This is a genomic window from Wenzhouxiangella psychrophila (assembly GCF_042310375.1).
Classification (GTDB): Bacteria; Pseudomonadota; Gammaproteobacteria; order Xanthomonadales; family Wenzhouxiangellaceae; genus Wenzhouxiangella.
The window spans coordinates 1-57,671 of sequence record NZ_JBHJMQ010000008.1; the positions used below are offsets into that span (position 1 = coordinate 1).

Annotated in this window: 45 protein-coding genes (1 of these 45 running past the window's edge); 21 read left to right on the forward strand and 24 right to left on the reverse strand. The window is 62.6% G+C overall.

All coding sequences use genetic code 11. The features are described 5' to 3' along the window. Positions 1 to 117: 117 nt before the first annotated feature. From egtD to ACDC66_RS10835, 4 genes are read right to left on the reverse strand one after another with little or no spacing between them, the layout of a single operon-like run. The gene (gene egtD, locus ACDC66_RS10820) at positions 118 to 1,083 is read right to left on the reverse strand and encodes an L-histidine N(alpha)-methyltransferase (protein WP_376696734.1); all 966 of its coding nucleotides are present in this window, start codon (positions 1,081 to 1,083) and stop codon (positions 118 to 120) included. Further along, the gene (egtB, locus tag ACDC66_RS10825; protein ID WP_376696735.1) at positions 1,080 to 2,372 is read right to left on the reverse strand and encodes an ergothioneine biosynthesis protein EgtB; all 1,293 of its coding nucleotides are present in this window, start codon (positions 2,370 to 2,372) and stop codon (positions 1,080 to 1,082) included. Before egtB ends, egtD begins: the two co-directional genes overlap by 4 nt. Before the next feature lie 59 nt (positions 2,373 to 2,431). After that, a complete protein-coding gene (locus ACDC66_RS10830) occupies positions 2,432 to 3,838 on the reverse strand; it encodes a sigma-54-dependent transcriptional regulator (RefSeq protein WP_376696736.1) in 1,407 nt (468 codons plus the stop codon). Between the two features lie 32 nt (positions 3,839 to 3,870). Continuing rightward, positions 3,871 to 5,523: an ATP-binding protein gene (locus ACDC66_RS10835; protein WP_376696737.1), complete on the reverse strand. Its 1,653-nt coding sequence runs from the start codon at positions 5,521 to 5,523 to the stop codon at positions 3,871 to 3,873. A gap of 294 nt (positions 5,524 to 5,817) precedes the next feature. Between ACDC66_RS10835 and sucC the strand changes: the two genes are divergently transcribed. From sucC to ACDC66_RS10855, 4 genes are all read left to right on the forward strand, one after another. After that, positions 5,818 to 6,981 (forward strand): ADP-forming succinate--CoA ligase subunit beta, encoded by a 1,164-nt coding sequence (gene sucC, locus ACDC66_RS10840; RefSeq protein ID WP_376696738.1) that lies wholly within the window; start codon positions 5,818 to 5,820, stop codon positions 6,979 to 6,981. Positions 6,982 to 6,992: 11 nt separating this feature from the next. Further along, complete coding sequence (gene sucD, locus ACDC66_RS10845) at positions 6,993 to 7,865, forward strand: succinate--CoA ligase subunit alpha (protein WP_376696739.1); 873 nt, start codon at positions 6,993 to 6,995, stop codon at positions 7,863 to 7,865. A gap of 95 nt (positions 7,866 to 7,960) precedes the next feature. Further along, the gene (locus ACDC66_RS10850; protein WP_376696740.1) at positions 7,961 to 9,580 is read left to right on the forward strand and encodes an NAD+ synthase; all 1,620 of its coding nucleotides are present in this window, start codon (positions 7,961 to 7,963) and stop codon (positions 9,578 to 9,580) included. Between the two features lie 185 nt (positions 9,581 to 9,765). Beyond that, positions 9,766 to 11,895 carry a hypothetical protein gene (locus tag ACDC66_RS10855; protein WP_376696741.1) on the forward strand — a complete coding sequence of 710 codons (2,130 nt, stop codon included), beginning with the start codon at positions 9,766 to 9,768 and terminating at the stop codon, positions 11,893 to 11,895. On the opposite strand, the gene ACDC66_RS10860 is transcribed toward ACDC66_RS10855, so the two are convergent. Beyond that, complete coding sequence (locus ACDC66_RS10860; protein ID WP_376696742.1) at positions 11,896 to 12,984, reverse strand: fatty acid desaturase family protein; 1,089 nt, start codon at positions 12,982 to 12,984, stop codon at positions 11,896 to 11,898. Positions 12,985 to 13,049: 65 nt separating this feature from the next. Beyond that, positions 13,050 to 14,150 (reverse strand): ferredoxin reductase, encoded by a 1,101-nt coding sequence (locus ACDC66_RS10865; RefSeq protein WP_376696743.1) that lies wholly within the window; start codon positions 14,148 to 14,150, stop codon positions 13,050 to 13,052. Between the two features lie 167 nt (positions 14,151 to 14,317). Here ACDC66_RS10865 and fabR point away from each other — a divergent pair, with 167 nt between their 5' ends. From fabR to aceK, 10 genes are all read left to right on the forward strand, one after another. After that, entirely contained in the window at positions 14,318 to 14,998 is a 681-nt protein-coding gene (gene fabR / locus ACDC66_RS10870) for an HTH-type transcriptional repressor FabR (RefSeq protein ID WP_376696744.1), read from the forward strand. A 181-nt stretch (positions 14,999 to 15,179) separates the two neighbouring features. Next, positions 15,180 to 16,400, forward strand: coding sequence for a DUF418 domain-containing protein (locus ACDC66_RS10875; RefSeq protein WP_376696745.1), 1,221 nt, complete (start codon positions 15,180 to 15,182; stop codon positions 16,398 to 16,400). 123 nt (positions 16,401 to 16,523) lie between these two features. Continuing rightward, positions 16,524 to 16,997, forward strand: a complete 474-nt coding sequence (locus tag ACDC66_RS10880) for a hypothetical protein (RefSeq protein WP_376696746.1) — start codon at positions 16,524 to 16,526, stop codon at positions 16,995 to 16,997. Positions 16,998 to 17,166: 169 nt separating this feature from the next. Further along, on the forward strand, positions 17,167 to 17,814 hold the full coding sequence (locus tag ACDC66_RS10885; RefSeq protein ID WP_376696747.1) for a hypothetical protein: 648 nt from the start codon (positions 17,167 to 17,169) through the stop codon (positions 17,812 to 17,814). Between the two features lie 76 nt (positions 17,815 to 17,890). Further along, entirely contained in the window at positions 17,891 to 18,265 is a 375-nt protein-coding gene (locus ACDC66_RS10890; protein ID WP_376696748.1) for a SnoaL-like domain-containing protein, read from the forward strand. A 10-nt stretch (positions 18,266 to 18,275) separates the two neighbouring features. Beyond that, positions 18,276 to 18,857, forward strand: a complete 582-nt coding sequence (locus ACDC66_RS10895) for a VOC family protein (protein WP_376696749.1) — start codon at positions 18,276 to 18,278, stop codon at positions 18,855 to 18,857. Positions 18,858 to 18,896: 39 nt separating this feature from the next. Beyond that, positions 18,897 to 20,156: a DUF418 domain-containing protein gene (locus ACDC66_RS10900; RefSeq protein ID WP_376696750.1), complete on the forward strand. Its 1,260-nt coding sequence runs from the start codon at positions 18,897 to 18,899 to the stop codon at positions 20,154 to 20,156. Positions 20,157 to 20,172: 16 nt separating this feature from the next. After that, complete coding sequence (locus ACDC66_RS10905; RefSeq protein WP_376696751.1) at positions 20,173 to 20,547, forward strand: nuclear transport factor 2 family protein; 375 nt, start codon at positions 20,173 to 20,175, stop codon at positions 20,545 to 20,547. A 54-nt stretch (positions 20,548 to 20,601) separates the two neighbouring features. After that, positions 20,602 to 22,083, forward strand: a complete 1,482-nt coding sequence (locus ACDC66_RS10910) for an SMP-30/gluconolactonase/LRE family protein (protein ID WP_376696752.1) — start codon at positions 20,602 to 20,604, stop codon at positions 22,081 to 22,083. A gap of 201 nt (positions 22,084 to 22,284) precedes the next feature. Then, positions 22,285 to 24,024 (forward strand): bifunctional isocitrate dehydrogenase kinase/phosphatase, encoded by a 1,740-nt coding sequence (aceK, locus tag ACDC66_RS10915; protein WP_376696753.1) that lies wholly within the window; start codon positions 22,285 to 22,287, stop codon positions 24,022 to 24,024. Positions 24,025 to 24,123: 99 nt separating this feature from the next. On the opposite strand, the gene purT is transcribed toward aceK, so the two are convergent. The 3 genes from purT to ACDC66_RS10930 form a co-directional block, all read right to left on the reverse strand. Beyond that, a complete protein-coding gene (purT, locus tag ACDC66_RS10920; protein ID WP_376696754.1) occupies positions 24,124 to 25,305 on the reverse strand; it encodes a formate-dependent phosphoribosylglycinamide formyltransferase in 1,182 nt (393 codons plus the stop codon). Further along, positions 25,302 to 27,569, reverse strand: coding sequence for a S9 family peptidase (locus ACDC66_RS10925; protein ID WP_376696755.1), 2,268 nt, complete (start codon positions 27,567 to 27,569; stop codon positions 25,302 to 25,304). The genes purT and ACDC66_RS10925 overlap by 4 nt, the downstream gene beginning before the upstream one ends. Positions 27,570 to 27,654: 85 nt before the next feature. Further along, positions 27,655 to 29,676 carry a sulfotransferase gene (locus tag ACDC66_RS10930; RefSeq protein ID WP_376696756.1) on the reverse strand — a complete coding sequence of 674 codons (2,022 nt, stop codon included), beginning with the start codon at positions 29,674 to 29,676 and terminating at the stop codon, positions 27,655 to 27,657. A 106-nt stretch (positions 29,677 to 29,782) separates the two neighbouring features. Between ACDC66_RS10930 and nadA the strand changes: the two genes are divergently transcribed. The 4 genes from nadA to ACDC66_RS10950 are packed head-to-tail and all read left to right on the forward strand — an operon-like array spanning position 29,783 to position 34,564. Continuing rightward, positions 29,783 to 30,880, forward strand: a complete 1,098-nt coding sequence (nadA, locus tag ACDC66_RS10935) for a quinolinate synthase NadA (protein WP_376696757.1) — start codon at positions 29,783 to 29,785, stop codon at positions 30,878 to 30,880. 6 nt (positions 30,881 to 30,886) lie between these two features. Beyond that, complete coding sequence (locus ACDC66_RS10940) at positions 30,887 to 32,416, forward strand: L-aspartate oxidase (RefSeq protein WP_376696758.1); 1,530 nt, start codon at positions 30,887 to 30,889, stop codon at positions 32,414 to 32,416. Then, positions 32,413 to 33,267, forward strand: coding sequence for a carboxylating nicotinate-nucleotide diphosphorylase (gene nadC / locus ACDC66_RS10945; RefSeq protein ID WP_376696759.1), 855 nt, complete (start codon positions 32,413 to 32,415; stop codon positions 33,265 to 33,267). Before ACDC66_RS10940 ends, nadC begins: the two co-directional genes overlap by 4 nt. Before the next feature lie 52 nt (positions 33,268 to 33,319). Further along, a complete protein-coding gene (locus ACDC66_RS10950; RefSeq protein WP_376696760.1) occupies positions 33,320 to 34,564 on the forward strand; it encodes a saccharopine dehydrogenase family protein in 1,245 nt (414 codons plus the stop codon). Between the two features lie 6 nt (positions 34,565 to 34,570). On the opposite strand, the gene ACDC66_RS10955 is transcribed toward ACDC66_RS10950, so the two are convergent. From ACDC66_RS10955 to ACDC66_RS10985, 7 genes are all read right to left on the reverse strand, one after another. Further along, positions 34,571 to 35,227: a hypothetical protein gene (locus ACDC66_RS10955; RefSeq protein WP_376696761.1), complete on the reverse strand. Its 657-nt coding sequence runs from the start codon at positions 35,225 to 35,227 to the stop codon at positions 34,571 to 34,573. A gap of 18 nt (positions 35,228 to 35,245) precedes the next feature. Further along, entirely contained in the window at positions 35,246 to 35,755 is a 510-nt protein-coding gene (locus ACDC66_RS10960) for a hypothetical protein (RefSeq protein WP_376696762.1), read from the reverse strand. A 139-nt stretch (positions 35,756 to 35,894) separates the two neighbouring features. Continuing rightward, positions 35,895 to 36,962, reverse strand: coding sequence for an NAD(P)-dependent alcohol dehydrogenase (locus ACDC66_RS10965; RefSeq protein ID WP_376696763.1), 1,068 nt, complete (start codon positions 36,960 to 36,962; stop codon positions 35,895 to 35,897). Positions 36,963 to 37,743: 781 nt separating this feature from the next. Further along, positions 37,744 to 39,324 (reverse strand): FMN-binding glutamate synthase family protein, encoded by a 1,581-nt coding sequence (locus ACDC66_RS10970; RefSeq protein WP_376696764.1) that lies wholly within the window; start codon positions 39,322 to 39,324, stop codon positions 37,744 to 37,746. A gap of 44 nt (positions 39,325 to 39,368) precedes the next feature. Further along, positions 39,369 to 41,828, reverse strand: coding sequence for a TonB-dependent receptor plug domain-containing protein (locus tag ACDC66_RS10975; protein WP_376696765.1), 2,460 nt, complete (start codon positions 41,826 to 41,828; stop codon positions 39,369 to 39,371). Further along, on the reverse strand, positions 41,825 to 42,676 hold the full coding sequence (locus ACDC66_RS10980; RefSeq protein WP_376696766.1) for a DUF547 domain-containing protein: 852 nt from the start codon (positions 42,674 to 42,676) through the stop codon (positions 41,825 to 41,827). The genes ACDC66_RS10975 and ACDC66_RS10980 overlap by 4 nt, the downstream gene beginning before the upstream one ends. 135 nt (positions 42,677 to 42,811) lie before the next feature. Further along, positions 42,812 to 45,085, reverse strand: coding sequence for a penicillin acylase family protein (locus ACDC66_RS10985; RefSeq protein WP_376696767.1), 2,274 nt, complete (start codon positions 45,083 to 45,085; stop codon positions 42,812 to 42,814). Between the two features lie 85 nt (positions 45,086 to 45,170). On the opposite strand from ACDC66_RS10985, the gene ACDC66_RS10990 reads away from it, so the two are divergent. After that, the gene (locus ACDC66_RS10990; RefSeq protein WP_376696768.1) at positions 45,171 to 46,280 is read left to right on the forward strand and encodes a prephenate dehydrogenase/arogenate dehydrogenase family protein; all 1,110 of its coding nucleotides are present in this window, start codon (positions 45,171 to 45,173) and stop codon (positions 46,278 to 46,280) included. 73 nt (positions 46,281 to 46,353) lie between these two features. Here ACDC66_RS10990 and ACDC66_RS10995 read toward each other — a convergent pair whose 3' ends face one another. The 5 genes from ACDC66_RS10995 to ACDC66_RS11015 form a co-directional block, all read right to left on the reverse strand. Further along, the gene (locus ACDC66_RS10995) at positions 46,354 to 46,626 is read right to left on the reverse strand and encodes a polyhydroxyalkanoic acid system family protein (RefSeq protein ID WP_376696769.1); all 273 of its coding nucleotides are present in this window, start codon (positions 46,624 to 46,626) and stop codon (positions 46,354 to 46,356) included. Further along, positions 46,623 to 49,385, reverse strand: coding sequence for an EAL domain-containing protein (locus tag ACDC66_RS11000; RefSeq protein ID WP_376696770.1), 2,763 nt, complete (start codon positions 49,383 to 49,385; stop codon positions 46,623 to 46,625). Before ACDC66_RS11000 ends, ACDC66_RS10995 begins: the two co-directional genes overlap by 4 nt. Beyond that, the gene (locus ACDC66_RS11005; protein WP_376696771.1) at positions 49,382 to 49,756 is read right to left on the reverse strand and encodes a response regulator; all 375 of its coding nucleotides are present in this window, start codon (positions 49,754 to 49,756) and stop codon (positions 49,382 to 49,384) included. The genes ACDC66_RS11000 and ACDC66_RS11005 overlap by 4 nt, the downstream gene beginning before the upstream one ends. Next, positions 49,753 to 51,831, reverse strand: a complete 2,079-nt coding sequence (locus tag ACDC66_RS11010; protein ID WP_376696772.1) for a hybrid sensor histidine kinase/response regulator — start codon at positions 51,829 to 51,831, stop codon at positions 49,753 to 49,755. The genes ACDC66_RS11005 and ACDC66_RS11010 overlap by 4 nt, the downstream gene beginning before the upstream one ends. 150 nt (positions 51,832 to 51,981) lie before the next feature. Then, positions 51,982 to 53,229 carry a threonine/serine exporter family protein gene (locus ACDC66_RS11015; protein WP_376696773.1) on the reverse strand — a complete coding sequence of 416 codons (1,248 nt, stop codon included), beginning with the start codon at positions 53,227 to 53,229 and terminating at the stop codon, positions 51,982 to 51,984. A gap of 90 nt (positions 53,230 to 53,319) precedes the next feature. Between ACDC66_RS11015 and ACDC66_RS11020 the strand changes: the two genes are divergently transcribed. Further along, the gene (locus tag ACDC66_RS11020; RefSeq protein ID WP_376696774.1) at positions 53,320 to 54,099 is read left to right on the forward strand and encodes a PhzF family phenazine biosynthesis protein; all 780 of its coding nucleotides are present in this window, start codon (positions 53,320 to 53,322) and stop codon (positions 54,097 to 54,099) included. Between the two features lie 9 nt (positions 54,100 to 54,108). On the opposite strand, the gene ACDC66_RS11025 is transcribed toward ACDC66_RS11020, so the two are convergent. The 3 genes from ACDC66_RS11025 to arfB all read right to left on the reverse strand — a co-directional run bounded on the left by ACDC66_RS11025 (position 54,109) and on the right by arfB (position 57,233). After that, positions 54,109 to 55,338 (reverse strand): amidohydrolase family protein, encoded by a 1,230-nt coding sequence (locus ACDC66_RS11025; protein ID WP_376696775.1) that lies wholly within the window; start codon positions 55,336 to 55,338, stop codon positions 54,109 to 54,111. Continuing rightward, positions 55,335 to 56,642 (reverse strand): amidohydrolase family protein, encoded by a 1,308-nt coding sequence (locus ACDC66_RS11030; RefSeq protein WP_376696776.1) that lies wholly within the window; start codon positions 56,640 to 56,642, stop codon positions 55,335 to 55,337. Before ACDC66_RS11030 ends, ACDC66_RS11025 begins: the two co-directional genes overlap by 4 nt. Before the next feature lie 174 nt (positions 56,643 to 56,816). Continuing rightward, positions 56,817 to 57,233 (reverse strand): alternative ribosome rescue aminoacyl-tRNA hydrolase ArfB, encoded by a 417-nt coding sequence (gene arfB / locus ACDC66_RS11035; protein ID WP_376696777.1) that lies wholly within the window; start codon positions 57,231 to 57,233, stop codon positions 56,817 to 56,819. Positions 57,234 to 57,422: 189 nt separating this feature from the next. Here arfB and ACDC66_RS11040 point away from each other — a divergent pair, with 189 nt between their 5' ends. After that, positions 57,423 to 57,671: the 5' portion of a hypothetical protein gene (locus ACDC66_RS11040; protein ID WP_376696778.1), read on the forward strand. 129 nt of this gene lie beyond the right edge of the window; the window shows 249 of its 378 coding nt (coding positions 1–249); it begins with the start codon at positions 57,423 to 57,425; its stop codon lies off the right edge, out of view.

Genomic DNA, 57,671 nt, shown 5'->3' on the forward strand with positions numbered 1-57,671 from the left:
AAGTTTGAATGCCCGGCTGTAGGTCCTTCTTGGCTTGTATTTCATAACACCTCACTCCTCGTGCGAAAATGAGGTGTCTACTTTTTCGGGGGCGGTTCACACTTCACACTTCACACTTCACACTTCACACCCACCGCCCTCGGCGGTGAGCCAGTGCATCGAAAACAACCCATCCGGGTCGAACCAGACCTTCTCCGACCGCAATCCGGCCTCGGCGGCCAGTTCACGGAATGAGTCCACGGAATACTTGTGGCTGTTCTCGGTGTGAATGGATTCGCCTTGCTCGAATTCGAAGACATGATCGTCGATCACGATCCGGGTGGGATAGCGCGCGACCAGGTGCATTTCGATGCGCTCGAGTGATTCGTCGTAGCGCGCCTCGTGGGCGAACGCCTCGGCGTCGATTTGCGCATCGAGCTCGCGGCGCAGGCGTTCGAGCAGGTTACGGTTGAATGCCGCCGTGATGCCGCCGGCGTCGTCGTAGGCCGCGACCAGGCGCTCGGCCGGCTTCACCAGGTCGACACCGATCAGTAGTGCGCCCCCGGTGCCCGCAATCTGGCGCAGTCGTATGAGAAAGGCGATTGCCTCGTGTCGCTCGAAGTTGCTGATGGTTGACCCGGGAAAGTAAACGATCCTTCGTGTGGGTGGTGGATCTAGCAGCAGTTCGGTTTCGCCGATGGGTTGCGTGTAGTCGGCCTGGACCGGTCGGATCTCGATGCCGGGAAAAGCGGCCTGAAGATCGCGCGTTGACTGCGCCAGCGCGGCGGCCGAAATCTCAATCGGTGTATAGGCACGCGGTGATTGTATGCTGGCGAGCAGTCGGCGTGTCTTGATGCCGGCTCCGGAACCAAGCTCGATGACGTGCGCTCCGGGACCGATCATCGATGCGATTTCTTCGAGGTGCGCCTCGTGCAGTGCCAGGTCCGCTCGCGTCACATAGTATTCCGGCGTTTCGCAGATGCGTTCGAAAAGATCCGACCCCTTTGCGTCGTAGAAGTACTTGCAGGGAAGTGACCGGGGCTCCGACGACAGAGCGGTGAGAACGTCGTGTCGAAAGCGTTCGGTCTCCGATGATTGGCTCATCGGGTTCGCGCCAGCCGTATGCCGCTGAATTGCCAGCGATCCGGGGGATAGAAGAAATTGCGATAGGTGCTGCGAAGGTGGCCTTCGGGCGTGGCGCAGCTACCGCCGCGCAGAACCATCTGGTTGGCCATGAACTTGCCGTTGTACTCGCCCACGGCGCCGGGCGGCGCCCTGAAACCGGGGTAGGGTGCATAGCTCGATGCCGTCCATTCCCATACGTTGCCGAACAGACCGGCTAGTCTATCTTCCGGCACATCGGGATGGATCGCGCAGGGGTGGAAACGGGCATCCTCGGCAAAAGGTCCGCTTCGATCATCGGTTGAGGTTGCGGCGACCTCCCACTCCGCCTCGGTGGGCAGACGAGCGCCGGCCCACTGGGCGTAGGCGCAGGCCTCGTAGAAGCTCACATGCGCCAGCGTTTCGTTGGCGTCAACCCGTCGCAGGCCGCCGAGCGTATAAAGCCACCACTGGCCATCGGCGTCCTTCTGCCAGTACATGGGGGCCTGCGTACCGGTCTCCTTCAGCCAGTCCCAGCCGTCGGAAAGCCAGAGGCCCGGATTGTCGTATCCGCCGTCGTGGATGAAGGCGAGATATTCGCCGCAGGTCACGGGTCGAGAGGCGATCTCAAAGGTCTCGATCACTTCCCGGTGGCGCGGCATTTCGTTGTCGAAACAGAAGCGACCGTCGTCCACTGCGCCGATTTCGGCAATCTGCTCGTCGAAGGCAATCCAGTGAAGTGTCGGCCGCAGATCGTCGGCGACCGGAGGGCATTCGGTCCAGGCCGGATAGATCGGATTGTGTGAAAAGCCATGCTTGAGATCGGTGACGATGAGTTCCTGATGTTGCTGCTCATGGTTGAGCCCCAGCCGCACAATGCCTGCCAGATCGGCCCAGCGCTCCGGAGCGGTTCGTTCGATCAGGGCGAGAATGCCGTCATCGACCTTGCGCCGGTAGCGGCTGACTTCGGTGACATCCGGCCGGGAGATCAGACTACGCTGCGGACGAGGATGCTGATCGCCCAGGCCATTGTAGTAGGAGTTGAAAAGGTACTTCCAGGCCGGATCGCTCTCGCGCCAATCAGGTTCGCGGGGTTCGATTACGAAGGTCTCGAAAAACCAGGTGGTGTGTGCGCGATGCCACTTGACCGGGCTGGCACCGGGCATGGACTGAAGGTTCTGGTCTTCCGGGGAAAGCGTTGCCGCGAGCCTTTCGGTCGCCGCGCGTACGGCAAGAAAGTCCTCGGCGAGCTGTTCGCGCGAAATCGAATCGACGTCGAGCCGATTGCACACCGGGACTGCGTCGGACCGGTGCTTCTGAGGGGATCGGACTTGGCTCGAGGCCGTAACCATCAGTCGATATCGTACTTCTTGATCTTGTAGCGAAATGAGCGAAACGAGATGCCCAGTTGCCGGGCGGCCTCGGTCTTGTTGTACTTGGCGTCGACCAGCGCCTTTTCCAGGATGCGTTTTTCGATATCTTCCATGTAGTCGTCCAGGCTACGATCCTGGGGCGGAGTGACGTCGACCTCGCTGTCTTCGAGCGCTGATTGCTCGATGTTGAGATCTTCGACCGTGATTTCGTCGCCCTCGCATAAGGTCACCGCCCGCTGGAGAATGTTGACCAGTTCACGCACGTTACCCGAGAACTTGTGATTCTGGAGTGTATCCATGGCGGCCGTGTTGAGCTTCCGCGGCGGCTCGCCCCATTGCTCGCCGATCACGCCCAGGAAATGCTCGGCCAGCAGGCGAATATCGCCGCGACGATCGCGCAGGCTCGGCATGGGGAGATCGATGACGTTGAGGCGGTAGTAGAGGTCGTTGCGGAAATCACCCGATTCGACCAGCGGTTTGAGCGGTTTGTGGGTGGCCGAGAGAATGCGCACGTCGATCTTGAGTTCTTCGCGTCCGCCGATGGGGCGCACCGTTTTTTCCTGAATCGCGCGTAGCAGCTTGACCTGCATATTCAGCGGCAGATCCGCCACTTCGTCGAGAAACAGCGTGCCGCGGTTGGCCGCCTGGAACAGGCCTTCCTTGTCCGCATCGGCACCGGTAAAGCTACCCTTCATGTGCCCGAAGAATTCGCTTTCCATCAGTTCGGACGGGATGGCCCCACAGTTGACCGCGACGAACGACTTTTCCGCGCGCGGGCCGAGGTCGTGAATCAGGCGGGCAGCGAGTTCCTTGCCCGTGCCGGATTCGCCGCTGATGAGAACCGGCGCCTGGCTTCGGGCCAGCTTGGTGATGGTCTGGCGGACCCGGTCCATGGCCTGCGAGCGGCCCACGAGCCGCTGTCGCAGCAAGCTTTCACCGCGCGGCGTGCCGGCGGTGGAGTTCTCCTCGGGCTGTTTTTCGTCGGGCTCGCGTGCTTTCTCCTCGGCATCGTCCTCGCGCAACTTGATGGCCGTGCGGACCATGTTGCGAAGCACTTCCAGGTCGACCGGCTTGGAGACGAAGTCGAAAGCGCCGTATTTGAGCGCAGTCACGGCGTCGTCGACCTTGCCGTAGGCGGTGATCATGGCGACCGGCATCTGTGGGTAATCGCGCGAGATTTCCTTGATCAAGCTGAGCCCGTTGCCATCGGGCAGGCGCATGTCGGTCAGGCAAAAAGCGTAGTCGGTGCCGTTGGCCAGCAGTCGGCGCGCGCTCGACAGATCCTCGGCGGTGTCGACGTCCAGACCCATGCGGGTGAGGGTCATGTCGAGCAGTTCCCTCAAATCCGGTTCATCGTCTACCACCAAAGCGCGCAATTCGCTCATTACCGTCCTCGACGTTCAGCTTCTGATTGGAGTCAGCCCGCGACGCGCTTCGCCCGAGCCGGTTGCTTGTCGCTGCTTCCCGTGATTTCGCCGGATTCCGGCCGCCGAAGCAGAATTCTGAAGCACGCGCCCCGGTTGGGGACTTGCACATACTCCAGCGGAGCCTGATTGGCATCGCAGAGCTGCCTGGCAAGGTAAAGGCCCAGGCCGGAGCCCTGTTTGTGGGTCGTGAAGAACGGTTCGAATACCTGCGACCTCTTTTCCAGCGGGATGCCCGGCCCATTGTCGATGATATCCAGCGCGATTTCACGGTGCCCGCGAATCGGGCTGACCCGCAGGGTGATTACTACCTCCTGCCCGTCGACGCTGGCGTGCTTGAGGGCATTTTCCATCAGGTTCCAGACGGCCTGGTTGAGTTGGCTGGAATCGATCATCACCATGATCGAGGCCGAGGGGATTTCCAGTTTGACGCGCCCGGACTCGAGCTTGTGGTAACGCCGGAAATCGCTGGTGAGCTTGCGGATCCAGCTGATCAGGTTGATCGATTCGATGCGGGCCCGTTCGCGGCGCGAGAGTTTCAGGACATTTTCAACGATGTCGTTCATACGCGTGGCATGGTTGAGCATCATGCCGAGCAGCTTGCGGTCGGCCTTGTTCAGGTCCTCGGATTCGTTGAGGAGCTGGCCGGCGTGGCTGAGCGCGCCCAGGGGATTTCGGATTTCGTGTGCAATGCTGGCTGAAAGCCGGGCGAGCGACGCCTGGGCCAGGTCCCGGGCCCGGCGGGTGATCACCGAGGTGTCCTCGAGAAAGATCAGGGTCGCCTCGGAGTCGTCCACCCCGGGCATGGTCAGCATGGTGGGCACGACAGCCGATTGTGTCGATTGCAGCAGCAGCCCCTCGTCTTCGGTCTTGCCGGTCTTGCGCCAGCGCTCCAGGCGGTCGGCCAGCGGCGGCGCGATGGTTCGGAGGTTGCGGTCGTTAACCGGCGGGTTGCCCAGCAGGTACCAGGCGGCCTCGTTCATCTGGCGAATCCGACCGTGCGAGTCGACCACCAGAACACCCGAGCGCAGCTTGTGGATGATGAGTTCGTTGATGTGGCCAAGATTGGCCAGGTCGAGCCCGCGCCGCTCGGCCAGAAGCTTGTACTCGCGGCCCCAGCGTCCGAGCAGCGAGGCGCCGACCGCAATACCGAAAGCGCCCACGCCATACATGGCGGCCTGGAACAACGAGCTCGCCTCGAGCGAACCGCGATGGTTGAGCCAGGCATCCAGGAGCAGGCCCAGTGTGACCAGGGATGCGAACAGCAGGGTCGTCCGGGCATCCAGGATCAGGCCGGTAATGCCGACGGTGAACAGCAACAGAATGACCAGAGCACTTTCGATGCCACCGAAAGCGTGCAGGATCAGGCCGAGCAGGATCAGGTCGCTGGCCAGGGAGAACGAGGCCAGCTCGGCCACCTCCATGCGCCGCCGCAGGTGCAGCACCACAAAGCTGATGGCGCCGACGGCGTAGGTCAGGGCGGCCGCCTGGGCGAGGATGATGCGGTAGCCTTCGATGTCGGAGGCGGGTGGGCCGAAGGCCGCCACCAAAGCGGCGAGCGAGACGAGCAGCCGAAAAGCGTTGAGGTAGTGCAGGGCACGTCCTACTACCTCTTCGTCGCCAACCAGCGTTCCGAACGCCCTCAAGACATGTTCTCCCGGTTCACTGTGGTTTTGGCCAACACCGGCTCGTTGGACATGTCGCTACGCCCATTCCGCGATGTTTCCGGACGATGAGTATACTACTGCAGGAAGCTGCCGGGCCGCATTCGGCTTCTGTTTTTGCCGGCTGCAGGTCCTCGACTGACCGCCGTCGGAGGCGGCGGTTTGATAAATGGGGCGGCTTGTTCCAGAATACGCCGGCTTCGGCGCCTCCCCCCAGTGGGCCGGGTGCCGGATTGACGGGATCGAATTCATCCACCAAGAACGGGTTTTCCAAGCATGAATTTTCACGAGTATCAGGCCAAGGAACTGTTCGAGCAGTACGGCATTCCCGTGCCGCGCGGGCAGCTGGCAACCACTGCTGATGAGGCCGTAGCCGCGGCCGAGAGCATCGGCGGCAGCGAATGGGTCGTCAAGGCGCAGGTCCACGCGGGCGGGCGCGGCAAGGCCGGCGGCGTCAAGCTGGTCTCCAGCCTCGACGAAGTGCGTGAGGCCGCCGACAAGATGCTCGGCATGAACATCGAGACATACCAAACTGGTGGCATGGCGCTGCCGGTCAACTCGGTGCTGATTGCCGAGGCCACCGAAATCAAGCAGGAGCTCTATCTGGGCGCCCTGGTCGATCGCGCCCAGAAGTCGGTCGTGTTCATGGGCTCGGCCGCCGGCGGGGTCGATATCGAGCAGGTCGCTGCCGAGACGCCGGAGCAAATCATCACCGCACCGGTCGACACGGCCGCCGGCTTCATGCCTTACCAGGCGCGCCACATCGGCTTCCGCATGGGTCTCGACGCCAGGCAGGTCAAGCAGCTGGTCAAGATCATGAGTGGCCTCTACCGCCTGTTCATGGAAAAGGACATCAGCCTCATCGAGGTCAATCCGCTGATCATCGACGGCAACGGCGACTTGAGTGCGCTCGATGCCAAGCTCAATGCCGATGACAACGCGCTGTTCCGGCATGCCGATATCGCCGAAATGCGCGACGAGTCGCAGGAAGACCCGACCGAGCTGGCCGCCAGCAAGCACGACCTCAATTACGTCACGCTCGACGGTAATATCGCCTGCATGGTCAATGGCGCCGGCCTGGCAATGGCCACCATGGACGTCATCAAGCTCGCCGGTGGCGAGCCGGCCAACTTCCTGGACGTCGGCGGCGGCACGAATGCCGAGCGCGTCAAGGAGGCGTTCAAGCTCATCCTCGAAGGCGACAATGTCAAGGCCATCCTGGTCAACATCTTCGGCGGTATCGTGCGCTGCGATGCGATCGCCGAGGGCATCATCAACGCGGTCAAGGACGTCGAGATGAATGTTCCGCTGGTTGTCCGCCTCGAGGGCACCAACGTGGACAAGGGCAAGGCACTGCTCGCCAACAGCGGCTTCGACATCATCCCTGCCGACGATCTCAATGACGGTGCGCGCAAGGCCGTGGAAGCGGCCGGCGCCTGAAGGAATCTGTAATGAGTGTATTGATCGACAAAAAGACCAAGGTCATCTGCCAGGGCTTCACCGGAAGCCAGGGCACCTTCCATTCCGAGCAGGCCATCGCGTACGGCACGCGCATGGTCGGCGGCGTGACGCCGGGCAAGGGCGGCAACGAGCATCTCGGCCTGCCAGTGTTCAACACCGTCGACGAGGCGGTCGAGGAGACCGGCGCCGATGCCTCGATGATTTTCGTGCCGCCGCCGTTCGCGGCCGACGCCATCCTCGAGGCCGCCGACGCCGGCGTGCGCGTGATTGTGTGCATCACCGAGGGCATTCCGGTGCTCGACATGATGCGCGTCAAGGCCGCGCTCAACAGTTATGACGACGTGACCCTGATCGGGCCCAACTGCCCGGGCATCATCACGCCCGACGAGTGCAAGATCGGCATCATGCCGGGGCAGATTCACAAGAAGGGCAAGATCGGCGTCGTCTCGCGTTCGGGTACGCTGACCTACGAGGCCGTCTACCAGACTACCCAGGTGGGTTTGGGCCAGTCGACGTGCATCGGCATCGGCGGCGACCCGATCCAGGGCATGAACTTCGTCGACTGCCTGTCGCTGTTCCAGGAAGATCCCGAGACCGAGGGCATCATCATGGTCGGCGAGATCGGTGGTTCGGCGGAGGAAGAAGCGGCCGAATTCATTGCCGACCGGGTGACCAAGCCGGTGGCCGCCTATATCGCCGGCGTCACCGCGCCTCCGGGCAAGAGAATGGGCCACGCCGGTGCCATCATCGCCGGCGGCAAGGGCACGGCCGAGGCCAAGTACGAAGCTCTGGAAGAAGCCGGTGTGACTACCGTGCGCTCGCCGGTCGAACTCGGCGACGCCATCGCCGGCCGCCTGAAGTAATCAAAGGGTTCAGGTTTCCGGGTTCAGGTTTCAGGACGAGCGGAGCTCGGGGTTTCCTGAAACCTGAACACTGAACCCTGAAACCTGGGGCCTTTATGCTTCGAATCGCGCTCGCTCAGGATGACTTCGAGGTCGGTCACATCACCGGCAATCGGGATCGCATCCTTGACCATGTGGCGCGGGCTCGTGACGAGCTCGGGGCGGATCTGGTCGTCTTCCCGGAGCTGGCGCTGACCGGCTATCCGCCCGAGGACCTGGTGCTGCGACCGGGGTTCATGAAGAGCAGCAACGCTGCCCTGGCCGAGATCGCGTCGGCCGTACACGGCATCGATGTGATCGTCGGCCACCCCCGCGGCGAAGACGACAAGCGCTACAACTCGGTATCCTGGCTGCGCGACGGCCGGATCATCGGCACCTACGACAAGTGGGACCTGCCCAACTACGCCGTGTTCGACGAGCGTCGCTACTTCGTGCCGGGCGACAAACCCCTGGTTGTCGAAGTGGGTGGTGTAAAGGTCGGTGTAATCATCTGTGAAGACACCTGGACGCCGGAGGCTGCAGAGGCGGCAAGAGCGGCGGGCGCGCAGATCATCGTCTCGGCCAATGCCTCACCATTTTTCGACGGCAAGCATCGCGAACGGGCCCGAATCCTCTCGCAACGCCATGAAGAAACCGGGCTGCCGCTGATCTACCTCAACTGCGTGGGCGGGCAGGACGAGCTGGTTTTCGATGGCCATTCGGTGGCGATTGACGGGGGCGGCGAACTGTCCGAGCAGGCGCCATTGTGCGAGGAAGCCCTGCTTTGCCTGGACTTTGACGCCGGGAACGGTCGCTTTGATTATCGCCACTGGCCGGCTGGGGAAACCGAACGCCTGCCGGTGATCTGGGAAGTGCTCAAGCGGGGCCTGCGCGACTACACGATCAAGAATGGCTTCAAATCGGTAGTGCTGGGGCTGTCCGGCGGCATCGACTCGGCTGTTACGGCGGCCATTGCCGCCGACGCGCTCGGTCCGGAACAGGTGCTGGCGGTCATGATGCCGTCCCGACACACCTCGGAGTTGTCTTTGATCCTGGCCAGCGAGCAGATCGAGCTGCTGGGCCTGCGGCATGAAAATATCTCCATCGAGCCCATCTACCAGGCCCAGCTCAAGCAATTGGCCGAAGTGTTCGAGGGCGCGCGCGAGAACTTCACCGAGGAAAACCTGCAGGCTCGGGCCCGCGGCAACATCGTCATGGCCCTGTCGAACAAGTTTGGCCATCTTCCATTGGCCACCAGCAACAAAAGCGAGCTGGCCGTCGGCTACTCGACCATCTACGGCGATATGTGCGGCGGCTACAGCCCGATCAAGGACGTGCTCAAGACCGTGGTCTACGAACTTGCCGAGTGGCGTAACACCGTCTCTGAAGCGATTCCCCAGGGCGTGATCGATCGCCCCCCGTCGGCCGAGCTGGCGCCGAATCAGACCGACCAGGACAAACTTCCGCCCTATGATGTGCTTGACGACATCATTACCCGCTACGTCGAGCAGGACCAGTCTATTGCCGAGATCTCGGCAGTGGATGCCGATGAGGCCATCGTTCGCCGCGTGGCGGGCATGGTCCTGGCCTCGGAGTTCAAGCGCCGCCAGGGCGCGCCGGGCCCTCGCATTACCCGCAAGGCCTTCGGCCGCGACCGGCGGTATCCCATAACGTCGGGCTGGCGCGACAGCGGCTGAACTCGGGCTGAAATTTGAAATCGACCGCGTAGGCGACTGCCATCTGCGTTGATACCGGGGTAATATGTGATGCTAATCACACAGTTTCGCTGCCTCGATGTCTGAACAGCATGAGCGAATGTCCACGATTCCGGCTGTGAAGTCCAGCGTCGGGATGAGTATTGGCGGTCTCAGGCGTGGGCGCGTTGAACCGCATACCGACTGATCTCTCGACCCAAGGTGACAGTCTGGCGACTGGACCGGACGAGCTTAGCGTTTCCAGTTCTCGACTCCATGCCACGCTATTCGGCGCGTTCAAGCTGACCGACACCGACCGCGTGGAAATCGTCGTCACCGGGAAACGAGCGCGGGCCCTGCTGGCGATTTTGTGTCTGGAACCGGGCGTCGCCATCGAACGTGACCGGGTGTGCGAATTGCTGTGGCGCGGAGGCTTCAGGGCGCAGGCCCGGGCCAGCCTGAGGCAGACACTGCTCGGACTGAAGAAGCAGCTGACGCCAATCCGGCCTGACTTTTTCGAGGTCAGCCGCGATCGCCTCGCCGTCAGCGCGTCTGCCGTTCGCTCCGACCTGGCCGAACTTGAATCGGCCCTCAGCCACGGCCCGAACCCGCAGGCCAGTGAACTGCTGCTGGAAATCGGCGGCCGGCCGCTGCTCGGGCGACTGGATTTTGGCGAATCTTTCCAGAAGTGGTTGGATGTTCGGCGGGCACAGGTTGAGCAACGCCTGAAACGCGCCGTCGAGGACGCGGTTTCGGATTGGCAGAAACGCGGTGATCACCGGGAACACGCAAGGCTGCTGAATGCCTGGCAGCTGCGGGATCCGGCAACTGCGGGCAGCAAATCCGATCCGAGAATCAGGATTGCGGTGCTGCCGTTCAAGTCGTTTGATGCAGCGGATGATCAGGGCCATTTTGCTCAGGGTCTTTTCGACGAGCTGATTACCACCCTGGGACAATCGCCGCAGCTGCTGGTCGCCGGTCGCGGGTCGTCGCTCAACACAAAGGACTCCGAGCGGCCGCTGCCGGAGATCGCCCGTGCGCTTCACGTCTCTCACCTGATCCTGGGGTCAGTCAGGCGATGGGATAACGAGTTGCGTGTTCATGTGAGCCTGGTGGACGGCAGCAGCGGCTTCGAGTGCTGGTCGCAGGGCTATCGCGGCAACACAGGCAATATATTCGGATTGCAGGAAGACATCGCCCGTACCGTGAGCCGCGAGCTTGCCGGCGCGCTCGACCTGGACATCGGGTTGCCGGGGCCGCGCCGGACAACGCCGGACAAGGCAGCCTACGAACTCTATCTCCAGGGACGCGCCCTGACGGCGCGCGCAATCGGTGACGGCGTGCTGGCCAAGGCCGTGGAATTACTGGAGGCCTCGCTGGCGATCGACCCGGAGTTTGCCGCGTGCTGGACCGCGCTGGCTGAGGCGCATGTTTACACCGTGGTCTACACCCCCTGCCTTGACCGGCTCGAGAAGTCGGCCCGCATGGCCGAGTGCGCAGCCAAGGCGATCGAACTGGATCCGGCCCAGGGCCACGCGCGCGCCATGCTGGGGATCCATCGCTGGACTCAGAATGATCCGGTCGGCGCGCTCGATCTGGCGCACGAGGCCTACCGGCTCGAGCCCGACAATCCTGATGTTGCGTTGCGCCTGGGCTCGTTCCTGCTCTATATCGGCCGAACGCTTGAGGCACTGCCTTACATCGAGGCCGCGATCGATCAGGACCCGGTCAACGGCCGCAACTTCGGGATGCTTTGTGTCGCCCAGCTCAATCTCGGCAATCTCGATCAAGCTGTCGCAGCCGGCCAGCGCATGGTCGATCTTGGCCTGCCGTCGATGTGGCTGGCGGTGGCCACGGCGGTATCGGGAGATCGGAAGCTCGCGGTGGAGCAGTACTGGCAGACGCGATTGTTGATGAACACCGTGATCTTTCCACCGGCCGGCACCAGGCCGCTCACCGGGCCAGCCCTCGATACTTACTGGCGACTTGCCGCCAGGGGTGTTTGCAGCGGACGAGCGGTCCACCGGAAAGTTTACTGCGCCATGCTCGACTACCTCCACGCAACCCTGCCGGATCCCTGCGACACCAGCATCGTCGCCCCGGCCATCTGGATGGGCTATGCCAGGATGGTCTTCAAGACCCTCGGAACCCAGATCACACCGGCCAACATGTATTGCCTGATGTCGCTCTGGGCCGATATCGAACCCATTCGCCAGATCCGTCTTCACCCCGAATTTCTGGAATTCGCCGCGCGCATCGGACTGGTCGCTGCCTGGGAAAAATACGGCTGGCCGGATCTGCTGCCTCAACCGCGTTGATCAACTTGATGCCACACGTTCGGACGTTTCGGGCCGGGTCGGCCAGGCATGGACCAGAATGCGCTTGAGTACCGACCCGTACTGAGTCCAGAAGCCCGCGCTGTTGTAGTGGATACCGTAGCGCTGGCAGATCTCGCGCACGCGCGGGGCGATCTCGGCGTAGCGCGGCGCCGGCATGTCTGGGAACAGGTGATGCTCGATCTGGTGGCTCAGGTGGCCGCTGAGGACATGAAACCAGCGCTTGCCTTCCAGGTTGCTCGAGCCCTGGATCTGGCGCAGGTACCACTGGCCGCGGGTCTCCTGCTTGGTTTCCTGCCGGGTGAAGGTCTGGGCGTCTTCGGTAAAGTGCCCGCAGAAGATGATGGCGTTGGTCCACAGGTTGCGGATCAGGTTGGCGCACAGGTTGCCCAGCAGCACGCGCGGCCACTGCCAGAAGGCCAGCGCCGGAAAGAACACGTAGTCCTTGAACAGCTGCCGCGATGCCTTGCGCAGGAACGGCCGCGAGCGCCGGGCCAGTTCCTTGCGGCTCATGCGGCCCTTGAAGTAGCGTCCCAGTTTGATGTCGTGGATGGCCACGCCCCATTGAAAATTGATCGCCAGCAACAGATACCACAGCGGCTGGAGCAGGGCGGCCGGGGACCAGCGCTGCTCGGCACTCAGTCGCAGCATCCCGTAGCCGTAGTCATGGTCCTTGCCAAGAATATTGGTGTAGTCGTGGTGCTCGACATTGTGCGAATTGATCCAGTGCTCGCGCGCGCAGACGATATCCCAGTCGTAGCTCTGCGAGCTCAACTCCGGATCGTTCATCCAGTCGTACTGCCCGTGCATCACGTTGTGGCCGATCTCCATGTTCTCCAGGATCTTGGCGTGTGCCAGGGCGAACACCCCCACCACCCAGCTGACCGGATCAAAACCGAACATCAGCAGGCCGCGCCCGGCAATCGCGCTGCCCTGGGCGCGGCGCACGATTTTTCGAATATGTTCAGCATCGCGCTCGCCCAGATCGGAGGTTACCTCGGTTCGCAAGGCATCCAGTTCCCGGGCCAGACCATCGAGCTGCTCGGGGGTTAATTGGGTCTTGTGGCTCATAACGTTGTCCAGGTCGTTGTTCAAAAATTCGGATTGATGGTGAAAGTCGGCGAGCGCCGGTCGGGTCAAAGCGCCAGTTCCAGCTCGGTTTCGGCGACCGAAACGCACAGCTGGATCCATTCGTCGGGCTGGCTCGAAGTCAGTCCGGTCAGCAGGTTGCGCGCCGTGCCGCTTTGCTTCTTGCACAGGCAGGTCCGGCACAGGCCGGCGCGGCAGCCATGCGGGGGCGTCAACCCGGCAGCCTCCGCCGCTTCAAGCAGGCTGAGCCCCGAGCCTTGAGTGAACGTCTGTTCCGATTGCTGCGCGTGAACGGTCTGCTCGGGACCGGGCCGTGCGGGGGGGCGCGGTGCCGCGAAGCGTTCCAGCTGGAGCTGGCCGGCCAGGCCGAGCGCCTCCCAGGCCGTGCCGACGTCGCTGGTCAGCGAGGCCGGTCCGCACAGCAGCGTGTGGCGGTCGGCCAGGTCGGGAACGAGTTCCGGGATCCGGCGCACATCCAGTCGGCCGTCGGCAGCGCTGGCGTGGATCTGAATCGACAGGCCGGGCAGGCGTCCAGCCAGGCTGTCGAGATCGTTGCCGAACAGACGCCGATCGGCATTTCGGCAGAGCTGAAGGAGGACGATATCGCCATCGAATCGGTCCAGGGCCAGGTGCTCGAGCATGGCCATCAGCGGCGTGATGCCGCTGCCGCCGGCAATCATCAGCAGGCGCCGCGGCGGCGGGTTCGTTAGAACAAACTCGCCGTCTGCGGCACTCAGGTCGAGGACCAGGCCAACTTCAGCGTTGGCGTGCAGCCATCGTGTGACGCCGTTTCCATCCTGGCGCTGGATGGTTAGGCGCAGCAGTCGGGCGCCCTTGCCGGGCTGGTCGACGCTGTTGGAAATGCTGAACACTCGTCGCCGCGTGACGCCGTCGATTTCCACGCCCAGGGCCACGTGCTGGCCGGCCTGGTGGCCCTGCCAGTGTCGATTGGTTCGAAGCCAGAGGCTGAAAGTATCTTCGCTTTCCTCGACCCTGCGGACGACCCGGGCGCGGATCTCCGAAGTAGACCACAGCGGATTGATGCGCTGGATAACGCGATTCCAGGCCGCAGGGTCGCTGAACGGGCGGGTGGCATGCAGCAGCAGGCGCCTGAACGGAAAGGGGTGGTTGGCGGACCGGGTGTCCATCGAAAGCGCTCAAATATAGTGAACAAGTGTTCACTATGATGGTTGCCGGGGAATGAATTGTCAAGTCCGGCGCCGGCTTGCGGCCAGGCCGCGCTGCGCTCCGGGCGGCGAGGCGGGCGCTGTGGCGGGCTGGGATATACTGGAAAGATGAAAGAGAAATACTTGCCATGAGCGCCGGATCGAACGCGCCCCGGCGCGCTCGCGACGGGTCCAGGGCCTCGCCGCCTGCGACCCGCAGTGAACAGAAGCAGCGAACCCGTGAGCAGCTTCTGAATGCTGCGCTGGATCTGATGGAGTCGGGCCGCGGCTTTTCCTCCTTGAGCCTGCGCGAGGTGACGCGCGAAGCCGGCGTGGTGCCGGCAGCCTTTTACCGGCATTTCAGCGATCTGGACGAATTGGGGCTGGCCCTGGTCGAAGCCTGCGGCCTGACCCTGCGTCGCTTGCTTCGCGAGGCGCGCCAACAGGGTTTGCCGCCAACCCAGCTCCTGCGCAGCTCGGTGTTGATCTACAAGAATTACGTCAAGGACAATCACCGCTATTTCCGTTTTGCCGCCAGTGCCCGCGGCGGTGGCTCGCCCCGTATTCGCAAGGCCATCCGCATCGAGGAGTCGCATTTCGCCAATGAAATGGCCCAGGACATGCGCGACATGAACCTGATGCCGAGCCTGCCGATGGATGCGCTGGAAATGATTTGCGGGCTGGTGGTCACCACCATGATGAATGCCGCCACCGACATTCTCGATCTGCCCGAAGGCCAGGCCCAGGCCGAGAAGGAACTCACCGAGAATTTCATCATGCAACTGCGCCTGATCTTCCTGGGCGCCCGCAGCTGGGATCCGTCGCGTTAGCAGCGAGTTGCGTTAGTGGGCCATGCGGCTGAGCGTTACCTTATTGGCCGCATGGCCCACTAGCGACTTCGTTTGACGCAAAAATGACGCAAGTTTGACGCTGGCAGCGTTGATTTGCTGCCGGCCGCGGCGCAGTCTGTTTTGTGATGAACATCACACTCAATCAGCCTGGCGGCGCGGCATGACTGACCTCGCTCCGATTGCAAGCCACGAGCGCCACGAAGTGCTGGACGCGCTCAGAGGCTTTGCCCTGTTCGGCATCTTCCTGGCCAATATCCGCTTCTTCAGCGGCTGGGAGTTTCTCGGTGCGGAGCAGCAAAACGCCCTGGCCGGCAGCGCATACGAACTGATCGATTTTCTGCACCTGGCCGTCATCGACGGCAAGTTCTATACCCTCTTCTCCTTCCTGTTCGGGCTGGGCTTCGCGCTTCAGCTCCAGCGGCTGGAAGGGCGCGGCGCGCCTGCCAGTCAGATCTACCTGCGCCGGACGAGCATCCTGCTGGGCTTTGGCCTGATCCATCTTTTCGTGTTCTGGGTGGGTGACATTCTCACGCCTTACGCGCTGCTCGGTTTCGTGTTACTCGCCGCCCGTCGCTGGACCGACGGGACCCTGTTGATCGTCGCGGGCCTGGCGTTTCTCGCGCCCATCGTCGGTTACGCGCTGTTTTGGGCCTTGGGCGTGGATCCCAGCCTGGGCTTGTACAACCTGGCCTATGCCTTGATGCCACCTGGGGCTCAGGATCCGTTGGTCGAGCTCCGCCTGCGCGACTGGAGCGAGCGGCTGCAAGCGTCTTTCGGGCTGGGGGTGCTTCGCTTCGGCTATCTTTTCGACACCTGGCGCTGGCCGAAGCTGTTCGCGATCATGCTGCTAGGCCTGTGGGCCGGCCACAGGCTCGTGCGCGGTGAGTTGCTCGGTAACACCCGGCTGCTGGTCGGGGTGCTGGTAATCGGTGGATTGTCGGGAGCCATCGCCGGTCCGATCCTGGCCGCACTCGACGGGATCGGCTTTGACCGTCCGCATTCCCTGAACGGCTTGTATGCCGTCATCGCCTATACCTTTGCCGTGATTCCGCTCGGGCTGGCCTATGCCGCCGGGTTCGTGCTTCTTTGGCGCCGCGCTCCGGGCAGCCTTCGGCTGCTGGCTGCGCCCGGGCGAATGGCGCTGACCAATTATCTGGGCCAGACCCTGATCGGGCTGACGGTCTTCTACGGCGTCGGTCTGGACCAGGCCGGCGAGTGGTCGATTCAGGTCCTACTGGCGTTCGCCTGCGCAGTGTATTTCGCCCAGGCTGTCCTCTCTAATCTCTGGCTCCAAGCATTCCAGTACGGCCCGATGGAATGGCTCTGGCGGGCGCTGACCTACGGCACAGCGCCAACGCTTCGGCGAGCGGTAGCGTCATGAAAGATGGTCCCAACCAGCCGGAAATGATTTCGTGCAGGAAAGAGGCTTGTCTCCAGACAGCCGGAAACCACGGAAACGCAGTATCCAACTTCAACACTGTCAAAACACTAATAAGGACATGTTATGCAACGTTCAAATCTTGTGCGCACATGCGCAATCACTTTCTCCATTTTTCTGGGTGTACTGATCGCCGCACCCGCTTCCGCACAGCTCGAGGTCTGGGAAGACTACGAAGTCTCGGACGCCGCCTGGACCGTAACGATGGTCAAGCTTGATCCGGGCACCCAGGACATTTATCTGGAAGGGCTGAAGTCGACCTGGGTCGCGGGCAATGATGTGGCCAAGTCGCTGGGTCATCTTGAGGATTATGCGATCTATTCCAACCAGGCCGTCGCCGAAGGTGCGTTCGATCTGCTGCTGGTGATCAAGTTTCCGAGTACCGAAATGATGGCGCCGAGCCGTGAGCGATACAACGAGTTCATGGAAGCCTGGGGACAGGAAAACATGGATGCCAGCAACGAAAAGGTTCTCGAGCTCTACAACAAGATCCGTGAAATCCAGGGCGAGTATCTGCTGCGGGAAATCACGATCAAGTAATCAGGTCGTCCACTGCGCTGCAGGAGCCGTTTCTCCTGCAGCGTGGCTAGACTCCCTTCGAACATGCTAAAAGGAGAACTGCCGTGTACCGTTCAGGTCTTGAGCGCGCAGTTGGAAGCAGGACGGTAGGCAGTCAGCTTGCTTCATGTCCGTTCCCCGGAGAGGAGCCATGAGCACGACGGTCTCAGGTCTGGAGTTTCGGACGTCTACCCGTTCGTCGGCTAGCTCGTTGACCCGCTTCGTCGATCGATGGATCTTCGTGCTGATGGCGGCGTGGTTCATCGTAATCACGCTCACCGGATTCATCCCCACTTCCCTGGAGAAAATCGCCGCCGTCGAGGTCGGCATGCGGCCACCCTTCCCATTCATGCTGCATGCGCACGCCGTGCTGATGGGTGCGTTACTTGTGCTGCTGCTGGTTCAGGCCCTACTGGTGGCAACGGGCAGGCAGCAACATCACCAGAAGCTTGGCGTGGCCGGCATCGTGATCGCCCCCGCTCTCGTGGTGGTAGGTTGTCTTCTGGTGCCGATCATCCACCACCAGGTCTGGGGCATGATGCAGGCGACTCCGCCTGAAGCGCAGGCCGAGCTTCAGCAGATCATGGTCATCATCAACAACATCATGCTGCTGCAGATTCAGGTCGGCATCCTGCTCGCGGTGGCCCCGATGTTCATCTGGGATCTGCTGCGCACACGGAAGGTGCACAAGGCCTACAGCCTCTGGCTGGCGGGCTGCCTGCCTTCCTCCGTACTGATCTACCTACTCTGGAACACCGACTGGTGGCAGGCCGCCGCACCACGACTGGTGGGTCTGTGAGCCCGAATGTATCGATGATCGATCTGCGCGTCGTGATGGAAACCAACGACGCCGGCCTGGACGCAAGAGCCAAGTCATGAGCGAACGCCCGCCGACCACGGCCGATGTGGCCGCTGGCTTCACGGCGCTGTGGCAGGCCGGAGAATTCCGCGCCGCCGGCGAGAGGTACTGGGCGACTGACGTCGTGAGCATCGAGCCGCATGGGCTGCCCGACGGCAGCGATTCGGTCTGCCGGGGGATAGATGCGGTACGCACCAGAAACCTGGGCTGGCTTGCGACCCACGGCATCGAGGACTTGAGCATCGACGGTCCTTTCGTGACCGGCGATCACTTCGCATTGTTCGCCGACATGCTGATCGCCCACGCCGGCCGACGTACGCCGCACAGCCGCATCGCCGTATTTGCCGTACGCGACGGCCGGATCGTCGAGGAACGCTTTTTTTATGAATGAGGAGACCTTTATGACTGCTACCCCAAAAGCCCTGGCCCACGTGGTCTACCGCACCCGACGCTTTGCCGAAATGCTGGCGTGGTACAGCGCCGTATTTGGCGCCAGGGTTCAACACCAGAACCCGGCGATGAGTTTTCTGACCTTCGACGATGAGCACCATCGTTTCGCGCTCCTCGACCTGTCGGTGATCGACCCGGACGGTTCGGAGCCCGAAACGAAAAACTGGGTCGGCGTCGACCACCTGGCCTGGACGTACCCGTCCCTGGAGAATCTTTTTGCCAACTACGAGCATTGCAAGGCCAACGGTATCGAACCCTACTGGTGCGTCCATCACGGACTGACCATCTCCATGTACTACGCCGACCCCGACGGCAACCAGATGGAGTTCCAGGTCGACGCCTTCGATACCGCCGAGGAATGCAACGCCTATATCTCCGGTCCGCCTTTCGAAGTTAACCCGGTCGGCGTCGAGTTCGATCCCGAAGAATGGCTCGCGGCCGTGCGTGAAGGCGGTTCCCTTGACGATTTCCGCATACGCACAGAGCATGAGCCGGTCTCGCCGATTCGAGGCGCAGTCAGTGCATTGCTCTGACGCTTTGCATAGGCCCGACCCGCAGCCGGGGCTCGAGCCATGATCCTGACGCTTGACACCCCCGCGCTCGTGCCGACGTCGAAACGCGATCGCTATGTCGTGATGGACGTGCTGCGCGGCTTCGCGCTTTTGGGCGTCATGCTGATGAACCTCTACGAGTTCGGCGGCGTGGATGTGCTGATTACCGCCGAGCAACTGGCGGCCCTGCCGTCGGAAGTGCTCGACGAGCGGTTTCAGTTCTGGTTGCAGCTATTCGTTTACAACAAGGCCAACACGCTGTTCGCTTTCCTGTTCGGGCTGGGTTTCTGGGTGCAGATGGAGCGCCTTCAGGCGCGCGGGGCGCCTTTCCGGTCGATCTATCTTCGACGTGCCGCCATCCTGCTGATCCTTGGGTGGATCCACCTGCTGTGCCTGTTCGGCTGGGATATTCTGCACATCTATGGCATCGCCGCCTTCATCCTGTTCTTTTCCCGAAAGCTGCCGGATCGGGCGCTGCTGTGGATCGGTCTCACCCTGCTGCTGTTCGCCCGCCCGTTCGTGACCTGGGTTTTCGAGGCCGGTGGGATCACGGCGCTGTTCGACGATCCCGATGTCGCCGAGGCCGGTGTCCTGGCCCGCCAGGCGGCGGCGCAGTCCGGTGACTTCTTTACCTTTATCGCCCTGGTGAATCAGGACTACCTGCGGTGGGCCCTGACCGGTGGACTGTTCGGCTGGATCTTCTACGCCCTGGGCCGCTTCTTCATGGGCGCCTGGGTCGCACGCCGGGGCTGGATCCAGAACGCGGCCGACAATCTGCCCCTGTTTCGCCGCTGTCTCTGGCCGCTACTTGTCACCGGCCTGCTGTTGGAGAGCGTTCATCTGTTCACCGAGGATGTGTCCGGGGACGCGCTGTCCGGCCAGATGGAGCTGTTGCGCACGCTCCTGCACGTCGTGGCTACGCCCCTGATTGCGGCGGGTTATATCTGCGCGATCGTGCTGCTGTTCCACGGCCGTTCGTTGAGCTGGTTGGTACGACCGTTCGCACCGGTCGGCCAGATGGCCCTGACCAATTACCTGAGCCAAAGCGTCGCCATCATCCTGATTCTCACATCCGTAGGACCCGGACTCGGGCTGGCGGGCAAGGCCGGCGCTTCGACGTTCGTGCCGCTGGTGGTGACCTTCTTCGCCGCGCAGATCGTGTTCAGCCATTTCTGGATGAAGTTCTTTGCCTTCGGCCCGGCCGAATGGCTCTGGCGCACCCTGACCTACGGGACCCGGCCGCGCTTCATTCGCACCGCGGCCCAACCGCAATCCACCTGAACAAGGAGAAAAGTGGATGAATAATCCTCTCGCAGAGGACGATATTCGCCAGATCGAGGCGCTGATGGTTACCTACATCGGAGGTGGCCGAACCGGGAGTGTGGCAACCCTGCGTCCGCTCTTTCATGAACTGGCCACGATCTGCGGCTACGTCGGCCCCGATCTTTTCGCGGGTCCGATCGAGTTGTTCTACGACTGGCACACCGAGAACGGGCCGGCGGCTGACCTCGAGGTCGGGGATAGCCGGATCGACGTCGAAGGTACCGCCGCCAGCGTTCGAATCGAGCTCCACAACTGGACCGAACATCGTTTCACCGACTTCTTCACGCTTGTCAGGATCGAAGGCCAATGGCAGATCATGAGCAAGGTGTTTTACCTGCACCCGGAGTAAGGATTACCGAAGACTTGGCCCAACACACAATCCAGTTCCAGAAGGAATGCCACCATGCAACGATTCATCCTTGCGCTTCTCGCCCTCTCCTTGGGCACTTCCGTTCAAGCCGGCACATCTGGTGAGGCATCGTCCCGTTCAGTGGTCGAGAGCGTCTATACCTTGTTCGCCGTGGGCGACATGGAGGGATTCGCCGGATTGATGGCGCCGGATATTGTCTGGAACGAGGCTGAAGGCAATCCCTATGCCGATCTGAACCCCTACATCGGGCCCGAGGCCGTCATGTCCGGTTTGATGGCCCGCCTGGTCAGCGAATGGGAAGACATCAGCGTTATACCGCACGAGTATGTCTCCGAAGGCGGTCGCGTCGTGGTCTTCGGCCGCTACAAAGAAACCTGGAAGGCCACCGGCAAGAAACTCGACATTCCGTTCGTGCATTCCTGGACGGTGCAGGACGGCAAGCTGGTCGCATTCCAGCAGTACACCGACACGGCCGCCTTGGTGGCGACGATGAATGATCCATCGGCCTCAGGCGACGTCACGCAGTCGCATGTCGGCGCACTGGAGCAGGTCGCGCTGGTGCCGGCCGATCGTTCGCTGGTACGGCCCGAAGACGGTGTGATGCTCGCCGACGGCACCCTGCTGATCGCCGACCAGGTGCACGGCCTCGTCGCGCTGAGTCCTGATGGCGCCATACGCCCGTTCGGCGATTTCAAGTCAGCAGGATACATTCACGAACCGCCGGCCCGAAGCGCCGGCCCGAATGGCGTCGCGCTGGAGCCCGGCGGAATCCATGTGCTGGTGGCCGATGTGTTGACCGGGGCCATTTACCGCGTCAACAGTCAAACCGAGCAGGTGGTCCGGATTCATCAGCACGAATTCGGTGTCAATTCCGTCCGGCGCGACCGCAGCGGAGCGGTCTGGTTTACCCAGTCGACTGAAAACAACGGTCCGCATTCGGAGGCCAGGATGTTCGCGGCCGTTGATGAGAAACCCATGGACGGCGCGCTCTTTCGCCTCTCGCCAACCAATGATCACGAGCCTTTTCCCGAGATCCGGCGCATGGATTCCGGGTTTGACTTCGCCAATGGCCTGGCGATTGACGAAAAGCGAGGGTACCTGTACGTGGCGGAAACGATGGCCGATCGCATCATTGGCTACCGATTGTCGATGCCCATCGGCAGACTGTCGAACCGACGCGTGATCGCCGAGGTTCCGACACCGGACAACATCGAACTCGACTCCGCCGGGCAGCTCTGGGTTGCCTCACCGATCGCCAACGCGCTGCTGGTCGTTGACCCCGAATCCGGCGAATGGTCGACGGCTTTCCATCCGCAAACGGAAGAACACGATCGGCTCATGGTCGAGTGGCGGCGTCGGGCCCAAAGCGGCGAACCGCGCCTTGAACTTTTCGGCCCGGACATGTGGTCGCCTTTGCCTGGGCTTGTCACCGGCATGATCCTGACCACCGAGGGCGGCCCTATATACCTCACCGGTCTGGGCAACGCCCTGGTCCAACTGACGAATACGGAGTAGTAGCCGCCGACTCGGAACGTGCCGGTATGGGTTGACGGGAAGGGGCCGGGTGATCGGGTGGGGCGGGACTGCTGACGACGTACCCGGTCTGGACACGCATGGCTACGCGTGGCCCACCAGGTTGTTCGAAGCGGTGTAATCCCAATCCACGCGGGGTTGTTTACGCCCTGTTGGCGCATCAAAGGGCGCTACAATTCCCGCATGTCACGATTGGTGGACAGTCAGCGCCAGGATCGGCGTCATCGGAATCTGGTCAGTGAAGCCAGCGCGTTGGTCGTGGCCGGCTTCGACGACTACAACGCCAGTTTCTCCGACATTACCCGTCGCGGCCGGCGCCGGTTCGAGCAGGGTGACCGGAGCGGCATGCGTGCCGACGTCGTTGCCCGTCTCGAGCTTTACGACCAGATCATCAACGAGACCATCTCGCGCCTCGAAGGGCTGCTGGCCAATCGCCTGTTCTCACGCAGCATCTGGCGCGACATGCGTGCCGTATTCGCCAGGCTGATCGAACGCAAGCTTGATGCCGAGCTCTACAAGACCTTTTTCAATACGATCACGCGACGTCTGTTCAAGACCCGCGGTGTGGATTCTGCCATCGAGTTCGTTGCGTTCGACTTCCAGCCCAGCGATCGCATTACCCATCCGGTCGCTCGCTACACCTATATCGTGGGCGAACGCCTGGCCGACGCCTTCGGGCGAATTCTGGAGGATTACGCGTTCGGTCTGCCCTGGGAGGATGCCGAACGCGATGCCGGACGCCTGGCCGAGCGCATGGAACAGGTGCTCGAGGGCGACGAGGCGCTTTCGATAGAACTGCTCGAAACCGTCTTCTATCGCGAGGGGCGCGCCTATCTGGTCGGCCGGGTGCTGGGGCGTTCCCGGCACGTGCCCTGCGTGATTGCACTTTGCCGTCGTGACGACGCGATCGCCGTCGACGCCTTGCTGACCCGTCGGCTGCAGTTGAGCATTCTGTTCGGCTACACATACAGTTATTTCCTGGCCGATCTGCCCACCGTGGCCGATGCTGTGGTGTTCCTCCGCAGCCTCCTGCCCGACAAGCCGGTCGACGAGCTCTACTCCGTGCTTGGCCGCGCCAAACAAGGCAAGACCGAACGCTACCGTGCTTTCCGACGTTACATGAGCGACCATCCCGAGGAGCGTTTCGCAGTGTCCGAGGGCAAGCGCGGCATGGTCATGGCAGTATTCACGCTGCCTGGCTATCCTCTTGTTTTCAAGCTCTTGCGCGACAAATTCGCGCCGGAGAAGACCATTAAGCGCCATCAGGTGATCGAGCGTTACCAGTTGGTCTACCGCCATGACCGGGTCGGGCGCCTGCTCGATGTGCAGGAATTCAAGTCATTGCGATTCGAGCGCGACCGTTTTTCGTCTGAATTGCTCGATGAGCTGCTCGAGGAATGTTCACGCGTGGTCCGACTCGACGGCGACGATCTGGTCATCCGGCACTGCTATGTCGAGCGCCGGGTGCGGCCATTGGACCTTTACCTGTCCGAGGTCGAGGCCGGTGGGGCGCAGCAGGTTCTGGTCGACATGGGGCAGGCATTGAAGGATCTTGCACGGTCGAACATCTTCGCCGGCGACCTGCTGCCCAAGAACTTCGGCGTGACGCGCTCCGGGCGGGTAGTCTTCTACGACTACGATGAACTGGCGCTGCTGACCGACTGTCGATTTCGAAAAATGCCGAAAGCCCGCGACGATATCGACATCTACAGCGACGAGACCTGGTTCCACGTCGCCGATAACGACGTCTTCCCGGAGGAGTTTCCACGATTCATGGCGCTCAAGCGCGAATACCTGGCGGTGCTCGAAGACGCCCACGGCGAGCTTTTCGAAGCCGAGTGGTGGCAAGAGGTCCAGCAGCGCATTGCCTCGGGCGAGGCGCTGGATGTGGCGCCTTATGGGGAGGAGGCGCGACTCGGATGACTCGACATTTCGTAGAACGGGGTTACATCCCCGACGGACGACCTGCCGTCAGTGGTCAGTAGTCAGGCGCACAGACCGCAGACCACAGTCCAAGTCATGTCATAGTTTGATGCCAACGGCATCACGAGCTTTCGTCGCCTTGCGGCGTGCATCGGCGACGCTGTCGCCGCGCGCGAGCGTCACACCCATGCGGCGGCGGCCGGCAACCTCGGGTTTGCCGAACAGGCGCAGGTCGGTGTCGGGGCGGGCCAGGGCCTTGTCCAGGTTCTCGAAAACCACGTATTTCGACTCGCCTTCGACCAGCAGCGCGGCCGACGCGCTCGGTCCGCGTTGCACGATATGCGGAATCGGGAGGCCGAGGATGGCGCGGGCGTGCAGGGCGAATTCCGAGAGGTCCTGCGAGATGAGCGTGACCAGGCCGGTGTCGTGCGGTCGCGGCGACACTTCGCTGAACCACACTTCGTTGTCCTTGACGAACAGTTCAACGCCGAATATCCCCCGACCGCCAAGTGCATCGGTGACTGCCCCGGCAATCCGCTCGGCTTCCATGCGCGCGACTTCGCTCATCGGCTGCGGTTGCCAGGACTCGCGGTAATCGCCGTCTTCCTGGGTATGGCCGATGGGCTCGCAGAAGAGCGTGCCGTCGGCGTGGCGCACGGTCAGCAGGGTGATCTCGTAGTCGAAATCGACGAAGCCCTCGATAATCACCTTGCCTTCACCACTGCGTCCGCCCGACTGGGCGTAGTCCCAGGCCGGGAAGATGTCGGCTTTCTGTCGAACGAGGCTCTGACCCTTGCCGGACGAGGACATGATCGGCTTGATCACGCAGGGGAGGCCGATTTCGGCCACGGCTTGCTCGTATTCCTCGCGCGATTCGGCAAATCGATAAGGTGATGTGGGCAGTTCCAGTTCTTCCGCGGCCAGCCGCCGGATACCTTCGCGGTTCATGGTCAGGTGGGCGGCCCGGGCGGTGGGAATGACGTTGTAGCCTTCGTTCTCAAGCAGCAGGAGGGCGTCGGTGGCGATTGCTTCGATTTCGGGAACGATGAGGTGGGGCCGGTCCAGTTCGACGATGCTCAGCACGGCCTGGGGGTCGAGCATGTCGATGACGTGGTGACGATGGGCCACGGCCATGGCGGGTGCATGATCGTAACGATCGACGGCAATGACTTCGCAGCCCAGTCGCTGCAGCTCGATGACCACTTCCTTGCCCAGTTCGCCGCTTCCGAGCAGCATGACCCGTGTCGCGGTGGCCGAATACGGCGTGCCGATTTCCGTCATTGCATCGTGTCTCCGCCATTCTCGCTTTCCCCCTCAAGCAAATGCCGGTCGAGGAAATCGGTGATCGTGCGATAGACGTGCAGCCGTGGACCGTCCCCGGCTATGGCGTGTTTCTCGCCAGGATAAGTCATTAATTCAAAGGGATATGAACGGTTTTGAAGCTCATGCATGAGCTTAGTCGAATGCGTGAAAAGCACGTTGTCATCAGCCATGCCGTGGACCAGCAGCAGCGGATCGGTCATGGCATCGGCATAGGTCAGGACGTTGCCCTGCTCATAGACGTCCGGCTGATCCTGCGGCCGGCCCATGTAGCGCTCGGTGTAGTGGGTGTCGTAGAGCGTCCAGTCCGTGACCGGCGCGACCGAAACGCCGGCGGCGAATTCGCCCGGGTACTGGGCCAGTGCCATCAGGCTCATATAGCCGCCGTAGCTCCATCCGAACATGCCGATGCGGTCTGGATCGACGAAATCCTGCTGTCGCAGCCAGTCCACACCAACCATCTGGTCGGGCATCTCGACCTGGCCGAGTTTCAGGTGGGCGGCGTCCTGGAAGGCCTTGCCCTGACGCTCCACGCCGCGATTGTCGAGTGAAAACACGACGTAGCCGCTGCGGGCCATGTACTGGTCGATGAGCATTCGCCGCGACCAGCTGTCGGTCACCATGCGGTGGGTCGGGCCACCGTAGACGTGAACGAACACCGGATATTTCTCTTCGGGATCGAAATCCGTCGGCCGGATCAGGCGGTAGTGGAGTTCATGGCCCTCGGGCGCAACGATGGACCCGAATTCCGTCGCTTGGTGTCCGTCGCGATAGGGGCCGTACGGATGCTCATCATCGAGTCGGTTCTCCACCAGCCAGGCCAGGCGCTCGCCGTCGACATTCTGCAGGGACAGCTGCGGGGGCTGCCGGCTATTGGAGAAAGTGTCGACGTAGACGCGGGCATCTTCATCCATGCTGACCTCGTGCCAGCCGGAACGCCGGGAAATCCGGTTGACGACCTCCGGTGAGCGGGTGATCAGCGATTGGCGGTAGAGGTGCTTCTCGGTTGTCGAGACCTCCGACCCGGTGAAGTACACCATGCCCATTTCTTCGTCCACACCGGCCAGCTTGTCGACCTGCCAGCTCCCCTCGGTCAGGCGGCGGATCACCTCGCCTTCGTAGTCGTAGAGGTACAGGTGGCGGAATCCATCGCGTTCGGAAGACCAGATAAAGGCCGGCATCCCGCTGAGAAAATGCAGGTCGTCGTGCAGGTTGACCCAGGTCTCGCTGGTTTCGGTCAGGATCGTGCGCGACTCGCCGCCGTCGATGTTGGCGATGACCAGCTCCAGCGTTTGTTGGTCGCGGCTCTGGCGCTGAAAACTGAGCTGCTCGCCGTTGGGTACCCACTTGACCCGCGGGATATAGATGTCGGTCTCCTCACCCAGGTCCATCCAGGTGGTGTCACCGGACTCGATATCGATCACGCCCAGCCGGTAGGTCACGTTGTCGGTGCCGGCGTAGGGGTAGCGCTGTTCCACCATTTCGATGCTCTCGGCATTGACCTCGTAGCGGCGCGTGACCTCGACCGGCGATTCGTCGATCTGCAGGAAGGCCACGTGCTGCCCGGTCGGGGACCACCAGAAGCCTGTCGAGCGTCCCATTTCTTCCTGCGCGATGAATTCGGCCACGCCGTTGGCGATGGTTTCGGTCGCACTGTCGGTCAGCGGCCGGGCTTCGCCTTCCTCGGTGCCGACCAGCCACAGGTCACGGTCACGCACGAACGCCACGTGTCGGCCGTCGGGTGCGATCTGCGGGTCGGTATCGAAGGCCTCGGAATCGGTCAGTTGCCGTACCGCTCTTTCTTCGGCCTCCATGTCCAGCGCGAAGATATTGCCGCCGATGGGGAATAGCAGGAAGCGGCCGTCAGCTGACCAGCGATAATCGACGATGCCGCGCAGGTCGGCAATCCGTTCGCGCTCGCGCCGGGCCTGCTCGGCGGCGGAGAGTTCGACCTCGCCGGACATTACTTCATCGGCAGCCACGAGCACGCGCATCGTCTCGTCCTCGACGTGATACTCCCACAGGTCAAGGAGATTGCGATCGTCCTCGCGCGCCTTCAGGAACGTTACGCGGTCGCCGGCCGGCGACAGTTCGGCCTGGCGCAGGGCTGGCCCCGCCAGATCGGGGCTGGAGAAGATGCGCTCGAGCCGGAGTGGTTCGTCCTGGCCGAAAACGGTACCGGTGAGCAGAAACGAAATGAGGAGGACGGTCAGTCGCGTACGCATCTTGGATTCCAGGTGAAATGAACGGTCAACATACTATTGTCGAGTCCCGCACTGCCCATGGCAACTCTGCCGGGCGGCGTCAGGCTCATTCAATCGAATAGCCCAGGTTGGCGGCGTGGGGTGCCAGGGTCTGCATATAAGGCTCGAGATGTCTTCGGTAGCGATGCCAGCGTCCGGCGGCACGCTGGTAGATGTCCTCGCTGACCTGCTGGTAGCTGGGCGTGCGAATACGACCGCGCTCTCGTGTGCGTTGCTGCGTGTCGACGAGGCCGGGATGCCACGAAAGGTCCAGAAATTCACATATCCGTCGCAGCTCTGCCTCGGGGTCGGCCACGAGATCTTCGTAACGAATGCGCGTCAGCCGGTCGGCAACCGTCGGGGCGATGGCTTCCCATGCCGTCATGACCGCTTCGTAGAGCCGGACCGTGCCTTCCAGCGTCGTCGTGTGAATGAGCGTGTCGGTGGCCTCGAACAACTGCATATGATTGCTGATGATCAGGTCGCAGGGATGACGTAGCGCCAGGATGAAGGTCGCTCGCGGCAGAAGGCGCCGGATGAAGGCGGCGTCGAGGATGCGCAATGGCATCTTGTCGATGATCAGTTCGGGGCGGCGGTCATCGGGCAGGTATTCGGCCAGGTTCTCTCGGTAGCGCTGGCTCAGCTCCGCAAGCTCCGGCTCGCCCAGGCGGTCGATGCCCTCGGGATAGCCGCCGTGCCGTTGCCGGACCCTCTCGACCACTGGCTCCATGGTGGGCTTTTCCTCGATGCTGGCCGTGTCCGGATGGGCGTCGAGCATCGTATCGAGCAGGGTGGTGCCCGAGCGCGGAAAGCCGATCAGGAAGCAGACACCTTCACCGGCCCATCCTGGAGCGTCATCACTCGACGGCTGCCAATGCTCGGCCCAGTGCCGCATACGCTCGATTCGCTCGAATGCGGCATTGCGGTCGATGCCGGCCGCGCGCGGCTCATTGGCGGTAATCTGGTTGGCCACCGTCATGGCCTCCATCGCCTGGTCGGCTTCGCCGATACGATCCAGATTGAGCGAGGCCTCGTGGAAGTATTGCTGGGCCTGGCGCGGGGGCAGGGCGTTGGGATCGATTGCCTGAAGCCGCTGTAGCGCCTGACGGGGGTCGCCGCGCCGACGGACCAGGCGGGCGGCCTGGACCAATAGCTGCGGGTGATTCGCTGCCAGTTCGAGCCCCCTGTTGACGGCCTGCTCCATGTCGTCGAGGCGGTTGGACAGTTCATGCACATCCGCCAGCTCGGCCTGGATATCGGGGTCATCGGGTGTCAGTGCCCGCGCCCTCTTGAGGTGATCGACGGCCCTGGCATCATCACCCAGCTCATTGCAGACCGCACCGAGGAAACGATGGGCCAGCGGGTGTTGCGGGGCCGCGGCCACGGCCTTTTCAAGGCGATCCCTGGCCGCTGAAAGGTTGCCGAGCAGTTGCAGTGCCAGGCCCGAGTAAACCAGGGCATCACCGTCGTCCGGATCACGGGCCAGCAAGTCCTCGAAACAGGCCAGTGCGCCGTGCGCGTCGTCGCTGTTGAACAGCGTGATGCCCAGATCGAGGCGGGGCTGGCGCAGGCCGGGGGACTGTTCCAGCGCGTGTTCGTAGGCCTTGATCGCCGAGGCGATGTCCCCGCTTGCGCGCAGGGCATGCGCCAGCGCCGCCCAGCCTTCGGCGAAATCCGGCCGGTGATCGACTGCGCGACGAAGTGCAGCCAGGGCGCCGGTCTGATCCCCGGCGTTGTGAATCGCGCGGGCCAGGTGGAGTAGGGCGGCAGGATCTTCCGGCACCTGTTCGAGGACTTGGCGGCAGAGTGCGGCCGCAGCCTCGAACTCACCCGCGGCGTGATGCAACAGCGCCCGGTCGATCGGCTCCTGCGAGTTTCGCGCGAGTTCGAGTGCTTCCGGCACGCGCTGTTCGGCCAACAGGTAGTCGCGCAGGGCCGCGGCGCAGGCCCCATCGTCGCGGCTTTCACGCAGTAATTGCTCCGCCTCACGGGATTGGCCGGCGGCGAAAAGCCTGTTTGCCTGCTCGAGAGCAGAGTTGGAATGGTGCGCGGTCATGAGGAAATGCTTGAGCTTGAGGAATGCTGGCATTCTACCGGCCTCTTGCTTGTGGAGAGCAGTCGATGCCCGCATATCAGGGCGTAGGGCGGGTAACATACCGCCTCCCGGATCAAGCGAAAAAACGCGGATTATGCCTTTGAATGTTGATTTGCCACCGGACGCCGAAGCGCTCGTCTATGACGCCGGCGTACGCGAACGCACGGACGCGCTCTACCAGCGGGTCCGCGATGTCGTGCCGGAAGCCGAGTGGCCGCTGCACGCACCGTTGATCGACGCCATCAACCGCCTCAAGGCCGAGCGCAACGCCGTCATCCTGGCGCACAACTACATGACGCCGGAGATTTTCAATTGCGTCGGCGACATCACCGGGGACTCGCTCCGGCTGGCCCAGGTGGCGGCCGAGACAGAGCAGGACGTCATCGTCCAGGCCGGCGTGCACTTCATGGCCGAAACCGCCAAGATACTCTCGCCGGACAAGACCGTGCTGATTCCCGATCTTGAAGCCGGCTGTTCGCTGGCCGCCTCGATTACCGGCGAGGACGTGCGCCGGATTCGGGCTGCCTACCCGGACTACCCGATCGTGACCTACGTGAACACTTCTGCCGAGGTGAAGGCCGAGTCGGACATCTGCTGCACATCTTCCAACGCCGTGCCGGTGGTCGAGGCCGTCGCTGCGCAGTGGGGCAGCGATACCGTCATCATGATCCCCGACGAGTACCTGGCGAAGAACGTGGCCAGCCAGACGGGGATTCGCATTCTGACCTGGAAGGGCGACTGCGAGGTGCACGAGAAATTCACCCGCAACGAGATCGAGCAGCTGCGAGTCGAGCATCCCGACGCAATGATCATCACGCATCCGGAATGCCCGCCCGAGGTGCTGGGAGCGGCCGATTTCGCCGGATCCACCGGCGCGATGTCGGCTTACGTCGCCGAGCATCGGCCGAAGAAGGCCATCCTGATTACGGAGTGTTCCATGAGCGATAACGTCGCCGTGGCCAATCCGGGCACGCAGTTCATTCGTCCCTGCAACCTGTGCCCGCACATGAAGCGCATCACACTGAAGAAAATCTACGACTCCCTGCGCCTCCTGCGTTTCGAGATCGACGTGCCGGCCGAAATCGCCGGGCGCGCCCGTGCCAGTCTCCAGGCCATGCTCGACCTGCCGCACGCCGGCAGGCCGCCGGCTTTCGATACCTCGAAGCCCGAACGCGGCGCCGAGTACGTGCGCGTCTGACCAACCGTGAACTCGCTGCCGATCATCGTGGTCGGCTCCGGCATTGCCGGCCTCTGGACGGCTTTGAAGGCCGCGCCGGCGCCGGTGCTGGTGCTGACCGCCGGCGCCCTGGGACGCCAGTCAGCCACTGAATGGGCGCAGGGCGGCATCGCCGCTGCCCTGGGCGAGGGTGACAGTCCGCAACAGCACGCGGCCGATACCCTGAGGGCCGGCGCCGGCCTGGTCGATGAGGCCGTTGCAGCCGAACTTTCGACCCGTATTATCGACCAGGTCCGCGCCCTCGAACGCCTGGGTGTGCCTTTCGAACATTGTGGGGATGGCCGCTGGGCCCTGTCGCGCGAGGCTGCACACGGGCGGGCCCGCATTGCCCGTGTGGGTGGTGACCGGGCCGGTGCCGCAATCGTCGATGCGCTCACCCGCGCGGTGGCCGGGGCCGAGCACATAACCGTGCGAGAGCACAGCCGGGTGTGCGGTCTTGTACCGGACGCGGGCGGGGGATGCGGCGGGGTTGTCGTCGAAGGCGGTGGCAACGCCCCTGAAACCCTGGCCGCCCGTGCCACCGTGCTGGCTACCGGCGGTGTCGGCGGTCTCTATGCGCTGACGACCAACCCGCCTGGCAACCGGGGTCAGGCCCTGGCCTGGGCCGTTCGCCTGGGTGCGCCCATCCGCGATGCGGAATTCGTGCAATTTCATCCCACGGCGATTGCAGTCGGGCGCAATCCCGCGCCGCTGGCGACCGAAGCCCTGCGCGGTGAAGGGGCTGTCCTGGTCGACCGGCAGGGCCAACGATTCATGCCCGCCGTGCATTCCGACGCCGAGCTGGCGCCTCGCGACATCGTGGCACGCGCCGTCCATCGCCAGGTGTGCTCCGGCGCGGGTGCCTTTCTCGACGCCACCAAAGCGGTGGGCGATGCGTTTCCAGAGCGATTCCACGCGGTGTTCAGCGCCTGCATGACGGCCGGAATCGACCCGAGGCGTCAGCCGATTCCGATCGCGCCCGCCGCTCACTATCACATGGGCGGTGTGGCCGCCGGCCTGGACGGGCGAACGGATGTAGCCCGGTTGTTCGCCGTCGGTGAAGTGAGCCGCACCGGCTCCCACGGCGCCAACCGCCTGGCTTCCAACTCGCTGGCCGAAGCGCTGGTGATGGGCTCGCTGGCCGGCGAGGCGCTGGTCGATGCGACTTCGGGCCCGCCCGCCTGCCGCAGGTCGGAATTCCCGCCCGGCCTGAAGCCCGATTCGCTTGAGCGCCTGCGCCGCGCCATGTCGGCCCATGCCGGTGTTGAGCGCGATGCCGACGGGTTGGCTGAACTACTGGAGGTCGTCGATGAACTGGAGTCCCACGGCGATTCTGGTGATGAACTGCTTGTTGCCCGCCTGATTGCGACAGCGGCCCTCGAACGGCGCGAAAGCCGGGGGGCACACTTCCGGACCGACTATCCTGATCCCGCCGCAGAGGCGAACACCGGCTGTCCGGCGACAGTGCAGGCGCACGCCATGCACCGACCGTTCGAAATGCGAGGAACAAATACATGATGAGCGACACGCTGCCCGGAAACGTCGTTTCCGAAATCGTTTCCCGCGCCCTGGCCGAGGATCTCGGCGGCCGCGGCGATATCACCACCCGGGCAACGGTTCCGGCCGAGGCCAGCGGCCAGTTCCGGCTGGTTGCGCGCCAGGTCGGGGTGCTGGCCGGTGTCGAAGCGGCCGCGGAGACCTTCTCGCAGGTTGATCGGGACATCGAGATCGAATGGCGGGAAGTCGACGGCGACCGGCTGGAACCCGGCACCGTCATTGCCCAGGTCCGGGGCCCGGCCGCGGCCATTCTCACCGCCGAGCGCACAGCGTTGAATTTCCTCGGACGTCTGAGCGGCATCGCCACGCTGACCCGGCGCTACGCCGATGCCGTGGCCGGCACCGATGCGCGCGTTGCGCATACGCGCAAGACCACGCCCGGGTTGCGTGCCCTGGAGCTGCAGGCCGTCACCGTCGGCGGCGGCGCCCGCCATCGTTTCGGCCTTGATGACGCCATCCTCATAAAGGACAACCACGTTGCCATGGTCGGCAGCGTGAGCGAGGCCGTCCGCCGTGCCCGGGGCTTCGCCGGTCACATGGTGCGTGTCGCGGTGGAGATCGACACGCTCGACCAACTCGACGAAGCCCTCGACGCCGGTGCTGAAAGCATCCTGCTGGATAATTTCAGCAACGCCGAACTCAAGCAGGCAGTGTTGCGGTGCAGGGGGCGTGGAGTGACACTGGAAGCCTCCGGCAACGTGTCGCTCGATGCGATCGCTGCGATCGCGGCAACCGGTGTGGATATCATTTCGATCGGCAAACTCACGCATTCCGCACCCTGCCTGGACCTGGGGCTGGACGAACACGCCTGATTCCCGGCGGCATGCTATCGTCGACCGTGAGCCATTCTGGAACGGGGAGATCATGAGCGAGCGCGAATTCGATATTGTCCTGATGGGCGCAACCGGCTTTACTGGCCGTCTCGTGGCCGAGCATTTGCTGCGGCGCCACGGTGTCGGTGGCGAGCTCAATTGGGCCCTGGCCGGGCGCAGCCGAGAGAAACTCGAAAAGATCCGCATCGAACTGGGCGAGACGGCCGCGGGCCTTCCCCTGGTCATTGCCGACAGTCATGACCGCGAATCCCTGGATGCCATGGTGCAGCGCACCCGCGTGGTTTGCACTACGGTCGGCCCCTACGCGCTTCATGGCTCCGAACTGGTGGCCGCTTGCGCCGAAAACGGCACCGACTACTGTGATCTTTCCGGCGAGGTCCCCTGGATGCGGCGCATGCTCGATTCTCATGCTGATTCGGCTGCGAAAAGCGGGGCACGAATCGTCCACTGCTGCGGTTTCGACTCGATCCCTTCGGACATGGGCGTATGGTTCTTGCAGCGCGAGGCGGCCGAGCGACTCGGTAAGCCCTTGAGCCGCGTACGCATGCGGGTCAAGGCAGCCAAGGGCGGTTTGAGCGGCGGCACCTACGCGTCGATGCTGAATATCGTCGAGGAGGCGCGTCGCGACAAGGAAGTAGCCCGCGTGCTCAAGAACCCGTATGCGCTGTGCCCGCCAGAAGCGCGCGAGGGCGAGCGTCAGCCCTATGTTTCGGGCGCGAATTTCGATTCGGCTTTCAACGTGTGGACGGCGCCTTTCATCATGGCGGCCATCAATACCCGCGTCGTGCTCAAGGCCAATGCCCTGTCCGGGCACAGCTATGGCAGGGACTTCCGCTACGACGAGGCAGTCATGACCGGTCGCGGGTTCTCCGGACGCATGAAAGCCACTTCGGTTTCGCTGGGCATGGGCGCTTTCGCCCTCGGAGCCGCTCTCGGTCCGACCCGATCGTTATTGAAGAAAATGGTGCTGCCCAAACCCGGTGAGGGGCCCTCGGCCGAGCAGCGCGAGGCCGGATTCTTCAAGATCGTGATTGACGGCCGCAACGCCGGCGACGATCAGTCGCTGCGCGTATCGGTCAGCGGCGATCGGGACCCCGGTTACGGCTCGACTTCGAAGATGCTCGGTGAAACCGCACTGGCACTGGCACGCGACCTGCCGGCCGACGCTTGCCCCGGCGGCATCTGGACGCCGTCGACCGCGCTTGGTGAGCGGCTGCTCGAGCGACTCACCCAGCACGCGGGGCTGGAGTTCAAGGTGGTCGACTCCGCCTCCTGACGGCGACTACTGCCTTGTGAGTATCCAGTAGCGGAGCAGGGCGATCACGGCCAGCGCCAGCGCGGCCAGGAATGCGATCAGGTGAAGTCGGTCAGGTTGCGATGCGCTGCCGGTGCTGGGTGTTTCTTCCAGCGAAGCACTCAAGCGGTCGATCGACTGCCGAATCTCGGGAACGCCTTCGGCGATATGCTCATAGCCCCACTCCAGACGCGGCATTTCGGGATCAACACCAAGCTGCTTTTCCAGGCCTTGACGGAACGTCGTCCAGGTGTGCTCGAGTTGGCTAACCTGCTCCGCCAGCAACTCGTCAGCGTCCCCTGAATCGGACGATGCAGTGCCGTCCACCAACCGGTCGGCAAGCGTGCCGATGGCGGATTCCAGGTTGTCGACAGACGCGGTCATGAACGCGTCAACGATGACTGCGTCGCGAAAGTAGAGATCGTATTCACGCGGCGGATTGTCGAGGTAGATTTGCGCCTGCTCGGCCAGCTCCGCGGCCTGACGATCGATTCCCTGAAGCCGGAACTCGAGCAGGCGTGCGGTACTGGCGGATTCGCCCGAGGGTTGTGATGCCGACTCTGTCGCCAGCAGGGGAAGGGCCGATAGGGCCAGGAAGGCGGCCAGTAGCAGGACCATTTCGAGAGTGGGGTGCCCCTTGTTCATGTTTTCGGTTCCTCCGCTTCAGTCGCGAGTGAGTTCAAGGTCGAAGTCCAGCTCGATCCGGCTGGTTCGATGCGGAATGGGTTGCGTGCTCGCGCTCTGGTGGTAGAAGAGCTCAGCTTCGAGCTGTCCGGTCAGTCGGCCCGTGTCGACACCGAAGTCGAGTCCGGTCGTTTCGAAGTCGATCTCGCCGAATTGCGGGGTGTAGCTGAATCGCGGATGGGTCTCGGCGAAGGGAAAATACAGGATCTCGCTGACACGAATGCCTTCCTCCGGACGTGTCACGAGTTCCAGTGCGAGCGATCCTTCTCGTGCGTTCCGCTCGTCGCGGTAGGCGTTTACGGTGATTCGGTGCACGCCAGGCACGATGTTGGTGTAAGTGGCGGCCCGGATCGACTCGTCGGAGGGCACGCGCCAGCGCACTTCCTCGCCGTCGACCGTTCCTTCCATGAGGTTGTCGCGGGAGGCTGCTTGTGCCTCGGCTGATAGAGCGGTTGCGCTGGTGAGGGCGGCGAGGAGCCACAGGCACACCGCACATAACCGCGTGGCTCCCCGTTTTCCCGCGCTTACAACTGGTGCATGAGGCATGACCTGTTCCACCGATATGGGTATCGGTAGAACGTAGCACCGGTTGTTGGTCCGGCCCTATAGGGAATTTCCCCTAGGCTGTTCAAGAGGCTCCCTGGGAGGCCGCCTTGAGGCTCTTCATGTCGATGACGAAGCGGTAGCGTACGTCGCCGCGTTTCATGCGCTCGTAGGCCTCGTTGATGTTGCCGATGTCGAGCATCTCGATATCGCACTCGATCCCGTGTTCGGCGCAGAAGTCCAGGCACTCCTGAGTCTCGGGCAGGCCGCCGATCAGCGATCCGGCGAGTGCGCGGCGGCCGAAGATCAATGCCCCGGCATCCAGCGGCGGGTCGACCGGCTCTGGCATGCCCACCAGCATGTGAATGCCGTCGTGCTTGAGCGTTGCGATATAGGGGTTGAGGTCGTGAGCGACGGGGACGGTATCGAGCAGGAAATCGAACCGGCCTGCGGCGGCCTCCATCTGGCTTTCGTCGGTGGAGACGATCACGTGATGTGCACCCTGGCGCCTGGCCTCGGCGGCCTTGTCGCTGGAGCGGGTGAACAGTGTGACTTCCGCACCGAGCGCCCGGGCGAGCTTGACGCCCATGTGCCCCAGTCCGCCCATGCCGATCACGCCGATGCGATCGCCTTCACCCACGCCGAAATGCCGCAACGGCGAGTAGGTGGTGATACCAGCGCACAGCAGCGGTGCCGCGGCGGCCGGATTCAGGTTGTCGGGGATGCGAACGACGAAGCGGTCGCTGACCACGATATTCTCCGAGTAGCCGCCGTACGTTTTCGATCCGTCGTGCAGGTCCTGGCCGTTATAGGTCAGCACGTTGCCGCCGGTGCAGTACTGCTCCAGGCCTTCTTCACAGGCCTGGCACTCCCGGCAGGAGTCGACCAGGCAACCGACGCCCACGCGGTCGCCCACCTTGAATCCGTCCACATCGTTGCCCACGGCTGTGACGCGGCCAACGATCTCGTGCCCGGGGACAACCGGGTAGTCGGTCATGCCCCAGTCGTTCTCCACGAAATGGATATCGGTATGGCAGATCCCGCAATACTCGATCTCGATGCTGACATCGTCGGGACGAGGACTGCGACGCTCGATATCAAGCGGAGCCACTTCCGATGTTGCCGATTCCGCGCCGTATGCTCGTGTTGCCATGATGAATGCCTCATGTTTGTTGTTTATTCATTCGGATCATAACTTTGATGCAGTGATGCAGAAGTTAATTGCCGATTCGGGGGTGTTTTTTGGTTTGGTGTCACCGGTCGCGGTGCGGGCTTCGACACTTCAAAGGCTGTTTCGCCCGGCCTGCTTCGCAGGCTCTTGCGGCGAGTTACTTTTTTCTCGCGCGAAAAAAGTAACCAAAAGCGCGCTTAAAAGACAGACGGATACGTCTCAGGAACCTTCCAGCCGAGTGGCTTCACAGGATTAAGACTGGGGCTTTGTTCGTACCCGACCGGATTCTTTCAGGCCTCGACTCAAGGCTTGGCGTGGCCCGACCGACTGCCACGACCTCGTTAAACGCCAACAGCGGCGCCAAGGCGCCCACATTCGACGCTATGGCCCTTTAGCCCAATCCTGTCCCCGCGGTGAAGGAAGTTGGCCTCCTTCGAAGTCGTACCGTTTGGGTGTGGGCTACGCCCGATCCTTACCGAAGACGCCACTCAATTCGACCGAGCAGGAGCGAAGGCACGAGCAACATTCCGTGAAGCCCCATTGATCTTTAGTCCTGCGGACTCACCGCCTGGTCTTAAGAGCGTTTTTGGCTACTTTTGTCGTAACTGACAAAAGTTGCTCGCCAAAAGTGCTTGCGAAGCAAGCCGGGCGAAACCGCAGTTGACGTGTCGAAGTCCGCACAATGTGCGATGGCACCAACCATCAAGGGGCCAACCACCCGGACGTGACTCTCAATAAGCCGTCCGCCAGGGCGAGGTCGCGATCACGTCCAGCGATCGGCCCGCGCGCTTCTCCAGGCATCACTGAACAAACCCTTGCCGTTGTTTTCCTCGAGCAACTGTCCCGGTTCGAGGAAATCGTAGAGATCGGCATAGGTTGCGACGCTGAGTTCGCCGGATCGGCGATAAATATGCTCCGGCCGGATCTCGTCGGTATGGCTCAAGCCCATGGCCGAGAGCATCTTGATGAGCCCTTGGATGGTCTTTTTGTGGAAGCGGGCGACGCGTGGTGCCTTGTCGTCGACCACCAGGCCGCGCACCAGCGAGGGATTCTGGGTCGTGATGCCGGTCGGGCAGGTGTTGTTGTTGCAGCTCAGGGACTGGATGCAGCCGAGCGCGAACATCATCGCCCTGGCGCTGTTGCATCCGTCGGCGCCGAGCGCCAGGGTCCGGATCATGTGGAATGCGCTCAGGATCTTGCCGCTACAGATGATGCGGATATCGTCGCGCAGGCCGGTGCCGGTGAGGATGTCGTGGACGATGACGACCGCATCGCGCTTGGGCATGCCCAGCGAGTTGGTGAACTCCAGCGGGGCCGCGCCGGTACCGCCTTCGCCGCCGTCGACGGTAATGAAGTCCGGTCGGATGCCGGTATCGAGCATCGCGCGGCACATCGCCAGGAAATCGCTGACCCGGCCCATGCAGAACTTCACGCCCACCGGTTTGCCACCGGACAGTTCGCGCAGTTGTGCAATGAACTCCATCATTTCCAGAGGTGTGGAGAATGCATTGTGGGCCGGCGGCGAGATGCAGGTTTCACCGATTTCCACCTCACGCGCCCGGGCGATCTCACGGCTGACCTTCGACCCCGGCAGGATGCCGCCGGCGCCCGGTTTGGCGCCTTGCGAGAGCTTCAGTTCGATCATCTTGATGCTGTCGCCGGTGGCCACTTCCTCGAAGCGGTCCGCATTGAAATTCCCTTCGGCCGTGCGGCAGCCGAAGTAACCCGAACCGATTTGCCAGATCAGGTCGCCGCCATGCAGGTGATAGCGCGAAACGCCGCCTTCGCCGGTGTTGTGTGCGAACCCGCCTTCGGCCGCGCCCTTGTTGAGGGCTTCGACGGCGTTGGGTGAGAGCGAGCCGAAGCTCATCGCGGAAATGTTGAGCAGTGAAGAGGAGTAGGGCTGCTTGCAGTCCTTGCCGCCGATGTCGATGCGCGGTTCTTCTTCCAGCATGGGCGCTGGCGTGGTTACGTGCGCGGCCCACTCGTAGCCGGGCCGGTAGACGTCGCGCTGCGTTCCGAAGGGCCGGGTTTCGAGCTCACCCTTGGCGCGCTGGTAGATCAGGGCGCGATACTCGCGTTCGACCGGGTAGGCGTCGAGATTGCTCTCGATGAGGTACTGCTGGATCTCCGGACGGAAATGTTCGATCAGGTAGCGGAAGTGACCGATGATCGGAAAATTTCGCAGTACCGTGTGCTTGGTCTGCATGGCATCGCGGATGCCAAGCGCCAGCAGCGGCACGATGATGAATAGCAGGTACCAGGCCGGCGACCAGGCCATTCCGACCAGGCCGACGACCGCGAACCCGATGAGCAGGAATACGAAAACGGATTGTCTCGCCATGCGGGGAGCCTAGCCGGAATCGTGACGGAATTGAACCCCTGCCATCAGAAGGTCAGTTCGGTGCGTGCGTGGATGAACCGGCCGTTGAGTCCAATGGGATTGATTGGATCGTAGGCGAAGTTGCCGAAGAAATCGTTGGCCTCCCCGGAGCGATCGGGGTACCGGTCGGTCAGGTTGCTCGCGCCCAGGCTGATCCGCCAGCGCGGGGCAACGCGATAAGCCGCCTCGACGTCGATGGCGTACTGCTCGTCGAATTCCTGCCGGGCGAATACGAATTCACGCACGACCGAAGAGTAGGCCCGCAGTCGTGTGGAAAACGACCAGGCGCTGCCTTGCCACTTCACGCTGGAAATCCAGCGATGTTTGGGTGTGGCGGTCTCGATGGTGTTGCGTTCCTCCACGCCCAACAGGTCGATACCCGGGACCAATGAATCCAGCTCGCCCGGCGGTTCGGCGGTGTCGGTCACTTCCGTGCGCGCGTAGCTATAGTTGCTATCGATGTGCCATTTGCCGCGTTCACCGGGCAGCTCGAGGCTGAACAGCAGCTCGCCGCCGCGCGTGCGGGTGTCGGCGGCATTGGTGAAGAAGCTCAGCGCCTGCACGCCCTCGGCACCGGGCAGGGGAGCGATGAAGTCGATCACGGCCGGGTCGCGGATGAAGCTCGAAAGGGTGATGCGGTCGTCGACCTGGATCTCGAAAGCGTCGGCACTCAAGCGCAGGTCATTGGTCGGCTGCCAGACCAGTCCGGCACTGAAGTTGATCGAACGCTCTTCGTCCAGGGACGGTATGCCCAGCGATCGTGCGATGGCCGAGTCGTTGGAGACCAGCCGCGAGGAAATGCGGCCGCCCTCGGAAGAGAAGGTATTGTCACGGCGGGCCCATGCAAGCTGTGCCAGGGAGGGTGCGCGGAAACTGTTGGACACCGATGCCCTCAGACTCAGGGTGTCGGTGGTTTCGTGGCGTAGTGCAAGCTTGCCGGTCAAGGTACTGCCGAAATCGTCATGGTATTCGTAGCGCGCGGCCACGCTGCCCTCGAGACGTTCGGATAGGTTGGTGGTGAATTCGGAGAAGGCGCCCAGCACGTGCCGTTCCTCGTCCGCCGCATCAGCCGGCGCCAGGCCCTTGGCGCCTTGGGCGCCGATGTCGGGCAGGCCGACCAGTGCGGCCAGTTCCTCGGGGTAGCGGAACTCGCCGGCGGTGTAGGAGGCGAGGTCCCCCGCATCGGACTCGAAGCGTTCGAGCCGATAGTTGAGCCCCGCGGCCAGATGGGCCGGCCGACCGAACGGGCCCCGATCGAATCTTCGGCGCGCCTCGCTCGAGAGCGCAACCAGGCTGTTGGTGAAGGTACCCGAATCGAAGCGGGTGGGGCTGTCGGATCCGAGCGAGGGGTTGACGGAATTTCCCACCCCGAACTCGAAGCGGTTGTAGCCGGTGCTAAGGGAATGATCGAATTCCCAGTCGGCCAGAGCATGCCTTATACCGAGACCCAGTGCGATGTCCTCGTTATCGCCGAGGGTGACCGGACGGAAACCATCCGGGTAGAGGGCCGGCACGTTCTGGTTGCTGTCGGGGTAGCGGTAGACGGCCGCACCCTCGGTTTCACGCAAGCTGGCGGTACCGAAACCGTAGAGCGTGACTTCGCCGACGGGGCGCTCGGCATTGAACCAGGCGCCCACGGCGTCGGCTTCCGGATCACCCACGCGGTGGGTCTGGCGTCCTTCAAAGGCGAGGTTGGCCTCGGTCTGCGGGATGAACGGTGACACGCGATCCGGCCCGGCGCGGTTGGTTGCTCCGCGACGGTTGGCTTCCAGGCCGAAGGAGAAGAAGCCGCCGTTGTCGAGGGCAAGCCCGCTGTTGAGCCAGGAGCCCGTCGAGTGCCCGTCGTTGACCGTCTCGCCGACGGGTGCGACGTCGGTGTGGTGCAAGCCGTGGGTCAGGCCGATGCTGGTTGCCCCGATGCTGTCGTCGAGGACGATATTGATCACGCCGGCGATGGCATCCGAACCGTACAGAGCGCTCGCGCCGTCGCGCATGATTTCTACGCGCTTGACCGCACTGAGCGGAATGGTGTTGAAGTCGAAAGCGTTGGTGCCGCGGCCGATCTTGGTGTTGTCGTTGACCACCGCCGAAACGTGCCGGCGCTTGCCGTTGACCAGTACCAGAACCTGGTCGGGGTTCATGCCCCGCAGCTGCGCGGCACGTACGTGATCGGAGGTGACCGAGTTGGACTGGCGCGGAAAACTGAACGACGGTGCGACCAGGGCCAGGGCCTCGCCCAGTTCATTGCCCACTGCGCCGGCGCTGCGCAGCATCTCGCCGGTGACGATGTCGACCGGGATGAGCGTCTGACCGGAAGTGGTCGCGCGGGCCCGGCTTCCGATGACGGTCACGGCGTCGAGTTCAAGCTGCTGGTCGTCATCCTGCGCCGGGACGGGAGCGCTCGTGCCGGCGCCGATCGCCAGGATCATTGCCAGCGATGACAAGCGATAGATCGGGATATTCACTGATGGTTCTCCAGCCATTGGCGGATATTGGACGGCGAATTCAATTGCCAGTCATAGTCGATGAAGCGGGATTGTTCGGTGGCATCGAAGTTGGCGGCACGCTCTTCATCCAGGTGATCCTTGATGAAGGAGTCGATGCTGCCGGCAGCCTGCTCGAAATCCGACGCGTACCAGTCGAACAGGCTGGTCAGCCTGGCCGTGTCGCCTTCGATATGAAGGTGCAGCGGCGTGAGCAGTGCGCGTCGCGTATTCTCGTCCAGCAGCCGCTCGACGTTGGCGGCGGTATAGGGGATCTTTCTCAGCGGTGGGCAGCCCACCGAGGCGCAGTTGACGGCAAAGTGCACGCGCGCATCCTTCCAGCCGCGTTCGGAAAAATCCTCGCCGAGGAGGATTTCCTTTTCCATTTCGTCGAGTGAACGCTCGTGGCCGGCCACTTTGAAGCGCTCGCGTTCGAAGACCCGAAAGGGGTTGAACAGGCTGCCGTAATCCTTGACCGAGTCGACCACTTCGCCGTCTTCGGGATTGTCGACGAGGTGGGCGATCATGAAGAAGTTGTAGGCGTTGATCCAGAAGGCGACAGCGTCGTCGCGGCTGTCGAATTCGTCGCTTTCGAACTCGGCTAGGCGCTGTCGCTGCCCCTCGATCAGTTCCCGGCTGTCGCGTTCGGCCATGGCGGCTCGGTAATCGAAGGACGAAACCAGACCGCCGGTATCGAGATCGTGTTCGCTCACGTGACGCTCGAGCAGCTTGCCATAAGGCTCGAATAATTCAGCCACTGGGGCCGCCGGGGCAGGCAGGGCGAAAAGTGATACCAGCAGAATCACGAAGGTGCGAATCATTGCTTGCATAGGGTTTTCCGGTCGGAGACGGCGTGTTTCATCGACTCTATTGTCGTCAAGTGCGGTGAAGGCACGGCGAGGATAGTAGTCCAGGGCGCGTGCCATCGCCATACGCAGTTGTGCGTAGCCACCCGGCGGCGCCGGTCAGGGTCGCAGGACAAGTCGTCTGGCGATCCTTTCCTCGACCGCGCTGCGCGACCAGGGAACGACCCAGGGATCGCCGGTCAGGAAGTCCTCGAAAAAGTCGTCGAAGTGCGGGCTGAACGGATTGCCGGATTGACCGAAAGTCAGGTTCAGGGTGAAGGCGTCGGGATCGGACCAGTCCATCACGAAGCGCATCGAGGCGCCACCACCCACGCGCAGCCTGCCCCCGTCGGGATCGAAGCCGACATAGCTGACGTTGAGGGATCCGGCGTCGCCGCCGCGCGGTACCGGCCCGCGCGAGAGATCCAGCCAGGCATCGAGCAGGGCGTTGTCGGCCAGGGGATGGCGGATGCTCAGGCTCTGGATGCTGCCGAGCGGATGAATGCCGATTCTAAGGGCGTCTTCCAGGGCGCTCAGTGCGGCCTGCTCGCGATCGATGTCCGGCGGGAGGGCGTCTTCGGGATCGGAGTGCAGCCAATTGTCGAGCAGGGGCCGCAGCTCACGCCAGCTGGCCTCGACCTCGCCCTCGCCGGATTCGAACACGGCGCGTGCCAGGTAGTGCCACCATAGCTGGAACAGCCCGGCCATGTCGCTTTCGGCGCGCATGACGCCGTCCCACTCACGTAGCTCTGAAGCAATGGCGCTGCGTCCGGAATCTTCAGCCACGTCGGCCAGCCAGTCGCGCCAGCTCAGGGCGCGGTCGGAGCGCTGGTCGAGCTGGAAACGGCGCATGTCGGCTCGGTCGAAAGTATCCTGCGAGGAGAGGTGGTCGCTGATCCGGCGCATTCGCAGGTGCTTGTAGAAACCGGGAATCGGATACGGCCAGTCATTCCCGGCGGCGTGATTGTTGGAATTGGCCAGCCAGCCCTGCTCGGGGTTGAGTGCCCAGGGGCGTTCTTCCGGGGGGTGAAAGCCACCCCAGTCATTCGTCTCGTCGGTAGCGTCGAGCACGGAAAAGAACCGCTCGTGCCGGCGAACAGGAATCGGCGTGGACTGGACGTAGCCGATGTTGCCGTCCCGGTCGGAGTAGCTCCAGTTGACCGACAGGGCGCCCATGCCGGTGGCCGCGCGGCGAAAGGTCTCGAAGTCGCCCGCCCGGTTCAACGCAAGGCCGTTGGCGAGGACTTCGCCCAGGGGTAGCTCGAATCCGGCCCAGCGCATGGTGACGACATGATCGTCTTCGATATCGATCACCCGCCCCAACGGGGTGTAATGAAACTTGCGCTCCAGCGGTCTCTCGTGGCCGCGGATTTCGATGCTTTCGCTGCGGGTGAGCAGGTCCTGCCAGCCTTCGGGACCATCGACCCGGTGTGGATCGTCGGGGTGGCGCGGCTGGCGGTAGAGCTCGAAGACGTCCACCGGCGCGACGGTGAAGGCCCAGGCGATGCGCCCGTTGTGCCCCATGGCGACGAAAGGCAGGCCCGGGGTCGTGACCCCTAGGGCATCGAAGGTCTCTTTCGAATGCAAGCCGACTGCATACCATGTGCCCGGCGCGCGATCGATGTCGAGATGCGGATCCGAGGCATGCAAGGCCGCGTCGCTTTCTGATTTCTCCGGTGCGACAGCCCAGGTATTCGAGGCCTGGGTGATCGACTGGCGGGGCAGGGTGGAGCGGGTCCAGTCGGGCAGCTCGCTGAGCCAGTCCGCGGCGGGCTGCCCGTATTCGAGCGTGATCGCATGCCAGGCTTCGCTCAGCCGCCGTACCAGGGTCGTGGGATAGAAGGTCTGGTAGTAGGCGATCGTCAGGACGTCTTCGCGCGTCCAGGGTTCCGGTTCGGCGCCAAGCATGATCAGGCCCGGGGGCAGGCGGTCTACGGCGTCGATGTGCCGGTTGATACCCTCGACGTAGGCGTCGATCAATTCGGCGGTTTCGGAGTCGAGATCGGGCTTTTCATTCTCTACCCGTCGGGCGAAGCCGAAGGAGCGGTGCAGGGTATCGAGTTCCAGTGCACCCTCGCCGACCAGGGCGGAGAGTTCTCCCCGGGCCAGGCGCCGGATCAGTTCGAGCTGGAACAGGCGTTCGCCGGCATGCAGCCAGCCCAGCGCGCGCATGGCGTCGGCATCCGTATCCGCATAGACGCGCGGAATGCCGCGCTCGTCGAAAAGGACTTCCACGCCGGCGTCCAGACCGTGCAGCTCGATTTCACCTTCGTAGGCCATGACCGAGTCGTCGAGCCAGCGCGGCCCGCCGAACCAGGCTGCGGCTGCCACAGCGACGACGGTTAGCAGGCTGACGATCAGGCTGCGTTTGAGAATGCTGTGTCGTTGGAGCACTGAAGAATCCGTGAGCGATTTCTGCACACATTGTGCCTGTACGAGGGCACCATGTAGCGACTTGTTGACGCACGGAGCCTGATTGATGGATGACCCGGAACTCGCGCAGCAGCTCAAAGCCTTGCGCGACGAGCTGGACGGTGTTGATGCCGATCTGATTGAGCTGGCCACCCGGCGTCAGAAGCTGGTTTCGGATATCGGGCGGATCAAGAAAAGTCACGGGCGCCAGCTGCGTGATTTCCGGCGTGAGCGTGAAGTGCTCGACGGCGTGCGCCGGGCGGCCGAATCGAAGGGGCTGGACCCAGGGCTGGCCGAGGATCTTTTCCAGCGTTTGATTGAGGCGTCATTGACGCGCCAGGAGCAGGAACGGCTGCGACTTGCGGGTCACGGCCACGGACAGCGCGCCCTCGTGATCGGTGGGGGCGGACGAATGGGGCGCTGGCTGGCGGCGTTCCTCGATGGCCAGGGGTTTGACGTCCTGATCGCCGACCCGGCCGTGGAGTCCGATGGCCGGACACGTTTCTCTGACTGGCGCGAAGCACCGACGAACGTTGCCCTCATTGTCATCGCCGCCCCGCTGCGCATCTCCGCCGATGTGCTTGCGGAACTCGCTCGGCAGCCCGTCGATGCGCTGGTCTTCGATATCGGATCGCTCAAGTCGCCGCTGCTTCCGGCCCTTCGAGCGGCCGCCGATGCGGGGCTGCGGGCGTGCTCCATTCACCCCATGTTCGGCCCCGATACACAGTTGCTGTCGGATAAGCATGTGCTGGTGATGGACGTCGGCTGCTCCGAGGCTGTCGAGGCCGTGAAGTCGCTTTTTGTGGAGACCCTGGCCGACGTCGTCGTAATCGAGCTCGACGAGCACGACCGTCTCATGGCGCCGGTGCTGGGCCTTTCGCATGCGTTGAGCATCGTCTTCTTTACCGCCCTGGCCGATTGCGGCGTCGAGGCCGATCGTCTCTCGAAGCTTTCGAGCACGACCTTTGACAGGCAACTGGCCATCGCCCGGGCCGTGGCCGCCGAAAATCCCGATCTCTACTTCGAGATCCAGTCACTCAACCGCCACGGCGCCGGTGCACGCCGGGCCCTTCTCGTGGCCGTACAGACCTTGATCGAGAGTATCGAGAACGATGACGTGGAGGCATTTCGCCAGTTGATGGCGCGAGGCAGGGGTTATCTGTCTGATCTGGAGTAGGGCGCGCGTTTCCGGCTTTGGGGCGCTGGCTGCGTTCGGCGGTGTCCTGCGACCCAATGTCATACACCCCGGTTTACTGGAAATGCTCATCCAGATAGCGGTTGATTTCCTTCTCGACGGCCGGTTGCAGATAGCTGAACAGGAAGTTGAGTCGGGCGCGGACGTGGACTGACTCCTCGTCGACATCGATCTCTCCGTGTACGCCCGGGCGTTCGAACACAATGGTGTCGCCGTCCCAGCCGTAATCGATGCTGAATTTGTCGGCAAGATCCGCCGCCAGTTCATCGGCAACCTGCTGCGCGTCTTCCAGGTTCATCGAGTGCGGTTTTTGAATATCGATACTCATCGGGCTTGATTGTTCTTTTTCTGGTGTTGTTCGATCCAGCGGGTGAATTCGTCGGCCGGCATCGCCTTGCTGTAGAGAAAACCCTGGGTCAGGTCGCAGCCGGCTTGTGCAAGATAGGCGCGTTGATCCTCGGTTTCAACACCCTCACCGACGGTGCCCAGGTCGAGGCTGCGCGCCAGGTGGATGATCGCGTTCACGATGGCCTCGCCTTCGCTGTGTTGACCCAGGTCATGGATGAAGGATCGATCGATCTTGAGCTGGTCGATCGGGAAGCGCCGCAGGTAAGCCAGCGAAGAGTAGCCGGTTCCGAAATCGTCGATGGAAATACCCAGGCCCATTGACTGAAGCTCACCCAGGATGCTCGCTGCGTGCGCCGCACTGTCCATGATGACCGATTCGGTGATCTCCAGTCGCAGGCATCGCGCCGGTACGTCGGCGTGTTGCAGGGCCGCCCGAATGTGATCGGCAAGTTGCGGATCCCTGAACTGGCGGGCGGAAAGATTGACGGCAATGCAAATATCAAGGCCGGCGTCGTGCCAGAGCTTCGCCTGGCGTGCGGCCTCTTCGAGAACCCACCGGCCCAGGGGGATGATCAGACCGGTATCCTCCGCCAGGGGCACGAACTCGTCCGGTCCTATGTAGCCATCCTGGTCGTGCCAGCGAAGGAGTGCCTCGGCCCCGGTAACGGCGTTGGTCTTCAGGTCGATCACCGGCTGGTAATACAGCTCCATGCGGTTTTCTTCGACGGCCAGACGCAGCCTCGACTCCATGTCGACTCGCTCCAGCGCCGAGGCATTCATGTCATCGGTATAGAAGCGGAACTGATTGTTGCCAAACTCCTTGGCTCGGTACATGGCGATATCGGCGTTGCGCAAAAGCGTGTTGTAGTCCTCGCCATTGCCGGGAAAAACACTGATACCGAGACTGGCCGTGATATTCATCTCGCGCCCGGCCACATTGAAGGAATGCTCGAAAGACTCGAGCACGGCCTTGGCGCGGCCCGGCAAGTCAGCTGGATCCTCGCAGTCTGTCAACAGAATCACGAATTCGTCACTCGTCAGGCGCGCGACTGTATCGTGCAGATCCACGAACTGCTGCAGGCGTTCCGCCACTTCGCATAACACGCTGTCCCCGGCCGACCGGCCGAGGCTGTCGTTGATGCGCTTGAATTGATTGAGGTCAATGAACATCAGGGCGATGCCGTGTCCGTCATGCCTGGCCGCGGCCATTGCCTGTTCAACACGATCCTGCAGCAGGTTGCGGCTGGCCAGGCCGGTCAACGTGTCCTGGCTGTATTGTTGTTCGAGTTGCTCTTCGTAGCGCTTGCGGTCGGTGATGTCGTTGATGATTCCGACGAAATGGCTGGCCTTGCCGCTTTCATCGAATACGGGCGCAATGGTCAGTTCGTTCCAGAACAGCGTGCCGTCCTTGCGGTAATAGCGCAGGACGGCTTCGCCTTCCCGCTGCGATGCGATGGCATTACGAATATTGGTCAGGCCGCGTTGGTCATGATCATCGCCGTACAGAAAGCGGGGGTTGCGTCCCAGCACTTCGTCTCGACTGTATCCCGTGATTCGTTCGAAGGCACTGTTGACGTAAATGAGGGGCGCATCGGATTGATCCATGGATGTGATCATTACGCCGTTGGGCGAGGCTTCGATGACACGTCGACTCAGGCGATTGAACTCCTCCGCCGATTTCAGGCTGGCTTCCGCCTCCTGGCGCATGGATTCTCGGTGGCAATTTTCCAGCGCATAGGACAGGTCACCGACAATTTCCTCGACCAACCCGGTCAACGAAGAGTCGAAAAACCCGGCTTCATTCGCATACAGACACAATGCGCCGATAGTCCGACCATTGATATGGACCGGACACGCGGCGGCCGATTGCAACCCATACTCCTCAAGTAAGGGCCGAATTCTGCTGATCGACGACTCGGTAAAAAGATCATTACTCAGAAATATCCGGTCTTCGCCAATGGCGATTTCCCCCGGAGTGCTCAACGGCGGCTCGATCACGAAAGGACTCGCCCGTTCGAATATCTTGTCGTCGCCCCCTTCTCGGGCGGCGATTCGTACAGTTTTGCCGTCATCATCCAGCAGCCCGACCCAGGCGAGAGTGAATCCGCCTCGTTCAACTGCAATCCTGCATGCTCCCGCAAGCAGTTCTTCTTGCGAGTTGGTGTGAACAATGAGCTGGTTGATGGCGCTCAGGGCCGAGTAGAGGCGGTTGAGTCGCTCGATCTGAGACTTTGCCGACCGCAATTCCTCGAGTCGGCGGGCGAGTTCAGCACTGCGCTCTTCGAGTTTTCGCACCAGCGCCTGGCTGTAACGACGTTCGGCGTCTGTGCCCTGGGTTTGCGGCTGCCGCGGCTCGGGTGGTTGTTGTTCGGACCTGTCGAGCACGGTTTCCAGGCGCTTTAGGAAATCTTGCGGTTCCGTCGGTTTGATCAGGAAGGCATCGGCGCCGAGGTCGAGTGCGAGACGTTCGTCTTCGGACTGTGTGTAGGTGGCCGTGTAGACAATGAACGGGACCTCGTTCAGTTTTCGATCAGCCTTCCATTCTCGTAGCAGCGTGTAGCCGTCCATCGTCGGCATGAGCAAGTCGCTGATGGCGATATCCGGCGGTCGAATGCGAGCCTGCTCCAGGGCCACCGCACCGTCTTCAGCCTCGCTGACTTCGAAGCCGTTGGCTGTCAGCAGCGAGCGAAGCAGGTAGCGGTTTTCCTCGTGATCGTCGACGATCAGCGCGTGCCTCATTCATTCACCCCCAGAAATTGCTCTACCTGGTCGGCGAAGCTGCCCGGATCAATGGGCTTCTCGATATATCCCGTGCAGCCGGCGGCCAGGCAGTTCTCCCGATCACCCGGCATTGCATAGGAAGTCACCGCCACGATCGGGGTTTCCTTGATATGTTCCTTGGCTCTCAACTGCCGGGCAACTTCATATCCATCCATGCCGGGAAGCTGGATATCGAGCAGAATCAGGTTCGGTGATTCCGTATCGGCCATTTCCAGGCCGGTGCTTCCGTCGGCAGCACAAACCACTGTCCAGTCTCGTGCGGCCAGAAGGTACTCGACCAGGTAGGCGTTCTGTTCGTTGTCCTCGATCAGCAGGATCTTGCCCCTCATGCCGGCTCTCCGGTCTGGGCGGCCGCCAGGGGCAGTCGCAGTGTGAAGGTCGTGCCCACTCCCCAGCGGCTCGATACCTCGATATCGCCATCCATCATTTCGGTCAAGCGCTTGCAGATAACCAGTCCGAGACCGGTTCCTTCATGCTTGCGCGACAGCGTCGAGTCGATCTGCCGAAATGGTTTGAACAGGTTCCGCATATCCTCCCCGCGGATTCCGATACCCGAGTCACGAATGGTGATGATCACGGGATTGTGCGCTTCATTGCGCTGCATGTCGACTTCGACGTCCACGGAGCCCGATTCGGTGAACTTGACGGCATTGCCGATGAGATTGAACAGGATTTGCTCGACTCGCCGTGGGTCGCCCATGCGTCTCCCGGGATCGTGTTCATAACGCACATTCAGACTGATGTTCTTCTGCTCGGCCAGCGGACGGACGATTTCGGCGACCTTGTCGACCGACTCCGACAGATCGAAGGCTTGCATGGCCAGGTTCATTTCCCCGGCCTCGATACGTGAGATATCGAGCACGTCGTTGATCAGGGTCAGCAGGTGCTGGGAGCTGTTGCGCACCATCTGGAGCTGTTTGGTCTGCTCCTGGTTGAGCGGCCCGGCCATTTCCTGCAGAAGAATGCCGGTGAAACCGATAATGGAATTGAGTGGTGTTCGAAGCTCGTGGCTCATGGTGGCCAGAAAAGCTGATTTGACCCGGTCGGCTGCTTGGGCGTGATCACGGGCAATGGCCAGTTCACGTTCGACGCGTTTCTGGACGGTGATGTCGACCACGAGCCCGACAATCCCCAGGGGGCGATTATCGGGATCGACGATACGCGCCGCCGAGTAAAGCATCTCGTGGCGTGTGCCGTCGGCAAAGGTGAGGGTGACTTCCCGATTGATCGAACCACCCAGTTCAAGCAGTTGGCGCTGTTCCTCGTCGAATCGTTCGCGTTGCTCCTGGGAGATATAGTCAAGTTCCGTGACTTTCTTGCCGGCAATGTCGTCGCGGTCGAGGCCGAAAGCTCTTTCGTAGGCGGTATTGCAGCCGGTGAAACGGAGTTGATTGTCCTTGTAATAAATCAGGCTGGGTATGTGGTCGATTAGCGCCTGGAAAAACAGGGAGGTCTCGCGCAACTCTCTGGTGCGCACGTCTACGCGATTTTTGAGCTCGCGCGTATGCTGCCGGGCCTGTTCATAGACCTGGTGGGTTCTTGCGCGAACCTGCCTGCGCAGAACCCCCACGATGATCAGGATACCGGCGAGCATGGTCGATATGGCCGCTACCGCCCAGGGCAACCACCTTGGCCAGGCGGTCAGTGGCGGACCGCTGGTCCAGCGTTCCAGAGTTTGATACCAGGGTGACTGCGGATTCTGCTTGAATTCGACCAGGTGGCGGTCGATGGTGTCGAGAAGGCCCTGCCTGCCGGTCGGTGGGGCGGCAAAGTAAAGCCTGGAAGGAGAGAAGATCACCGAAGTGTCTTCCAGTCCATGACGGCTTGCGTTGTATTCGCCGAAGAAGCGGTTCGTGATCACGGCGTCGGCTTCACCCGCTTGCACGGCGCGAAATGCCGATTCGAAGCCGGCAAACGGCAACAGCTCGAGGTCGATGCCGAATCCTTCAACCATGTTGTTGAGCTGGTCGTGCTGGACGGAGCCATCGAGTACGGCGACGCGTTTTGCATTGAGATCCAGGATCGAGCTGATGTCGCTGCCGGCCGGGGCGTAGACCTGGTGCCAGCTCGAAAGGGCGGGCTCGTCGTGGAAAGCAAAGCGTTCGACTCGGTCCGCGGTACGGGCGACATCCGCCATCAGGTCGATCTCGCCGCTCGTCAATCGTTGCAGGCCCTCTTGCCAGGTTCCTGCAACGTACTCGAGTTCCCATCCTTCCCGATCGGCTATGGCCTCGATGAGATCGATGAAGATGCCTTGCGGTCGGCCGCTCTCGTCGAGTCCGACCTTGGGGCTGTTCTCGTAGACGCCGACGCGCACCGTATCGGATGGAGCGACCAGCGTGGGCCCCTGAGCCTGAATGCCCGCGGCGAGCGCCAACAGCAAAGAGAAGAGGACGATGAACACCCCCTTTCTCGCTCGTCGGCTCGCAATGCATCGCAATGCGAACCGGTCACGTGGACCGACTGCTGGTTCAACCACCGACGCCCTCCCGCGCCTGAGCGAATTATTGGCCCAGCATACGGAAAACCGTGGCCGGGTGCCATATAAGCGCAGCTACAAGGTGGTGCGTGGCGGAACGAGAACGCTGGCGAGAATCATGCCGGTTGTCAGCGCCACGGCAGTGATGCCGGCCAGAATGGCGGTTTCCACGCCGGCGACCACGTCGTCCTGCAGCAGGGTTGCCAGGCTTCTCAGTCCAATGCTGCCCGGTACCAGCAGGATGAGCCCCGGGATGTGCAGGATCGAAGACGGCCGTCCGGAAAAGTGAACGTAAAGGTTGCCCAGCAGGCCTACTGAAAGACCGCCGACGAAGGCGCCGATGATGGGCGCCTCGAGCCAGCCGCCCAGTCCGCTGCCGATCCAGGCGACGAACGACACCAGGAGAATCCAGAACCAGTCGCGCATGTGGGCCTGGATGAGCATCATCAAACCGAAGGCTGCCATCACAAGGCCGGCGACCAGCAGCCATCCCGGCCGCGCGGAGGCCGCGGTCAGTTCCACCGGCCCGACGAGCGCCTGGCCGGCCATGCCACCGAGCACCAGCCCAAACGCGAGCAAGGCGAAGATCGTGACCGAGAAGGAAAGCCTCGACGAGCCCGAGACGAGGTGACCGGTCGACAGCTCGCGAGCGGCGGTGGTCAGGTCCATGCCCGGCAGCAGCGGAATCATGGCTGCAAGAATGGCCGGCATCAGGGCAGTGCGCCCGTCAATGCCGCACCAGAGCGAGCCCAGGAAGGTAATCAGGGCGGCCACCATCGGCATGATCAGGCGAGAACGATCCACGTGCTGGCGCATCCACCAGACGGTCAGCCCGGTGACAGCACCCAGCGGCGCGGACATCATGGCTTCTCTCCAGCCGCCGCCCAAAAGCGGCGCAACACCGCCGCCGATGAGAATGAACGCCAGAACCTGCAGCCACGCCCCGTACAGCGGCGGGGCCGCGTCGATTCTGCGCACGCGATCATCGGCCTCCACCGGATCGATACGGTCCTCGGCCAGGTCTTCCATGACCTCCGTCAGGTCGGCCAGCTTGGATAGATTGGCCGAGCCGGGTTCGGATCGGGCCAGGAAAGTCTGCTGATTCTCGCCATCGCCCAGCGAGACGATCAGCGCGGTAGGCGTGGAGAAGAACTCGGCCTGCAGGCCCAGGCGCTCGGCCATGATCTGCATCGACGACTCAAGACGGTGCGCGGGCGAACCCACGTGCAACAGCGCACGTCCGAGGTTGAGTACCAGGCGGGCATAACGGTCGGAGGCGTAGGGCTGCTCGCTGCCGAGCACTTCATCGGAGACTTCGTTCACCGCTCAATCCGTGGTGGGGGCTCGTAGTCGGACATTGAAGTGTCGCATAATGTCGCCCCGGCTTTTTTGTACCCAGGGTGGATTGAATACATGGAATTGCGGCTTTTCCAGGTGGACGCGTTTGCCGAAAAGGTGTTCGAGGGTAATCCGGCTGCCGTCGTGCCGCTGGAAGAGTGGCTCGACGATGAGCTGCTGCTGGCGATCGCCAATGAGAACAATCTTTCCGAAACGGCCTTTTTCGTGGCCGAGGGCGAGCGCTACAAGCTGCGATGGTTTACGCCGCAGGACGAGGTGGATCTTTGCGGCCATGCCACCTTGGCGACCGCGCACGTCCTGTTCGAGCACCTGGGGTTTTCGGGCGAGGAGATTGCCTTCGACAGTCGTAGCGGAGAGTTGCGGGTTCGCCGAATCGATACGGCCCTGGAAATGGATTTCCCGGCCGGCCGCCGCCGCGAGATCGGCATCCCTTCCGGTATCGACGAAGCACTTGGCGCGAAGCCCCGACAGGCCTTCGAGGGCGGGGACTGCATGCTGGTATTCGGCAGCGAGGCTGAAATTCGCTCGCTGTCGCCGAACTTCCGCGCCCTCGCGCGCGTGCCCGGTCGGGGTGTGATCGTTACCGCTCCCGGTGACGAGGTCGATTTCGTCAGCCGCTGCTTCTTCCCGAAACTCCGGGTCGACGAGGACCCGGTCACCGGCTCGGCCCACTGCCAGATGGCGCCTTACTGGGCCGAGCGCCTGGGCAGGGAAACGCTCCTCGCCCGACAGGTCTCGGCTCGCGGCGGCACGATCCGTTGCCGGGTGGCCGGCGAGCGAGTCAAGCTCGCCGGCCCAGCGGTGGATTTCCTGGTCGGTACGATCCGGCTCTGACCGGGCTGTTTACCGGCGGATCTCGCTCACGCGCTTTCCATCGATGATCGTGCCGACAGCGTGCGTCGTGTACTCGAATGGGTCGCCGTCGAACAGCGCCACGTCGCCGTCCTTGCCGACTTCGAGCGATCCGACTTCATCGGACAGACCGAGGATGCGGGCCGGGCCCATGGTGATCATCTCCAGCGCCTGGTTGAAAGTGGCGCCGTAGGGAATCGTCATGGCAGCCTCGAACAGTACGACGCGAGTCTTGGGAACGTAGCCCTCGTAACCCGACTGCAGGACGACCTCGATGCCGGCGTTCTTGAGTTCGGCCGCGGTGGTAAAGGCCATGTGCTGCGTGTCGCCGCCGGCACGTGCACGCGACATCGTCGGGTGGATGATCACGGGTACGTCGGCCGCCTTGATTTCGTCGATCAGCAGGTGTGCATCGCTGGCGCCGGCCAGAATCAGCCGTAACCCGAACTCGTCGGCCAGTCTGAGTGCGGTCATGATGTCGCTGTGGCGGTGCGCCTCGATGATCAGGGGGATCTCGCCGGAGAGCACATCGGCCAGGGCGTCCATTGCCAGGTCGCGTGCCGGTGCCTTGCCTTCCTCGGCGGATTCGAGCTTGTCGCTGTATTCCTGTGCCGCATAGAGCTTCTCGCGCAGCATGGCCACCGCCTTGGAGCGGTTGCCCGGCGATGAGCGATCGTGGCGGGTGGCGCCTGAACCCAGCGTGGCGGCCAGTGCGGAGTAGGGCCGCACGACGGCCTGGTCGACGGTGTTGCCGGTCGTCTTGGCAATCAGCATCTGTCCCGAAATCACCTCGCCCGGTCCGTGGCCGGTGTGCACGGTGGTGATGCCGTGCTGGCGCAGCCAGTCCACAAGTTCCTCGTGCGGATTGTAGGCGTCGATGGCGCGAAGTTCTGGCTGGATGGCGGCCGAGCGCTCGAGCTGGTCCTGGTCGTGCGGCTGGTTGAGATACCCCGACAAGCCCACGGTGGAGCGTGCGTCGACCAGGCCAGGCGTGGCCACGGCGGCTTCAAGCACCAGCAGGTTGTCCGGAATGTTGGTCGAGCTGGCCGGGCCCACGGCGGTAATCTTGCCGTCTTCGATGACGACCACCCCGTTTTCGATCATCTCGCCGGCGCCGGTATGCAGTTGGCCAGCGCGCACCGCAATGTCCTGTGACAGGGCGGGCCCGGCGATGACGGCCAGCAGGGCCAGGGCGGCTGCATTCTTGATCATCGTTTTCATTCCACACCTCCATGGCCGTGGATGTGGCCGTTTCCGTCGTCGTCGGAGAGCGCGTTGAAACCGCCTTCGGCGACCAGGCGGTCGTCCTCGTCGTCGAGGTCGAAGCGGCGTTCGCCTTCCACCCAGGTCTCGAGCACACGGGTGTAGACGCTGAACGGGTCGCCGGAGAGGATCACGAAGTCGGCGTCCTTGCCGGGAGAAAGCGTGCCCACGCGGTCGGCCATGTCGAGCATCTCGGCACCCTTGATGGTCAGTGCTTCGAGCGCTGCTTCGCGCGACATGCCCGCGCGGATGGCCATGGCGGCCATGCGCAGGAAGTAGCGCGAGTCGGTGATCCAGTCGTCGGTGTGCAGGGCGACCTTCGCCCCCGCCTGCTCCAGCGCCGGGGCGGACTTCGCCTCGAGATTCCTGGCCTCGAGCTTGCCCCCGGGGCTGTCGATGAGAATCAGCGACACCGGCACGTCGGCGGCGGCGATCTCGTCGGCGACTCGCCAGGCCTCGCTCGTGTGATGCAGCACCATGCGGAAGCCGAATTCTTCCTTGAGCCGCATGGCGGTCATCAGGTCGTCATGGCGATGGCTGTGGAAGTGCACCATGCGCTTGCCGTTGAGTACTTCCACCAGCGCTTCCATGCCGAGATCGCGCGGGGGCGTCTCGCCTTCCTCGGCGCTGTCGAGCTTCTCGGCGTATTCCTGCGCCCTGATATAGGCCGCACGCGCCAGGGCGGCGGACTTGGCGCGGGTTCCGGGGAAGGGTGGCTGCCGCATCGGGTTGGTGCCGTTTGCCATCTTCAGGCCGCCGGCGATGCCGCCGTCTTCGAAGCGATAAGCCAGGTCCGTGATGGCATCGCCCTCGCGGAGCTTGAGGTAGACCGTCTGGCCGCTGATCAGGTGGCCTGAACCCGGCATGACGTTGACGCTGGTGATGCCGCCGGCCAGCGCCCGCTTGATGCCGGAACTGAGCACGTTGACCGAATCCATCGCCCGTGCCTCGGGCTGGATGGGTCCGGAGCGATCGGCGCCGGAGACGTCCCCGATGTGACTGTGGGTGTCGACGATGCCCGGCATGATCACCGTGCCGGTTTCGAGTTCGACGACTTCGGCCTCATCCGGAATGCGGATATCGCCGGCGGCGCCGACAGCTTCGATACTGCCGTCTACAACGACCAGGGCACCGTTGTCGACCGGGTCTCCGTCGACGGGAATGATTTTCGCGCCGACGAAAGCGCGGGTCTCCGCCGGCGACGCAGACGGGAATGCGACCAGCAGCAGTATTGCCGCCAGCCCGTGTGAAAGGGTTCTCAAGAGGGTCTCCTTCAGGTCACTGAGCAGGTTCAACAAAATGGCAGAGCTGGCGCGACAATGCAATCGACGGCAGCGAATGGCTTGATATCGTCTGGCTATGGAGGCGTTCTTCCGAAGATGTCATCCCGGCCTTCGAGCCGGGGTCTCGCACCCTCTCGGTGCTTCGGGCACGGCTTACTCATCCAGTCTGGGGGTCTTTCGGGCCCGCTTGATCTCCTTGTGGCGCTGCTTTTTCTTTTTCCAGCGTTTCTTTGCCGAACGACTCGGCCTGGTGGGAATGCGCTTCTTCGGTTTGTGGTGCGCCTTCTCGATCAACTCGGCCAGGCGCTCGCGCGCTTCCTCACGGTTGCGGTGCTGGCTGCGGTGGCTCTTGGCCTCGATGGTAATCACGCCGTCGGTATCCGCGCGCCGGCCGGCCAGGTCGAGCAGGCGGATCTTTACCGCCTGGGAAAGAAAGCCCGAGTTGAGCACGTCGTAGCGCAGCTGCACGCCGGTCTCGGTGCGATTGACGTGCTGCCCGCCCGGGCCGCCAGCCAGGATGAATTTTTCCTCCAGTTCATTTTCCGGAGGTAGGTGCCGCAACTCGTTCATCGCGTCATGATAACGCCATACCCGCTATCTCCCTCTGCGAGCCGGGGCATTCCGGGTTACGGCTACACCATATGATCAGCTTTAGTGTGAAGCTTGAACCGAGCCGAAAAATCAGGGCAATATTGCTGATAACTAACCGGTTAGATCTATGAAGTCGAGGCGGATAGGGTGTTTTCCAGTTCACTTAGATTGTCGTTCCTGCCATTGTGTGCGGTCTGGGCGCTATCTGCCGCACAAGCGGAAGATGATGCGTTTCCGGAGTGGCTCGGCGGAAGACCTGACGTTGAAATCAAGGATGGCAGATGCGGCGTCTATGAATGGTTCTTTGATCAGGCCGATAGGCAGACGGAGGGAACAGCAAGCAAGGATGATTTGGCATCGAAGCGCGTGATCAATATCGCCAACAAGCTAGTTGATCATCATCGATCCAGTCCCGGC

Coding starts and splice junctions, on each gene's coding strand:
- ACDC66_RS10860 (WP_376696742.1), bottom strand. CDS start 12,984: ATGAGCCACAAGACCCAATTAACCCCCGAGCAGCTCGATGGTCTGGCC.
- ACDC66_RS10910 (WP_376696752.1), top strand. CDS start 20,602: ATGCAACGATTCATCCTTGCGCTTCTCGCCCTCTCCTTGGGCACTTCC.
- ACDC66_RS10980 (WP_376696766.1), bottom strand. CDS start 42,676: ATGCAAGCAATGATTCGCACCTTCGTGATTCTGCTGGTATCACTTTTC.
- egtD (WP_376696734.1), bottom strand. CDS start 1,083: ATGAGCCAATCATCGGAGACCGAACGCTTTCGACACGACGTTCTCACC.
- ACDC66_RS10865 (WP_376696743.1), bottom strand. CDS start 14,150: ATGGACACCCGGTCCGCCAACCACCCCTTTCCGTTCAGGCGCCTGCTG.
- nadC (WP_376696759.1), top strand. CDS start 32,413: ATGATGAGCGACACGCTGCCCGGAAACGTCGTTTCCGAAATCGTTTCC.
- ACDC66_RS10965 (WP_376696763.1), bottom strand. CDS start 36,962: ATGGCAACACGAGCATACGGCGCGGAATCGGCAACATCGGAAGTGGCT.
- arfB (WP_376696777.1), bottom strand. CDS start 57,233: ATGAACGAGTTGCGGCACCTACCTCCGGAAAATGAACTGGAGGAAAAA.
- ACDC66_RS11020 (WP_376696774.1), top strand. CDS start 53,320: ATGGAATTGCGGCTTTTCCAGGTGGACGCGTTTGCCGAAAAGGTGTTC.
- ACDC66_RS10850 (WP_376696740.1), top strand. CDS start 7,961: ATGCTTCGAATCGCGCTCGCTCAGGATGACTTCGAGGTCGGTCACATC.
- ACDC66_RS10930 (WP_376696756.1), bottom strand. CDS start 29,676: ATGCCAGCATTCCTCAAGCTCAAGCATTTCCTCATGACCGCGCACCAT.
- sucC (WP_376696738.1), top strand. CDS start 5,818: ATGAATTTTCACGAGTATCAGGCCAAGGAACTGTTCGAGCAGTACGGC.
- purT (WP_376696754.1), bottom strand. CDS start 25,305: ATGACGGAAATCGGCACGCCGTATTCGGCCACCGCGACACGGGTCATG.
- aceK (WP_376696753.1), top strand. CDS start 22,285: ATGTCACGATTGGTGGACAGTCAGCGCCAGGATCGGCGTCATCGGAAT.
- ACDC66_RS10875 (WP_376696745.1), top strand. CDS start 15,180: ATGACTGACCTCGCTCCGATTGCAAGCCACGAGCGCCACGAAGTGCTG.
- ACDC66_RS10880 (WP_376696746.1), top strand. CDS start 16,524: ATGCAACGTTCAAATCTTGTGCGCACATGCGCAATCACTTTCTCCATT.
- ACDC66_RS10895 (WP_376696749.1), top strand. CDS start 18,276: ATGACTGCTACCCCAAAAGCCCTGGCCCACGTGGTCTACCGCACCCGA.
- ACDC66_RS10970 (WP_376696764.1), bottom strand. CDS start 39,324: ATGGCGAGACAATCCGTTTTCGTATTCCTGCTCATCGGGTTCGCGGTC.
- ACDC66_RS10905 (WP_376696751.1), top strand. CDS start 20,173: ATGAATAATCCTCTCGCAGAGGACGATATTCGCCAGATCGAGGCGCTG.
- ACDC66_RS11025 (WP_376696775.1), bottom strand. CDS start 55,338: ATGAAAACGATGATCAAGAATGCAGCCGCCCTGGCCCTGCTGGCCGTC.
- ACDC66_RS11005 (WP_376696771.1), bottom strand. CDS start 49,756: ATGAGGGGCAAGATCCTGCTGATCGAGGACAACGAACAGAACGCCTAC.
- ACDC66_RS10900 (WP_376696750.1), top strand. CDS start 18,897: ATGATCCTGACGCTTGACACCCCCGCGCTCGTGCCGACGTCGAAACGC.
- ACDC66_RS10950 (WP_376696760.1), top strand. CDS start 33,320: ATGAGCGAGCGCGAATTCGATATTGTCCTGATGGGCGCAACCGGCTTT.
- sucD (WP_376696739.1), top strand. CDS start 6,993: ATGAGTGTATTGATCGACAAAAAGACCAAGGTCATCTGCCAGGGCTTC.
- ACDC66_RS11000 (WP_376696770.1), bottom strand. CDS start 49,385: ATGAGGCACGCGCTGATCGTCGACGATCACGAGGAAAACCGCTACCTG.
- ACDC66_RS10830 (WP_376696736.1), bottom strand. CDS start 3,838: ATGAGCGAATTGCGCGCTTTGGTGGTAGACGATGAACCGGATTTGAGG.
- fabR (WP_376696744.1), top strand. CDS start 14,318: ATGAGCGCCGGATCGAACGCGCCCCGGCGCGCTCGCGACGGGTCCAGG.
- ACDC66_RS10925 (WP_376696755.1), bottom strand. CDS start 27,569: ATGCGTACGCGACTGACCGTCCTCCTCATTTCGTTTCTGCTCACCGGT.
- ACDC66_RS10955 (WP_376696761.1), bottom strand. CDS start 35,227: ATGAACAAGGGGCACCCCACTCTCGAAATGGTCCTGCTACTGGCCGCC.
- ACDC66_RS10885 (WP_376696747.1), top strand. CDS start 17,167: ATGAGCACGACGGTCTCAGGTCTGGAGTTTCGGACGTCTACCCGTTCG.
- ACDC66_RS10990 (WP_376696768.1), top strand. CDS start 45,171: ATGGATGACCCGGAACTCGCGCAGCAGCTCAAAGCCTTGCGCGACGAG.
- ACDC66_RS10995 (WP_376696769.1), bottom strand. CDS start 46,626: ATGAGTATCGATATTCAAAAACCGCACTCGATGAACCTGGAAGACGCG.
- ACDC66_RS10890 (WP_376696748.1), top strand. CDS start 17,891: ATGAGCGAACGCCCGCCGACCACGGCCGATGTGGCCGCTGGCTTCACG.